The organism is Paenibacillus sp. J2R1T-4 (assembly GCF_059692235.1).
Genome location: NZ_JCAUBA010000007.1, coordinates 230,686 through 288,356, shown reverse-complemented (window position 1 = coordinate 288,356; position 57,671 = coordinate 230,686). Strand labels below are relative to the sequence as shown.

Here is a 57,671-nt window from a genome sequence, read left to right as displayed (position 1 = left end):
AAAGGAGTCGTTTGCTTATATATGTGTTCTTGAGTGTACTTTCTGTGAACCTTGTACAGAAGAAATGAAAAATATATGTCCTAACTGTGGTGGAGAACTTGTTAGACGACCAAGAAAGCTATAAAATCACCCTAGCCATCACCTTTAGAATTAAAGTACTGAATGATGATTGAATTCGTTAAAAATATCGGATAAAAGAGCCAATAGTTTAAAATGGGGTTAAGTGTCGTTTTTTCATATACTGATAAGTCTAAATTAGAAAAGGTAAGTTTTTCAGCGGCCTCGTTTATGCCCCTGGCTTTTGCTTTTTGTTATATTTATACAATCCGATTAGCAATGCAACAATGCCAGCAGGTAGAGCATAAATGAGTGTGGAATCTCTATCCAAAAAATAAGCAAACAGCGATCCAAACGAGATAGCAACTCCCGCATTAAACCAATGGTTCATTCGCAACCAATTTTTGCTCAATGGTTCACCTACTCTCTATTCAATACAAAAACCGAAAAGGGGATCACAGGTTGGGGTAATGGGTTTGTAATCACAAACGAGCCGAAAAGTAACATCACATACTAACAAAGAAGTTGTATCTTCAACAGTGTAAGTCAGAATTAGAAATTCAACAAGCCATTGAAGAATACATTTACTATTACAAATACCAACGGTTTCAATCTATACTCAAACAGCGCGCACCGATTGAGTATCGGCACTCGCTAGCGGCCTAGCTTTTTTTAATTGTCTACTTGACAGGAGTAAGATCACTTTATGTTTATACCCCTGGCTTTTGTTTTTTGTTTCTCTCTTTAATTATGCCAAGAACTAAGAGCGCGATGCTAATAGGTAAGCCAAACAAAAGCTCTTTGTGGCCTCCAATAAAGTAGCCTAGAAGCAAACCAAAAGTCCATGTTACACCCGCTGTTTCCCAACCATTTCTAAACCTTGGGTTAAGCTTCATCGCAATCCCCCCCTTTTGAAGTCAGCTATAGCAAAAATCAAATAATGGATCAGGAGATATTGGAACCTTATTGCATGTTACCATCACAACTACATCACAAACTAAAGATCCGATCCATCCGAGAACTGGAAAAACTGCGCCCATTAATTTACATGTAAGCATATCCGATATGTAACTGACTTTCCATTGTCTAAACTAATTGTAACGTTGATTACTTATTAGATATATATATCAATTATATATTACACTTAAATCTATATTGGAATGACATAACAAATAACCCAAACCTCTATAGATTGGGATGCGCACACTTTCGAGATGCTAAAGAAATCAACCAGCTTCCTTTGAGTATGTTAATTAAATAAATATGCCAGAAAAGCTTTAATGATTGTTCATACGAGTTGATTGTCTTACCGAATAAAAATTTAAACTGACAGAATGACAAAAAACCTTCTAGAAAAAATTGCAGTTCCGATACTTTCATTCGATATTCTCCCCCACCTGTACAGATACAAACACCCAATAAATCATTTAGATTTATTGGGTGAGATAGGAAAAGTTTATCGGTTTCAAAACGAGTTGATCGGTTTTCATTTTGTAAGCAACGTCCGAAAACTAAAACCCGCCTACGTTCAGCTAACCTTATGCTCAATCCGCAGCTTGTCCGCCACCATTGCAATAAATTCGCTATTGGTCGGGGCTGGAATATGAAAGCAAGATGTTGTCGATTTAATCATGCCTTGAGCTATAAGGGGTTTGGGGTTTTACCAAATAATAACTTTTCCATTCTAATTCAAGTATTCGTTGGGTTACAATCTAAATATTAGTCGGCATTTGCGCCTTAAATCCACTGTACCTCATTTAGCAAGATTCATCAACTGGTTAGAATATTGTCGCCATCCCAGTTCAGCACCTAAAACCGACTCCACCACTCATACCCAGCATAGCCCTCTCTTTATTTGTCACCCATTCTTTATTAATACACTGATCTTTTTAGAACTTGGGAGACAAATCCCAAATTAATTCAAATTCAATCTCATCCACATATTTATATTTCATAATGATCAATTCTTAAGTACTTACAAGCGGAAGCACCACTGTAAATGAAAGAGCCTTAGAGAATGCACCCATAGGCTCTTTTTCGTTTTTTCCACATATTAAGCTATTGCATTGAGCAATATAGGTTGACAACACCTTCACAATCCAATCCCAAGCAAAAACAAAATAAGAGTAGACATAGCTACTCCCATAGACCAAATCATATTTAGGTGACGAGAGGTATTACTGTATTAGAGAAACAATTCGTCACTATTAATAACCTATCTTGATATGGACTCATCATGAAAACACCATATTAGAAATAGCAGTATGACTTTATCATTTGCTTGTCTGAATTGTTGTCACTTTCCCATTATCTAAATATATATATCCTAGAACATTATATACCCATTGCTCACTTGTACCGTTCTTGGATGTAGTTATATTTATGCGGTTTGGTTTACCCCATATTGATTTTTCGACTTGTTCCGCTGTCATCCCTATTTGAGGTTCATATCTTTTGCTAAATTCTTCTGATTGCAATCGTCTAACAATGGACGCAGTTCTTGCCATATCAACCCGATCACTATACTTCCTTATCATGCTCTCTATTTCGTCAGATAGAACGCCTTTGTAATCTGGGTCTATACTAGCCAAATACCCTATGGAATTACTAAGATCTTTAGATTCATATTCTTTAGCCCTTGCAAAGTTAACTAAAGCGTGTACTCCGATGTTTGGAATCTCTTTAAAACCATCCAATGTTCCCTCACTTACCACTTGCTTAAAGTTTTTTTGTTTAATATGTTCAGCAAGATAGTCTAAAGCACTCTGTTTAGTCTCATTAATCTTGTCTGAAAGAAAACCCTGATAATCATCTGGAATTTTAAAGAGGCGTTCATTATATGTAGGTCGATGTTTTACGAAGAGCAGTGCATCAATATAACTTTGTAGTACAATATGCGAATTATCAAACTTCTTAAATAAGGACTCATTAATTATTGTTCTAGCTTCATGATAATTTTGTGAGTCAATGTTTCTCAAAATTAGATCCATTTCAAATTCTTTTGTCTTTTGGTAGTAATCGTTCTCTAATTGTTGTAACCGATCTTTATACTTAGAGCTTTGAGGAATATTCTTAGAATAATTTAATAATTCAACATAATTACTACTATCAATCTTAGCAACACTATCCAACTTAATTTTTGCATTTACATATGACTTTAAGACCTTAGAGTCCTCATAATCATCTGGAACTTTCTCTAACATCAACTGTGCTTGTTGATATTCATTTTCACCGATAAGTTTGATTATTTGAGGATATACTTTTTCTGGAGCTTTCGATTGTGTACATCCACTAATAAGCATGGTGGCAAGAGTAACCTTAATGATAATCTTCATTGGAACACCCTTTCATATTTTTTGTCTTAAAATGTTATTTATACCCATTTTGCAGGATACTCCTTCTACTACTTATTGTCAACGAAATTTGATAATGGTTAAAAAGAGGAATCCGCTTTGAAAAAAATTGCTGTACTTAAATCTATTACAGGAAAGATCATTAAAGCACGAAGGATAAAGCAAGGTTTAAGTCAGGAGGATTTAGCTGGCATTTGTGAAGTTGATCGAAGCTACATTTCTCAATTGGAAAGAGGTTTGAATGAGCCTTCTATTAGCAAACTATTTGAGTTGTGTGAAGGATTGGATATGAAGCCATCGGACTTCATTCGCTTGGTAGAGTTTGAATATGACCGAATTAAAGAGAATAGCTAATTATTGACCCAGAATGATACATAGTCCTTCTTCACCTGTAAAAGTATTAAGAATGATGCCTTCAGAACTCGTCAGGATTGTTGGGTTAGAGTTTGACAACCAATCCCATTAGACCAATACAAAAAGACGCTCTGGAACAATCCTGGAGCGTCTAGATTTGTTATATGCCCTACCTGCCACCTTAGATAAAATGTGAATTTTATGTATAATCAAATCACTATTCGTCACGTGTTACTTCAACTACTCATATTCGTGTTTGTGTTCTATTTACTAATTTCACACTCTTGACATCATATTTATTATCACAGATAACGGTAAATTCCTGATAATATGTTGAAAAACTCACTTGTTTATCACCATTCTCTTGTGTATTACTGTCTTTCATGTTTAGATGTAACCTGCTTACATGGTAGTGGATTTCAAGATAAGTTATTATTCTATCCAAACCAATAGAATCCACTACCTTAATTCTATCATCAACTATGTGCTTCTTTAACTTTTCAAACGCCAAGTCAGCACATTTTTTGGCAATCCAAATAATTATCCCTTCTCCCATACTTCCTGCGCCTGCATTATATGTAGAACTTTGTGTTTTCACTATTTGAAACTCAATATCATTTTCTAAGAAGTCAGTTATTATGGGATAAGAAAAATTAAGACTTTCATGCAGATAAATTCTAACATAAAAGCCATCGTTGTTATTTGGTAGTACTGTAAAGAAGCCCTTCACATCATCGCTATTAGCTTTGACTAAGTTATTATCAAGCCAATTTTCAAGCTTTCCTATATAGTAAAGATTGGGTTCACTATAATCATTAGCATCTTCATCATAATTAGGAACAAAGCGATTAATAAGCGATATATCAACAATAAAAGTACTTCCAAATTTCTGAATAGACGTGCTGATGTTATCTCCATTAGAGAGTATAATTGCTGTCCGTAAATCAGAAATGAAATTATCGTCTATATGATCCTTTTTATAATACAAGCTATAAGTGTAATATGTTTTGTATAAATCTACCTCATCGAAATAATAATCGTTAGAGATATTGAAAATAACCAAATGCATAGTAGTCCTCCTTTTTAAATACATACTTATGTAGTGCTATCAGCATTGTACCATTTCTTGGAACTGTTCCCTCAATAAATGTGCTGTGTTTCATTCCACGCTTTAGGAAACTACTATTTGACAAATACAAAACCACCATAGAGGGAAACCTGCGGCGTTAGATGTTTATGTATAAATTTAATTCAGATCATCTATCTCACCCTAAACTGACAAGTTTCTTTAAGAAAATACCCTTCATTAACATATATCGCATCTTCCGATTGTCTTTCGATTACGCCACCATATTCTACGATCTTACCATCCTGCCATACAGTTACTTGGGTTTTATTGAAAATTGACGCTTCGATATGAGCATCTGTCGATAAAATAAATCCTGATTTAAACATATAACTAATTGATCCTCCTTTATGGAAACAATTGCTGTTAATTTATTTTAGTTAACAGTTGCTTTTTCTTTAAATCATATTCAATTGGTGTTATACAGCCTTTTTCCATAAGTTCATGTAGTTCTTCAATTGCTCTAGCATGGCGATTTGTCTTAGTTGTACTTCCAAAAGAATCTATTATTTTTGTTGCAAAAAACGCAACAACTATAAGTTCTATAAATTTAGACGTTATTATATGTGCTACTTGAACAAGTCTATATAAATGTCCCTTAGAGATAACTTCCTTTTGAAAGTTTTCCATGCAATCATCTAATGTAATCGAATAAGCTATATTAAAAGAATAAAAAAAGACATCGATATTACCAAGATATGTTCCTCCATCTTTTAATACACACTTGGTAAGTTCACCATTTTTCTCTCCGTTTTCATTCGAATTAATAATGGATATTTTCGGATTCTTCTTTACTTCTAAAGCTTTTTCAAAATCTGCTCCACTATATAAAAAAGCAAAAATGAAGTGTACAAAAATCATACAAAAAGCCATTACAATTAATATCCAGCCTCTACTGAAAGTATTTTTTTTATCATTAAGAAAACTTTCAATAGCTAATAATGAAAATTTATAAAGGAGTTTAAAAGTCTTTACTAAAAGTATTCCAACCATAGCAATATAAAAATAATATTTATTTGGAAACAGGTGGTCAGGAACATTTGGATTAAAGCTAAATACAACACTTATGATAATTACTAAATAAATAAATCCAAAGATCAACAAAGTTACGTTTAATTTATCTTTAGTTAGTACACTACTGATTTTCTTGTAACTAACTACTTTCTCTAATATTTTTTTTGATATCCAGGGTAACCCAACAAGAAGGAATAATATGAATATGTATAAACACACTTCCCATGTAAATTTCAATTGTTCACCTCCCTGTTAGTTTAGGAATTAACATATCATTTTTTAATATCCCCTATCAAAGCTATCAATCTGTGCTTTTTTATTGGTATGGACAGCAAGAACATCATTACAATCCAATCTTTAACCGTCATAGTTTTATTAAATTTAATCATTGACATAATTCACCTGATAACATTCTTCATCAGCTGAGAGTTTGGCTTATGAAAACCTACAATTTTTTACTATTCAACTGTTTCAATAAGTCCTCTGCAAGTTGTTCAACACTTATAAGCGGTTTTCTATGTATCATTCTATGGCAATTACTACAAAGCAAAGCAATATCCTCTGGCTTCGTAGTATCCCCATCTTTCATTTTGGAAACAAGTTTCTTATGATGTCCTTCTATGAAATCTTGACCTCTCTCACCATAAGTTTGAGTGAAATCAAATTTACATGCTTCACAGAATAAGTGTTTATGCTTTTTAAGGAATGCTTGTTTAGCCTTCTTTACAACTTCTGGCTTTCTTTCTCTAATTCTATGTAATCTATAGAATTCTTTACCTTCTGAATATTCTTGTGATTCATCTACATCTGTTGTATCAAGGATAGAAATTGAGGTATGTGTGAATACAAAATGATTTAAATCTGATCCTTGTTCTATATAGAACTCTCCTTCTGGGATTGGGAAAACTTTCTCAAATTCCTTCTTTAATTCCTTTCTAAAGCGGATACTTTGAAGCTCAATATTTTTATCAGATTGATCTTCATAACGATACTCAGCATCAAATATTTTGTTATTGAATAGTATTTTTACTTTCCTTGCTTTACCTCTAGGAATATAAAATGATGAAGTAGGTGGATTAAATATCTCGTGAAATTCTTTATCAATCCTAACACCATCACTATATTGAGATTTACCAACTTGTTTTAGTAGCTTTGTTGTATTAGTTGGTGGAGTGAAGTTGTCCATGCTAAAATCATCATATATGTTTTGTGAATAACGTATGAGCGCAATAATTATTGGTCTATACAATTCTTCGTTCTTTGTAGTCAGATGATTAATAGCATCTAAAGCTGTCTGGTTGATAAAATATCCCTTATGATCCTCATTTAATCCCAAGTGGTGCAAAATCCCCATAGAGAACCAACCACGTGAATATTCAGCATCCTCAGCTAGCACATGTTCATCAATCCATCTGTTGGATTGACCATTTATTAGACTTTCGTAAAGAACCTTATCTCTTAGATACTCACTAAACTTCTTAAACTCTCTATCTCTCTTCTTGGGCTTAAGTGTGGGAAAGTCAAGTTTAGTTTTACTATCATCCCAGAGTTTATGTATCAGTATGGCATTATCATCTTTTATTAAGTAGTTTGTTTCGTTTCTCATATGTAAAATCCTTAAATCATGTAGAAGGGCATGATGTAATAATGAATCTCTACTTATGTATGCTTTCTTCAACCTATGCTCAATAACTTCCATTGAAACGTAATTGTACTGATTAGTATTATGTTTTTCATAGTAGTAGTCCGTAACATTACTTTCACCTTGATAATCATCATCATTGATAATGATCGCTTTTGCTATAATTCCACCTGTGCCTTTATTCCCTGCTTCAGAACGCCATATGTATACTACATCACCTTCCACTACACTATCTAGGAAGTGTTCTTGGCGAATCGACCATCGTATATGCTTATTGCGTTTTATGTATGCATCTATATTGAAAAATTTGGGGTTGCCCTGGAAAATCCATGTGTTCAAAATATTGACACTCCCTATTCCATTTTACTTTTAAAGAATCTCTCTGTATCTTTATCCTCAAAAATACATAGCAGCCATTCTGAATATAAGCTTATAATCATTTTTTCCAAGTTCCCTTCAGAATGAAATTCATTATTTAGTCACTTTTTAGTAATTTTGTACAAAATACGAACACCTACAGTTTCGACAGTTATAATTTCAAGATCTAAGTTTTGTTCATAATTTATTAATGCGTAATTATTATAATCTCCTTTTTTTACTCCTTTATATTTAACTCCATTGAACCCGATTTCCCTACAACACTCAGAAATATAGTTAGTTAGTAAGTATTCAAGTTTTAGCACATTCTTGTCATGTGGTGACTGTGATAAGTATCTTCCAAAATCACCGATTAAATGAGTTAAATCAAGTATTTTTATTGGTTTTTTTACTCTGATGATGGCTATATCTAGTTCTTCAAGATTTGTGTAGTTTACCTCATATGGTATATATATCTTATTATCAGTTAAATACAGAACCGATGTGCCCACGATATTATATCTACCATGAGAAGAAACGCCAAATGGAGGATCCCACATTTCGGATGGTTCAAACTCTCTACTATTAATTTGTCTTGTTCTGCCTCTAAATAAATAAACTTCATCTAAAGTTATATAGTCATTTTCTTCATACATCCGCATGAACAAATCGTAGAACTTTTCTCCAACGGGATGTTTAAAGGCTAACATAGGATTTCTTTTTACAAAGGACAGGAAGTTTGTAACTTCAATTTTTCGTAAAAATATATTGTACTTCTCTGCGAAATGATTCCAGTCCTCCATGTCTATTTCTAAAAAATCATTTATATCATCAGGAGAAAAAATTCTATTAGTCTTGTCAAAGCAGCCTTTTTGGTAAGTTTTTGTTTCATTATCATATCCATAACCACAACAACTACATCTTAAGAATGGTATTACATATTTTGTATATTTCTCGGGAACATAATGTGTCTCCAAGAAATCGGATACTATCGTCCCTTCGGAATACTTTTTTTCACCTATTTCGGCAACACTTATTCTGTTAATATCATATAATTCCTTAACTATATCGCAATTTGAACAGTAATGAAGATAACGAGAAACATTTTCACCAATCATGACAGCTAAATACTTTACAAGACCCTCCTCCTTTTCTTCCGATATATAATAATCTTCAAACTCAATCTTTTCATTACAAAATGAGCACTTTAGTTTTCCACGATACTTTAAGAAGGTTTCTTCCTGGTATGTCTCAATATAATCTTTTAGTTCATCAACATAAGAAATGATACTTTCCAATGGATTTATATCTAACTCTCTAAAAGTAGAAGTAAGCTCAAAACAGTCAAAACATTTAATTTTACCCATTCTAATCTCCATTTTCCCAATTTCCATTTTATTATACTGTTTCATGACTAAATTAGACTATTTAGACTCTGAGTCGAGTATTCTCTGCTTTAGTTCAAGCTCAACTATGATTGAATTATAAACACGAAGGACTTAACGTATCTTTGACAAGCTTATGGAAAACACCCACATAAACATTCTTAGCTTTCATTGCACCTAGATCAGGATTCATATTCCAGATCTTCTTTGACCCACAAGGAATAATACATAATTTGCTCATTTACGATTGACTCCTTCTTCATTTAGAAGCGTATCTGGGAAGACCTCACTCGCTAAGCCAATTAACAATATTCGTTGATGTTCAACAATTTTCTGCTTATTTAATCCATGAAGCGACCCTATTCTTACAGTCATGAAAATCATATATTCAAACAAAATTGGCACGAGTGCTTCTCATTTGCCAAACAATCTTTTCATCCAAAATGCAAACCACTTAGTACGATATTGAAGTCCAGCTTCACCGCATTAATAAATTTGGATTGAGATACATTCCAGTATGTAATTGCTTCCCATCTTTTTAAAGGATAGTATAAAACACCTATATTGCCAGGGTAAAAATATACACCAATAGCACCAATTCCATCGTTTTCTGGAGTGAAAATGGAATAGCCAAAACTACCTTCTGCCACCGTTCCAAACCTTATTGGGGTTAATGAATTGGCAGGAATTGTTTGCTGTGATGGATATACTGTGGCTTGATGTGCATATTCAAATTTATTATCTTTTGAAAACACAGAAACTGCAGGTTCATCTATTGTTTTTATCATCCCTTCCCTTAGAAGATCATCGAATGAATTAATCATTAACCCAATATTTTTATATTCCATCGATAAAGCATCATTCTGATCAAAGCTCATGTAATCGTTTTTTCCTAGAAATAATTCTTGAAATCTACTAAATGCATCGTAGTCTCCAATCCATGCAATTATCAAATCTCTTTCTACTTTTTTTCCTGAAACCTTAATTATTTCTATTCCATTAATAAGACTTCCCAAAATAAATTCTGTATCACCATTTCCCTTGATGTTGTATTGTAAAAAAGTATCAATCACTTCATCCAGATCATTATTCAAGTTAAACTTTTCGTAAGCAATACTTATGGCATTTTGCGCACGTCCTACGTTCCCTGCAAAGCCGATACATACATCTTTATTAAAAATGATTAGTTTCAATGCCCCACGAAAATTCCCTCTATTTATAGCATTAATATCTGTAATTTTAGTATCAGACATAAGTCTTAATTGCGTTGTGAATTTTTTAGCTATTAAGATACTCATTAATTTCTATCCCACTCCTCACCAGTCTATGTGTGATCTCTGGTTGAATAGTAAAATTATACCACGTATTTTGTCGTATATGTGGGTAAATTGTTATCTTATAGGGACTAGGGACTATCATAAATAGGAATTATCAATTTAAAAAAACACTTAGAAATATAGGCAAAATGCCTATATACCTAAGTGCTATTATTCTGTAAATGTCTGATATTATATTATCGTTGTCTCAATCTGCCCAAACATCATTCATCAAATCTAACATTGTCATTAAAATCAGTTTTTGAAACATCCTTCACATTACCATCATCTTCAGTTACTACAAATTCACCTTCAAAACTTTCAACAATGCCCTTCATAACCGTTCCTATCCCTATATTGTGTTATTCACAAGCAATTCCGTCATTATCTCTATCTAATTTGGAAGCATAACCTGGATCACCCCTACGTAATGGAGCCTTTCCTGCTGCTTTAACCGCAGTACAATTAGCATATACAACATTAGTTTCTTGTTTTTTGGCAGGCGTTGGTGTCAGTATTGCCTTTGGCGTTGGTGTTGGTGTTGGTGTTGGTGTTGGTGTTGGTGTTGGTGTTGGTGTTGGTGTTGGTGTTGGCGTTGGTGTTGGTGTTGGCGTTGGTGTTGGCGTTGGTGTTGGTGTTGGCGTTGGTGTTGGCGTTGGTGTTGTGTTCTCTAATTGTTGCTTCTCACGATTTGTTTCACTCTGCGTTGAATCATTTGACTCTTTAGCGGTTGGTGTACATCCTAAAAGAAATATGAATGATAAACATATCATCCAGAAAGCAAAAAAACCTTTTTTAGTCATGTGATGGTATTACTCCCTATTAATCAATTTTCTTATAATAAATTTAAGCTTTAATTTAATTCCCAAATACTTTTTAAGAATGCTTTATTGGCTATTATTTACAAAAACGTACTTCTTTCTCTAATTTTATAATGTCAACTATGCCCCCCTAAACTCAATATATACCAGCAATACTCTGGTTTTGATCTTAGATGTTTAACTCAAATGCATATACCACAATATGAATTATGCTACCTTGTTGGGTGAATAGTTAAATTATACCATGCAGCTTGTCCTATATGTGAGAAAATTGTTATCTCTTAATAAACTCTGACTAACATTTATAGAATTCAACGTTATATGAAAAAGCACTTAGAAATATAGGCAATATGCCTGCTATCTCTAAGTGCTTCGCAATTCAAGTATTTCTGTAAAATGAGATTATTTAATCATTGTCTCACTCTTCCCAAACATCATTCATTAACTTTTGTATTTTCTTTGTCCTGCTTATTGTTTCAGTTTCATTAGTTACCCATTTACCATTTATAAACTCTACTGCATCCCCAACACTAACATTATCATCTACGTCAGCTTTTGTAACATCCTTTACATTCCCATCAATTTCAATTAAAACAAATTCTCCTTCAAAGCGTTCTACAATGCCCTTCATTAAAAAACTCCCCTTTCTTATTTATTCACAAGCAACCCCATCCTGATCCCTGTCTAGCTTGGTACTATAACCAGGATCACCTCTGTGCAATGGAGCCTTTCCTGCTGCTTTAACCGCAGTACAATTAGCATAAACAACATTAGTTTCTTGTTTTTTGGCAGGCGTTGGTGTAGGCGCTGGTGTTGTTGCTGGCGCTATAGGCGCTTGTGTCGCTGGTATTACTGTAGGCACAAGTGTAGCTGCTGCTGCTGCTGTTGCTGTTACTGTTTGTGCAGTTATTTGCATTCCAACAATTATATCTTTGCCATTAGAAGTAACTATAATATTTCCTTGCTGGTCATTACGATAAGTATTGACTCCCTTATCAGAAAGGCGTTTTAAGACCTCCACAGTGGGGTGTCCGTAATTATTTCCACCTACCTGAATAACAGCATGAGACGGATTGACTGCATCTAAAAATGCTTGACTTGTTGATGTATTGGAACCATGATGCCCAACCAACAATACATCAGACTTCAAGTTAAATCCTCCATTAAGTATGTCATTTTCACTCTTTGATTCTGCATCCCCTGTGAATAGAAATGAGTTGATTCCAAATGTAATCTTGATTACAGCACTCATTTCATTTGCATCATCATACGTGTTAATTGGTGCGATCATATTGACTGTCATTTGCTCATCAAGCTGCAGATCAATTCCTGCCTTTGCTGTGGTGACTTTCAAATTCTTATTTGCTATGGAAGTTAATAACGATTCAAATGTTTTCGTACTAGAAGAAATCTTTGGCATATATATATACTACCTATTTCAAATAAATCTACCACCTTATCAAGACCTCCAACATGGTCAGCATCTGGATGTGTTCCAATTAGGATATCTACTTTCGTTACACCATGCTCCTTTAGGTAATTTACAACACGCTGTTCATCATCATTGTTACCACCATCAATAAGCATTACTTTTCCGTTTGGAGAAATAATTAATTGCGATGCACCTTGTCCAACATCAATGTAGTGAACCTTTAATTCACCTTTAACCTCATCACTTTTTTCTGAGTTTGTATTAGTTTCAGTAATGATTGAATCATTAGTTAGTTTAACATTTGAGTTATCAACATTTGGGTTTAAAACAGGTTTTTCACCTGCCGCTGTCTGAACTTCCTCTTTATTAACCGCAGTAGATGCTGTCAGAGGAGCATTTCTATTAGTACCATTATTATTTGTAATTATTAGAAGTAAAATAAAAATAGCCCATATTGTAGAGAAGACACGCAATTTCGGACTAAATTTTTTCCAAGAGAAAAAGATCATTATATAAGGAACAAACAACCAGCCTATCAGTTTTGCTATTTTCAATTATCAAACCTCTCTCTTTTAATGTTATGTTGGTATACTAGGACTAACTAGTGCATAATAGCATATTCATTCTACACTTAGGATCAGGACATAGCTATTAACAATACTTGTTTTAAAGATAGTAACTTCTAGGACCAAACGAAAAGAAGCCCTGAGGGACTTTTCTGAGCTTCAGACGCTTCATATTAGTTTCTCCTTCAAATCCGCCTTAGATAAAATTGGAGTTTTATATAAGACATTAGGTTCAATGAAGTTGAATTTAACAACAAATTACAAAGACGCCGCAGAACGAATTCTGTGGTGTTTTAAATATATTTGACTTTCAATATAAACAATATCACACCATGTAATGAGTTGTTCATCTAGGGATTAGTTGCATAATGGGCAGCTAGCCCAAGTAAACTCATTTTCTCAATTAAGAACCTATCTGCGCCAAATACAACAATTTCATAATTTCCCTCTGGTGAAAGTCGGACTTGACCCATAGCTGTAAACCTAGCTGGACTGTTTTCATTTACATATCTATCTATGTGATGAAAAAGACTCAGCGCATTGGGACTATTGGCAGAAAACGCTTCTTCAAACTTCACTTCTATAACAGAGTTACCTTTAACTACCGTTAATTTTGCAGATTCTGTATTGTAAGATACGTCTCTAATAATACACCTTCTAATAATTCGAGTCATACCAATATCAGATACTCGAAATGCATCAACATCACGTTTTAATATGTTGGGTGGTCTAATCCCAAGTGCTGAAGCATCTCCATCTGCTTGATTATTTTCAACTGCAGGATTCACTCTGGGTCTAGTAACACTTCCACGAGTAACAGGATTATCTCTTCTTCTGTCAGCTCTCCTTTGTCGTCGATTATCTAATTCTTCCTCTGTTAGCGTTGATTCAAGATAAGCTGCCAATAGTGATCTTTGGATTCGTTCCTCTGGTATAGCAACATTAATATTCCCTGAAGTGATTATAGATGGTCGCCCTGTCAAACGGTCAAATTTATGCAGGCAACTATCATTGTGGTCATCTTTTTGCCAGGTTTTAAAGTAACTTCTCTGCCCTGAAACAAAAACCACTCTTGCAGGACAGCCATTTGTCGGGCAAAATAATTTCCCTTTATAGATACTTAGGTATGATTGAAAATCAATGTCCATTCTATTAAGTTCTTGCACAAAAGTGTTATCTCTAAAATACATTGCAGATAAAATAGACAAATTTACACCTTCCTTCACAATATTTGTGGCAATAATGCAAAGACAGAAGGATATTCTGAAGTCTTGGAGTATATTTAGTAATAGCTGAAATCGATTCATTGAATTAGGTGTATAATAACATAATTCAATCCTCTGTATTCACATTTTAGCCAATATCCTTCATAAAAACGATGAAAACCAAGCTATTGTGGTAGCACACATTAGCTTGGTTTTCATTTTTCCTTCCTCACTCCCTTAAATGGAGTTTTGTCACTAGTTTTCACATTGATAAACCTGCCAGTAGACGTGTCCCTTTCAACATAGTGACCACTAGGAGTTTGTGTTTGACTCCGTCCTTTAACAGCACCAATACGGTAACCTTCATTCGTATTTTTAGCCATTTGTATCCCCACTTCTCTAATTTTAGCAATCGATTAGTACGAGTGCTAAATACATTATATTCCTTATCTGATTTGCTGTAAAGTATGTTTGGGAACATGTGTTTTACATTTGCTTGACCCCATTATTAGGGTGAAAACTTATCAAATATAATAATTCAGAGTCGCATCCTGGGGGTGCATAGCCCCTTCTGCTGAAAAGTTTGTAACTATTTTAATTAATTCACTCTGCCACCTGTTACCATATAAAATAAAGAAAAAGAGCATCACCTGATGCTCCTAAACAATCTACAAATTCAAGTCTATTATCACGTTCTCAAATGTAAAAGCAGATGATATATTTGGACTACCCAAGAATTACTTGACGAAGTCTATCGGTTAAGAACATTTCTACTGCATTCTGATCACCATTTTTAATTTGATCGAGAATCAAAAAAATATCATCGTCTATAATTGGAATTATTGTCCCTCTATGAGCATGATGTGAATCTCTACACCTTGTTATAAATAAATCCAAACCTTCAATAGATCGGCATATGATTATCCCGAATCTACCAGAATTTGGAGAGAATCGCCCTCCCATCTGATCTAGCTCAGGGTTTGTTATATCACGTGAATAGTTTTTACACTCTACAAAAACATAGGAACATGGCACCTGTTTTACAGCGTGAAGCGTATGAAAAAAACCATCTTTTGCAGCATTTTCAAAAGAAATATCAATCCGTTTTCTACCTTCATCTATCTCTTGCTCTTTAACAGGGCATACTAGATTAGGATAGAATAGAAATTCAAGTATCCCCATTATATGATTGTGATATGAATTTGCATCATTTGCTCCAGATGGTATTCTTCTCAAACGATCTTTTAAGTAGTCAACAAACTCTTCTATACTAAAGTTTGAGTCTTCTTCAATTTGTTCATCTGAAATTGGTTTCATTTGATCTTTAACTTGTTGCCAAAATTGTTGGAATATCTGTGGATGAGTTCTTGTGAAATCCCTTAAATACTCTTTTTTAAACGGTTCCAGCTCATCGATTAAGTCTTTCTTAAAGACATTTCTTTTTATTTCTCCATTTTTCAATTGTCTTTCTTTTACTAAAGGTGTTAAAAGTCTTAAATGTTCATTTTGGTGAAAATTTAAGACGAAATGTCTACAATACACTTCTGGTGTATATCGGAATGAGAAGGAAACAGTACCTTTAGGAACAAGTAAAATAACTCTTTCATCAATTACAAGCATTTCAGTCATTTCTGAATGCCACCGCAAACGCCTTGCATCCCAATAATATCCAGATGGTACACCAGGAGTTAGTTGAATTCCGTGTAATCTACACTGATTTTGAGTATATTCTACTAAATGTTTTCTAATTAAATTAGTGGTAAGATCAGATATTTTGTCCTTCCCAACATTATCAACAAAAATAGCAAAGTCCTCTAAATTGTTCACTACCCCATATTCTACAGCCCTACTATTGATTATACTATCGAAAATGGCTGATGCTTCATCTACACCCACACCTCTCCCTCTAGGACGTGTGGTTGAAACCCCAAGGCAAGTTTCGTTAGGTTCATGTAAATATTGAAACAAATCTCTTGCTTGTGTTCTCTGATCAGCGTTCAAAAGACCAATTACATACTGAAAAAAGCTTTGAACGGTTCTATTAGCTGAAACAGCCCAAGGGTCAGGAAGTGTCCCAATAAAATATGGATCGAGAAATAATGGCATGTCTTTTTCAATTTCAATATCAATAAAATCAAGTTCCCTATGACTCTTCTCTAAATGGAATATTTCGCTAATTTTCAAGCCAAATCCCTCCTAAATGATTTATCATATAGTTAAATAATACCATTTAACAGAAGGGTTTAATATGTCGAAAATTGTCGCTTAGAGAGGATTTTTCATCAGAAATCTAAACTGTATTTTATTTACTTTAATTGTAGGCTATGTTAAATTGCATTGTTGATATTTGATTATAACGAACAGCTTTTGCTCGTTGACCTAACGGCAGTAATGGTTCGAAATTATTTTTAGCTGCAGGAAAATATTGGTTGGAAATAGAAGATAATCATGTTTGATTTTACATACTGAAGGAGGAAATGGGATATGCAAGCGAATGAAGAAATCAAAGTAGGGGAAAAACTGCAAGACATTACAGGCATGACTTGTATTTACGTTCCAGTGAGTGACGTCTACGAGTCCGTTAAATGGTATCAGAAAAATTTAGGATGCCAACCTTCAAACATCCATCTTGTTGAACCTGGAATGGAAATGTCGATCTTAAGGTTTCTCGATGCTAATGGAAAACCTCAAAACGCTGCTACAGGGTCGATTCCTGCTTTGTTCCTTATCCAATCAGGGTCTGAAGGTGGTCGACTAGGATTTACAGGAACAAGAGGAGGTCACCGCCAAGCAGTTGGGTGTTTCGTTACTCCTCGTATCCAAGAACTTTTCGAACGTTTAAGGAAAACGGAGTAAACATCGTAGGCGAAATTCGGCAAACTTGTGGTCCAAACTTACAGTTCTATGACCCTGATGATAATTTTTGGGAAATATGGCAGCCTTAATAGTTTTAACTTACGGAATACGATAGTTAAATTAACCGCCTTCTAAGAAGGCGGTTATCCTTTTTTCCCAAAATCAACATTACGATATAACATAGCCTAATTGTAAAATGTTTTTTCACCACTAACTGAAAGAAAAATTTGTATTTATCGAAACTTTTCAATCTTTCTCAAAAACATTAATTTAAGAACCAGAAAATTATTAACTAATGACAACCATAACCAAATCATTAATTAATAAGGTTTTTAAGTCTTCGCTTGTATTCCCCAATGCCATGCTCTTTTAGTATCTTCATTGATTGATAAAGCCAAGCTCTTTTGCCAAATCTTTCACGAATTAGAATTTTATCAAGACCTGTATTTGTTAGACAAAATTCATTCTTAGGATCAGAATATCCTAAGAATCTAAATGGAAGTGTTGGAACAATATCAAATCTATTAAATATATGGTACGGTAAAATAGTTGCGTTTACGGCATCAATATTACCGAATCTTGGCATTCCAAATGTATAGCAAGTAATCAGTTTATAATTTCTTATTTCAATCCTCTCAAATATTTCAATTCGATCGTATCTTTCAATTCTATGTTTTAAGTATGTTTGATACATAATCGTAGCCAAAGCACCTCCAAGCGAATGTCCAGTAAAAACGACTTTTGTATCATTACTACTGTGCTTATCCAATTCTGCTTGGAGTTTCCCATAAATCTTTGAGACTTCACGAAAGAAACCAGAATGATATTTTAAATCGTAGCTATAATTCACTCTTTGTGACATTATATTTACTCGCATATCAACGTAAAACTCATAAGTACCTCTTACAGTTACGAACAGCATGTTTTTCATTTCAATTCCAATAATTATCATCTTTCGACTTTCTATAATGAATGCAATGTTAAGCCCCTCATTAAACCCCATAATACTTGACGTTATTTCTCGGATATTAGAGGATTTTTCAGAATCGAATATTTCCCAGTACTTTTTGCATGGGATAAACTTTACTCTTTTTATAGATTCTCTTTCAAATTCAGGAATATGTAGATAAGCTAATTCTGAGAGTATTGAACAAACGTAAGCTTTTTTTATTGTAAATTCCTCATTCTCCCACATGTCATCCATGATAGTGTTCAATACTGTTCTTAATTCGTTACTTTCCACCATTTATTTATTCCATCTCCTAAAACGAAAGTTGTTCCTATATGATACTTTCACATATTTAAACGAGAATAAAAAAATTGCTAATAAAAACGTTTATCAAATGGTAAATGCTTCTTAACACAATTTTTTACAACTATTATACAAACTGGAATCTCCAAGAACTATAATCCTTTCAAATATGCTGATCCTAAGTATGATACATAAAATCTCGTTTTTATTGAGGCATATATCCACATCAATCCAATGTGCTTTTGTCTAATTTATAGCATATATATTATTTCAATTTTAAACATATCAAAAAATTTAGAAGTGGTTGACTTTTATTAAGAACTTCTATCAATGTCACGAACTAAACTGTCATGGCACTTAACAAGCATTTCTGCAACTTGACTATTGTCTGCTATGAATTTGACTTCTATTATTCACCTAAAGAATTTAATAAATAACTGGCTAGTCGCTGACGTTTCAAATTTCTATAATTCTCCAGAATAACCCTATCCCCTTTTTCTATCAATTCATTTATATATGTAGGATAAAAATAAAAATTAACTTCACTATTTTGTTCTACAGATGGCGTATATCGTCTAAAGCGATTGTCTCTCAACATGTCTTCCTCATCCATATAATAAGTAATGCTTTTGTATTTATTACCTACATCATAATTTGGAGATTGTGAGTATTTATAAGAGAATTTATTTGAAATGTATCGTCCCATAGATTTTGAATAAGGCTCTTTACTAATAACTGTTTTAATATTTTTTTTTAATAAATCGATATCCATTGTAGGCTCTACGCCATAAATGGTAGCCATTGTATGTATATGCTTTACACGATAAAAATTAAATTCAGGCATACCTCTATCTATTTTCTTTATTACCTGGCAATACGTTTCATATATTTCTTCTCCATTCCATTCTTCTGACAATATTACGTAATATTGATATGAATTAAATAAATCCACATAGCAACACAAATATTTTTGATGAGAAAACAAGATTAAACTATGAGACAATTCAAGGGAAGTATCAAGTTCTAAATAACTATCAAATGCGTTAAGAGCAATAAACGGAATAATAATTGCATTGAATGTTATCCGTTCAATTTCATTTTTGTTTTTCTTTACGCTTAACATCGAATTTATTTTTTTTTGCGGAACTTTCTTATCGATTGCATAGTTATAAGCAATTTTACAGATACCTTGCTTTAATACATCGTCATCAATGTTAATGTCAATACAATAATCTACGATCTTAAAATTTTTCAACTCATCTTTACTTAAATTCTTTTTTTGATTTTTTTTATATTCAGGGCAATCAATAACATTTTGATTTTTTATTACTACATTATAAATTTTCCCATCACCACCATATTTAGCTATCCCTCTACAAGTTGGCATTGCTGAACTATTAGTCTTTTTAATATTCTTTATCTGTGTTACAACAGGACTAAATAATTTGCAGAATCTATCATCAATTTCTCGTCTAACTACATTGTTGCACCTATTACAACATATTTTCTTGGACTCATATATCCCGCCCAGTGCATTTTGTATAATATGTTCCCTGCTTTCATTTATTTTACAGATAAATTCTCCGCAATAAATACAATTCATTATTACCCTCCATGTTTTTTCAGTACTGCTTTTGGGCTTCGGCAGAATCATCTCAATAATATCCAAACGCTTAGGATTCCTTCTCAACTATACGGTGAAGATTCACGTCAGGGATAGATGCACAATTAAATGTCTTACCTTTAACAGAAATCTTTAGCATTTTTTCATCTCTTGAGAGATAATTACATCATATTTAGGCTGATTGGCTCCATATCGAACGGAATTATCATAACCACATCTTCCAAACATGTCAGCAATAAATGCTTTTGCAGCCACACCAACATGGAAGTACTTCAATTTTATTGGTCCAAATAAATTTCTCCAAATCTTCGAATTAGATTTACTTACAATGAAAACACCATTCAGCGTTTAGTCTATGAGCATCTTTTGTGTCTGTGATCCAAAAATAATTACCGTTTTTACAACTGTTTTCAATCACTTTTTGATGGAAATACCTTTCTTCTAGGTTTAGACATGTCGTTCTATGAATTATTGCTCTCCTTTGTGGCTTGTCCGTTATGACAATATAACCATTGTTTAGGGTTTTAAGTTGAGTAAACTCTAATAGTGTCTTTATCTCCAAATGAGTCATCTAATCACTCCCATAAATCCATTTACGTCAATTATACCATCCATGCTTTTCCAGTTATACTAGAATGTATCGTTCGTGAAAATTATATGTCGCTGCCTGGGAGTGCATACACCTCTGCCGAAAAAGCACTTTTTTTTCAGGATTTTAAGTACCCCCCTACCCCTATAGAACAAAGAAAAAAGCATCCTCACTAACTGGATGCTTCGTATCACTTACAAATTTAAGTTAATAATCACGTTATCCATATCATCTTGCAAAATGCCGATATATCTCAACGTCACAGAAGGAGACGAATGATTAAATATTTGTTGAAGCAGTACAATATCAGTTCCTGCTTTATAAGCAAAGTATCCAAACGTCTTACGGAGAGTATGCGTACCAATACCATCTTCAATCCCAACGATCCTAGCAGTGTCATTTATTATGTTATAAGCTTGTTGACGAGATAATGCTTTGCTCTCACCGTAATTTGTTTTTCTTGAAACAAACAGTGGTCTATCCAAATCACCGCTATACCCCTTTAGATAATCGTTAATCGCCTTTTGTACATTTTCTGAGAATACAAACCGCTTGTATTTGTTCGTCTTCTTCTCCCGCAGCTCATAATGCCCTTTAGCCTTGCCCTTCGAGTCTATCACGTCCCCAACTTTCATGAGCAATATATCACTTATTCGCAATCCGCAATTAATGCCAAGCACGAACATCAACAAGTCCCTCTTATTTTCGGTCATAACCTTCTTCATAGCATCAATTTTCCGCTTCTCACGAATAGGTTGTACGAGTTCCAAAGCAATCAACTCCTATTTGTCATAATCCCAGCAGCAGCTTACTATATGACAAATAGGTTTGTCCAGGCTGTAGTTGATAATAAATAAATAAGGCACAAACCCTTGATACGCTTGGATTTGTGCCGATTGACGTATTTGTCACAATTACATTTTGTCAAATTGATGTGTTTCCACATAAATCATAAGTTTTTTATAGAAAAGATATTTGACGCTTACTATACTTTCATTTTGTTATACTATTATTCTTTAGTATATCGCAAATCGAAAGAAATTTTAGCCCTTCTTGTGATAATTTATATTCACTTATATCATTTTTTCGAGTGAAATCTAATAGATTAAATTTAAATAAGGTAGGTGCGATATTGTAATAAATAAATAATGATTTATCTTTATTACTGACACCATTAATAAAAGTTTGGTACTCAGTTGTAAAAAAATGGAGAATACTGATTTTATCATTCCAATTTGGTGGTTTAACCAGGTGAGAACCTAGGACCTTTCCAATGTCATTGACTGAAATACCGTTTATGACAAAGTTCTTATCAACCATTTCTTCAAGCTTCTTAATTCGATTATTTAATCTATTATTTTCATCTAATAACTCAATCATTTCTTTTGACTTATCAAAAATATCTCTTGCTGACACCCAACCTGCTAAATCATTTCTTTGTTCTAGTTCCCTGAGTGACTTTAATATTCCATTTTCAATGTCTTTCAAATCATCAATTCTCTTTACTAGTTTTGATTTCATTAAACCATCTCTAAAATCTTTGTGCATTTGAGGATTATCTTGTTCCAAGACTTTAGTATGATCTCCCATCTTAGCGACTTTACCTTGAATAGCGTCATCAGTTAAAGCAAGAGCAAATCTAGCTTTACCAGATTGACCAGCGTAATCAAATTCCCAATGAGTATAGCTTTGAGATTTGTCAGGTAATAAAGAACCATATCTTCCACCTAAAATAAGCAGATAAACATCTGAATCATTTATCCACTTCGTAACAATCTCTTGTTGTGATTCATCTCCTGCTGTAAACAACTCCATACCAGCGGGTATATGTCCTGCATTTAAGACTGCTTGTACAGCAGCTTGTCTTTCTTCTTTTAAATCAGTAAATGTCGAAGATATGAACACCTGTAGTTTTTTATCCATTTTTACTACTCCTTAATATTTAGCAAAAGTTCACACCGTACTCGATTCTATGTATTCAAGGAAATCCAATCCTCTTTTTGTTAAGATAAAAGAATAATTATCACCGTTGGTAACAAGACCGTACTGGATAAATTGTGGTAATAAATCGTTAACTATAGTTCTTGAAGAATTATTGTTGATAATCTCTATCACATATATCCCTTTCTTTAATCTTTCCCCATAGAGAATGAATTGACGTAATAAGTTAAAACTATCGCTTATTCCATTATGTTTCTCCTCTGGAAGAAAGGATTCTTCTAGAAGTTTCTTTATATCATCAAACCACATATTTTCATTTTTTTTTCTTTCTGAACTATTTGATGTAATGCTACTCCTTAATTGGTTTAGTTCCTTTTGCATTTCAATAACTATCTTCCCTGTTACCCAGCCTGTTAAATCTTCTCTTTGCTCAATCTCCCTCAATGATTTGAATATACCATTTTCTATATCCTTTGTATCATCAATTGGCTTGATTAGCTTTGATTTTAGTAACCCTTCTTTAAAACTCTTAAGTAACTGTGGACTCTCTTGCTCCATTGCTTTTTTATACGTCAATTGTTCAATTTTTCTCTGAAGAGCATTTTCAGTTAATACAAGAGCAAATCTTGGTTTCCCAACTTCTCCAGCATAGTCAAATTCCCAATGCGTATAGCTTTTCGTACCATCAGGTAACATTGAACCATATCTGCCACCTAGAATAAGCATATAAACATCCGAATCATTTATCCATTTCTTAATTATCTCCTGTTGTGTTTCATCACCTGCGGTGAATAATTCCATACCAGCGGGTATATGTCCTGCATTTAGGACTGCTTGTACAGCAGCTTGTCTTTCTTCTTTTAAATCTGTAAATGTCGAAGATATGAACACCTGTAGTTTCTTTTTCATGTCACTATCCGCCTTATATTAATTTTCGATTTATTACTCAATAAACCCATGTTCCCACAAAGCTACCACGACATCCATCTGCGAGTTGTGCTTCTTATCTTTTCCATCCATAACAGCTTCCCACAGTACCTTCTTATCATCTGCCAGAGCAGGATTCACCTTCAGCAACTCTACAGCCTTTACAGCATACTCCTTATTCATTTGCGAACTACTTCTCTCAGTATAGATTCCCTGCGGAATACCATGAACTAGTTCTGCTTCACAAAGCCCTAGAAATGCGTTCTTGGGACAACTTTTTTCTCTGGAAGATTTGCTTTCGAATATCTCTAGGTTTGCTAACTTCCAAGCATCATTAGGAGTATAAGCTTGCTTTGATTTAATAAATTTTACAGCAAGTATGGCTGCTTGTCCGTATTTGTTCACTATTTAATCATCCTTCTGGAATTAATATATAGAAATGCAGAATTTCATTAAGAAAAATATTCTTTTAATTTTTGCTTAAGTAAGTCTCTATCCCATAATATTATATTAGACTTTTGTGAAAGACTTATTGCTGATTTAGTAAAGACATTGTTTGTTACAACAAGTCCTTTTTGTAACCCATAGTATGATAAGCCAGCAATTACTTCTTGAACCGCTTTATTTGAAACTGCCGAAGAAAAGCATTTGGCTTGTATACCAAGTGTGTTATCATTCTTTTTAGCAATTATATCGATTCCCTGATCTCCAGAAGCGATAGTTAAATCACATCTATAACCCATTGTTTCAAATAATTTGCAGATAAACTCTTCGAACTCATTCCCATTCATTAAATCTATATCATCTATACTAATTACATTTTTTTGAGTCGTATTAGTTTTCATCAGCCTTTGACTATATTGTTGTCTCTGGTAAATTTCAGCGCTCGTTTTAACAGTAAAATAAACTTCATCTATATCCTTTATTACCTTATCACTACGAAACAATCTGGTCTTTATGAATCTTTTTTTCTTAAGAAGGAAATATGTAAACAGATTTATATTATACTCTTCAAAAGCGTTTAAATCAGAACTATTAAAATATATATCATACCACTGATCGGGTTTATGACCCTTGAACAAATAACCATATTTCTCATCGAAAATATGAGCGTAATAAGTTACTGACTCTTCCGTGATCTTTTTCCACAAATCCTTTAAATCATAGAAATGCTTTGAAAATGATTCAAAGAAGAAGATAATCTTATCGTAATATTCTATTGTTGATTTTGAAAATTGCTTTTTATTATAATAAATTGTTTCAGACCTAAAGGATTGGGGTGAGTAGCGATCCTTATTATTTTCAACTACATAATTAATAAATTGGCCCAATTGTCCTCTTTTTGAACTATCAATCAGTAGTAAATTTAGGGACTCGTTAATAAAATTATGTATTATTTGTGTATATTCTTCGTCAGATAATCTTTTCACATTGGGTTCTCCAAATATCAATATAGTTGTAAATTATAGGAAGATAGTACCATAGTGGCTTAAAACTCACAAGAATGATATTCAGTTTTTAGCTTCCTTTTACGTAACCTATTATTTACACCCCACTTTATCTATCAAGTAATCATCTAAAGTTTATGACTTATTCCTTGTCGCTACTTCTCTCGTATAATGGTAACTTCTATTTTCATTTTCAACCGTACAAAAACATGAATAGTTATCGTAAAATTTAACATGGCTCGGTCGGCTGAACAGTTTAAGAGAGACTAAATTAAAGAAGTGAAATCAAAAAAACGCACTTGTCTCATGGACTGTGCGTTTCTATTTCATCGGTTAAATTCTAAGCTAACATTTATAATCTCATTACACATTAGTCGACCATTATATTAAAAGTGGTAGGTAATAAAGAATTTAGGACTATCATTTTGTTCTTGTATAACTTGTATCTGTTTCATCTTTTCATTATGTCTAAGTTCTTCTTCAAGTAAGTTTAGAGCTTCTTTCAAAGAATCTGCACGCTTATTACTTACATAGCCTTCCATAAGTTCAAGGAAATACGGATTCCAATAATGAGAAGGCACTTCACTCTCAGCCTTTAATTGATTGATAAAAACAATTCTATCACTCCGTATCTTATCGATACGTTTTTGATGCTTGCTTTTCCTACTTAGTAAAATGAATCCTTTAAATAAATACAACATTATGCAGTAAAATACCGCACCACTCACAATAACAATTACTATTTGTTTATCTGTAGGATTTAGGTTGAATAGTTCACCATCTGTGAAAAAAGCAATTCCAAAAATAAAACAAAAAAATAAAAGGAAATAAAAGAACAAATGAGGTATACAACCCCAAACCAATGGTTCTTTTTCGACTTTGTAAATAAAATTATCACCGTCTGCTATTTTCATTGTGATTTCTTTGGCTCTTACAATATCATTCAGTAAACTTGCTCTTTCATTAGCTAACGATCTATTCAAGGTGCTTTACTCTCTCCTGTTCTTTTGAATTATATGACAACAATTTATCGGAACAAATGTGGAATAATTTAATACCTATGGCAAGAAAATACAAAGAAAAAGAGAAAGAGCTTGCTTAGTTTCAAAACTGTCGTATTTAGTTACGCATCTCACAACAACATATTTGTTTAAGATTTATTCATTGTCGGTGCCAGATGACTAATAAGCTTTTCTTTAAGTTCTTCTATTGAAAAAGCAGGAAACTGTTTATGCAGCATTGCATGACAATTAGGACATACAGGTCGTAAATCCACTATTGGGTCAACTTCATATTCAGTTCCAATTTCATGTAATGATTTCAAGTGATGTACGTGAACGAAGTCCTTTCCTAATTCCCCATACTTATTCTTAAAGTTAAAACCGCACACATTACAGTCTAAACCATAATGTTCAATACACTTTCTTCTTGCAACTGGATTTCGTTCGTACACATTAACGTGTATTTGCTTTGTAGCACCTTCAAAAAGCTTGTACGGCTCAATTACTTCTTCTGAAAGCCTTTCTGGATGGTTCTCAACGTTATCGCTAAATATCCAAGTAATTTCTACGGGTGAAGTATCCTTGTGACTTTTTGCATTTCCGTTCCCTAAGTAGAGGAATTTAGGATTGTTGTTATCCATTCTAACAAATATATGTATTTTGCCTTTTGGCATTAACATTGATTTTATTGATTCTTGGCTGATCCTGGAACCGTTCTTTCCATGCCAAATAAATTCATCTCCTAGAAACCTATTGTCATGATCATGCCCTGTTCTTCCTGTTGTATTTATATTTGCAAAAATAAACCATTCTTCATTAAAACGGTTATACCCTGTATCCCAATTTCCGCCTTGTTGAGGTACAGGAACACCTATAATTTGATAAATATCTTTTCTTGAATATAAATGTCCTGTTTCAAACTTATTGTGAACTTCATCTACATTCGTATTATCATCAAATTCGTTAACAACAAGAAAACCAAGTTTCCTTAAGAACTTATTACTTTCATCCCCACCACTAAATTCACTTGGTAAGAGTTCTTTTCCATTTGCATAATAGTTTGCTAGTGAAATTGTGTATTTTGGAGGGTAATACTTCCCTTTATGCACCACTACATACTTTGTTGGCTCCCTGTTTTCTGGAACGCCTTCCTTTCGGATTTGTTCAATTGCTTGGATAATATGTTCAGCGGTGATATTGGAGGGGATCATATATATTGCTCCATCTTAGTTTATTAGGGCATTCAGTTTTTCTATTCAAATTAATTGTATCAACGATTCCACATATTGTCATTACATAAGAAATAGCCTACCAAGCAGCAGGCTTTCTAGCGCCATCACAGTTCAGAGGGCAACAACGAGGAGGAGCTACTTACACGATCAAATTATTTGTCACCCATTCTCTATTAAAGATCTGTACTTTATAAAAGATGGGTGACAAATCTAATTCCTAGCATTTAACCAACTTTTTGGGATTACCTTTTCCTTTAATTATCTCAATCTTATAAGAACGTGCCAATAGTAGCTTTTGAATATTTTCACTACCCATCATCTTGGAGAACTGCTTGCTACTTAAGCCCATTTTCTCCTGGAGTCGAGCATAAGTAATCTCCTTCACACCCTCTAACTCATATATGTCAAGTAAATCCTTGAATCCTTTCTGATTCCCATTGTTCTTCTTTCCATCAATAGCTTCTTCTAATAAGGCGTGAGCATCCCATGGCACGATCATGCACTTAGGAAACTTCGTTCCAAGCATTTCTAAGAAAATCTTATCTTTGTGAAATACGAAGACCTTTCCTTTTACGCTCTTAGTATTATCACGTTGACTTGTCCGTTTGATCTCTTGTGAGTAGTCAACGATCATATCAAGCAACTTAATCTCTTCAATCAAGGGGTCATTGAACCTTCGTACCTTGTCAAATACAGAACACTTTATATCCGTCAAGGTTTGCCCCTTATGATCATAGATCGCTCTCGCCTTCGCAATATAATGTTCTTCTCGTTTGTGCAAAATGCCACCTAAAAAGACAATGTCACAGTCCTTGAATTTATTGCTACCTTTCGTTTCTCCGTAGTGAGCAACAATGACCCTGTCTTCGTCAATGTACTGCTTTAGATTGCTTTCAATTTCTTTTTGAATGTCCTTAAACATTGGGAAGAACATTCTACTATTGGGATTCTCTTCAAGAATCTCAATTGCTTGTTTGCAAAGTGCCTTAACCCTCTTTTTTAAAGTTGTTTTGGAACCGCTAATATAACTGCATTGATTAATTTCAAGATTTTCATATGTCCTTAGTGGTTCAAAATTAACCATGTTATAATCTTCGTGCTTGTACTCAGGGTCAATGTTAGCTGTTCCATCAAAGATCACAGTTGAGAAATCATTTGTATTTGCATAATTCTTGTAACTACTAGTGACCAAAAAAGTCTTTTTATCTTTGCTTTGTTTTAAATTGCTTAGATATGTGTGACCACCATTGCGTAGTATACTTTCTAAGAAATTGAGAAACTCATATATCTCTTGCCTATAGCTGAATTTAGAGTAAAATACTTTCTCAAATTGCTTTGTGAAATGAAAATCTTTTATCAATGGTTCTAATAATTCTCTATGCTTAGCATTCTGAAAAACAAGCTTCACATGATCAGTCGCAAATTCAAACTCTTGTAAGCTTAATTGGTCATCGTTCTTGATTAGATATGTTTTCACATGTTCATCATACTTTGTGAACCGCTTCAGATCCATTTCCATTGTTGTTGTGGTAAAGGGTTTTTCATCAATAATTAATAGTTGTCTAGGAAGCTTTTCTTCACCACTTTTGAAATACTTGTATTCACTTAGATTTTGAAATCCTTGATCTAATCTTTTTAATGTCATTACCAGGATTGGATACTCTTTTTGCTCATTTGATTGTTGATAGTATCGACACTCTTTAATGTATGGACAATCCAACTTAAGAGCCATGTGTGCGCAATGCTTTAAAGTTTGGTTTTCTCTGTAATTTCTTAAGCATTCTCCTTCTTCATATCCGTACATCGCATAGGCATTGAGTCCACGGAAGTCAACATTTAATAAATCTCTAAGATTTTTGGCGTCTTCCTTTCTCTCTACAACAACGATGCAACCAAAATCCTTATTAACTTCAAGCATATATTGCGTGAATATTCTAATAATTTCAGACTTGCCTGCTCCCATATCAAGGGGCATGAGATAAGGTTTATCATATGGCTTTGCTTTCAATAGAATTTTAATTGTGTCAATAATGTATTGCTTGTGTCTCTCGTTTGGCTCTTGATTCCAACTATTAAAAGAATGCAGTACTTCGTTATAAATTTCGTTTGCAATGTAAGATTCATATTCACTCAATTGCAAATCAGGAAGATTGTTGATACTTAAAGCATCTTGTTTGATTTTAGTTAGTGTACCAACAATATCCAGATCATAGCGGTTGAAAGCATCAATTACATCATCCCAATTTAGTTTTTCTGCTAATATATCTATGGGTTCACCTGCACCACAACCGCTGCAATGATACCACATGTATTCGATATTAATCCAAGCACTAGGATATTTATCTGGATGGGTTCCAATGCAACAATGCAATCTTATAGATTCCTCTGTTTCTGTTCGAATACTGATTTTTTCTCTTATCAAGTCTAGTATCTTTTCTTTCCTAGTTGGATTCATTTCATCATGCTTTGAAAGACCATTCTTTTTAATTACTCTCTTGAGAGAAGCATCGTCCAAAGGTGGTAAAGCATCTTGCAAATGGCTTTGTTCATACCTAAAAGTAGGATTCCATATTCTTATTCTCACAGGATACTTTTTTTGGGGGTCTTTCATGTGATAAAAGAAAGGCATTCTTAACGTATGAGATTCATTGATACAGCACTCATCACCATCAAAGTGTTGAATAAGCTGCATTTGAATATGCCTATACAATTCGGATTTTCCATTATCAAGAAACCAATACACATGATAACCATGTTTTGTCTCTACCACACAAGAAGGTTTAATAGAAAAAGCCTTTATCTCTTGAGCCTTCTCATGTTTAAATTTCTTAAGTAACGATACATCGTGTCTAATCTCTCTTGTAGCATCAATATCAACAAATTGGCAATTGATGACTCCACCATTGACCACATGATGATCTGATGCTGTACAAGTGTCCATATCATTAAAATTTGGGGAATTGACTGTTAAATGAACCCCGCAAGCGCCATAAGTATCCCCAAGTGCATGTTGATAAAAGTCACTTGTTACTTTATGTAGTTCCTCAATAGAATGCTTACAATATAGCTGTTTTCCGTTCCTGCCCATTTCATAGAAGTAATCCCCGTATCGTATCAAGCTGTTGGGATATCCAACTCCAGAGTCAGGAAGAAACCTGATTTCAAATGTGTTTTCTCCATGTACAGCATTAAGAAAAGCCATTAAGTTTTTGTCAACTTGTAAAACTTCATCTTCATTAACCTTTAGAATCGTTGACATACGCTAATCATCCTTCCTTTAGATTTGCCTTGTAAAATGTAACATTGGTAATGTCACTGTTATTATCATTGTCATAGGAAAATTCAACAGGAATGCCATAATGCTCATACTTATCATTGAGAGATGAGAATATTTCTACTACTGGTTTGCTTTCTAGCATACGTGAGAAGGTATTATTCATTTTTGAGCCTAAGACGTTCTTATCGAATTTTACTGAAATTAATTCAACTTCTAATTTGCTTTTTTCTTTTTCCAATCTCAGGATGGTTTCCTTAGTGAAAGTAACATCTAGTTTTTCTCCAAGCCCTTTAAATTCAACCAGAAGAGCGCTAATTAATGATCGGTAGTCTTTGAGCTGTTTGTTGAGTGATCTCTCTTTATTGATAAGGTGATTATACGTGATTTTCATTTGGGTATTTGTCATGTAATTTGCATCTCCATTATAATTAAATTTTTTTTATATATTTCTTTGTTTGGATGTAGTCAAACCCCTACATTATGGTGTTAGAAATTGCTTAAATCACGCTATGTTTGCTTAGCACATCCTTCAGATCCTTGTAAAATGACAATAGCTTCTCATTTGGGAATACCTCTTGATCTCCCCACTTGCTCTGCTCTATCCCTTGGTAATTGACTAAATAATTAACTACTAGATCAACAGCGGATATATCTTTAACTTGAAATTTCGATAAGAAATCCAAATAGGTATTAAGCTTACTTACAATATAATCCTCAGCATTCTTGTCTTTGAAAAGTTCAGCTTTTCTCTCATTGTCTAATGCCCAGATTTGTTCCATTAAAGAATTAAACCTGTCCTGATAGGAATTTATTTTTATAGTTTTATTGAGTTCTTGGTATAGTTGTTTCAGCCTATCTTCGTAAAGGTCATATGTCTCATCGACTATCAGAGTTTCAGGGTCATCAGGCGCACCAACAGTAAATTCCTCCTGGCGCTCTTTCCACTTCAAAGTTTCAATGTAATAAATTTCGATTTTGAGTTCATCTACATATGTAAGTTCTCTTTGAAAATAGTCTGGAGATAGCCCATTAAAAATTTTGGATAGTTCATACAAGTACTTGCTAGGAATTTCCCTTGTACCTTTTAACCAGCTACTAATGTTGGGTGCAGAAATGTTAAGCTTCTCAGCAAGTTCCTTTTGTTCTAGATTAAAAACCTTACACACACTTTCAAGACCGATCTTCATAGGTAATCACTCACTTTCTTTAATTGTCTTGACTATGCTCATATAATAACTTATTAATAGTTAATTGTAAAGTCATTTGTTTATTTTAAGTTAATTATTAACTTATATGTAGACAACATAAAAGGGCTATTCAATCTTAGCCCTTTTGTTAATGTTATTAATAAACTCTTATTTCCGATAATATTAAGCTAGAGATCACGTTCCTTCCTTGCTAATTGTTCAAGGATTTCATCACGTTCCGTTCTGAGATCGCAGATTTCGCTTCTGATTTCCTCCCTACGTTCAAGAGAGGTTTTGGCTTGGCTATGTTCTAAGGCAAGTCTGACATGCTTTCTGGCGATTTGGAGAAGGCGTAGGGTTGTGTAGTCGTCTTTTCCATTATAACTTTTCATAGTCCCTCCATAAATGCAAGAGGGCTATGCTTCTGATACTTCTTACCAATTTCCTCATTAGAAAAATCTAGATAAGCTCTTTGAGTAACTTCCACGCTTGAATGTCCAAGTATCCTACATAAACTGAACCAATCCCCCCCATTTAATATGTAGTATTTGGCGAAGTTATTTCTCAGTTGATGCGGATGAATATCAACTCCTACACTTTTTCCAGCCTCTCTTAATGCTTTCTCATAGTTCCTTATTTCAAGCGGTGTTCCTCTGTTCGTTGGAAACAAGAAAGGACTGTTGTTGAACCTATCCTTAAAGGTCATCCATTGCTTTATCTCTCTTGACAGTTTAAATGAGAAGTATACATAGCGTTCATGATTATACTTTGGTTTTTTAATTAGAATGCTCTTGTGGTTGAAGTCAATTACCTCAGGCGTTAAGTTGATGCACTCTGTAATACGCATCCCAGTATCAAGCAAAAGCTTGGTAATTATGTAATTCCTATAAGCGTGGAATGTTGTCGTGTCAAAACTGTCTAAGACCTTCTTAAACTCTTCAGGCGTTAATGTCTTTTTGATTTTACGTTCTATCTTTGGGTTCTCTAAATTCCCAACAGGATTCTTGGGTATCTCACGTTCAATATCGAATAAATAATTAAAAAACACTTTAATATTCCGAACATAGTTTGCAATTGTCGTCATTGAGATAGGCTTATTGAAATCCGTTCTATGATCTGGGTAATTGGTTTGTTTTGATCCTTCTCTGCTTACAACCGTATATTTTCCACGTTCTGTCAAGAATTTGATGTAGTGTCTAATATGTGCTGTTTGGACTTTTTGAGCTTCAAGGATTTTAAAGTTTTCTTGGAGATAAGCAAGGAAAAGCTTTAACGTTTGTTCGTAGCTTGATAAGGTTTTTTTGGAAAGATTCTTAGATGTACAATAAAGCATGAAACTCTCCAGATGAAATTCTAAATTTGTCATAATACAAAATTCCTCCCACACATTGAGTTTAATTGCAACCCAATGAATAAGAGGAATTAGTTGGTTCGCCAAAAAAGATTTATTGGCTTTCAAAAGTTATTAGTTGGCTTATCCGTCTAGCTGGATGCCGTTCCCAAAAACCGAAATCCATTGCTATAACTCTATTCTTCCCCCGTTCAGCTAACCTTATGCTCAATCCTTAGCTTGTCCGCCACCATCGCAATAAATTCGCTATTAGTCGGCTTCGACTTGCTGATGTTGATCGTATAACCGAACAGGTGTGAAATGCTGTCGATGTTGCCACGAGTCCATGCAACCTCAATTGCATGGCGGATGGCGCGTTCAACACGGCTTGGCGTGGTTTTGTACTTGTCGGCTATTGCTGGATACAGTGTCTTGGTAATGGCACCTAGGATTTCGATATTGTTGTAAACCATCGTGATGGCTTCACGTAAGTATTGATAGCCTTTGATATGTGCGGGTACACCAATTTCATGGATAATGGTCGTGATATTGGCGTCGAGATTCTTGCCCTTCGTAATCGGCACCACGTTCGTTCTGTTCGCGGAACTGGAAGTGAGAGTTTGCGTATTGGATACCAATTGGCGAATCCGATTGGTCAGTATATCCATATCAAACGGTTTCAAAATATAATAGGATGCTCCCAGTTGAACTGCTTTCTGAGTAATATTCTCTTGACCGAACGCAGTCAACATAATGATCTTTGGCTGAGGATTGAGATTCATCTCTCGAAGCTTCTCAAGTACGCCTAGCCCATCCAAATGGGGCATGATGATATCAAGTATTAACACGTCTGGTGCTTTCTTATGCTGTTCCATATAATTCAGTACTTCGTTTCCATTGTAGGCCACCCCGGCCACCACCATATCGTCTTGCTCGGAGATAAATTCCGATAGTAAGTTAGTGAATTCGCGGTTATCGTCAGCTAGTAGTACTTCGATTTTCTGCAACTTCATGTCCTCCTTAATCAATTGGCAATATGGAATTTCTTTTTCTCTTAGTAAATCATTCGACAGGTGAGTTCATTTTCCTTCTGTCGAAAATTATTTTTGTTTATTTTTTCTGCATTTTATTCTATAATTAATATTTTATTTCACAATCCCTTAATATTCGACAAACATCCACAAAATAATTACTCATCTAATGAACTGTGAATAAAAAAAATCTCAAGACGATTAGCTCGCCTTAAGATTCGTTGAAGTCGTGGGTTTTAATACAATCCCGGCATCCTGCAGCATCCACTCGATAAAACAGCCATATCCAGATGTGGGATCATTAACGAACACATGCGTAACTGCACCAATAACTTTGCCATTCTGGATAATCGGACTTCCGCTCATCCCTTGAACGATACCGCCGGTTTTCTCGAGCAAGCGCGGATCGGTGATCTTAATAACCATCCCTTTAGTCGCCGGGAAATCCTGCTTTGTCACATGGACTACTTCGATATCGAATTTCTCCACTTTTTGTCCACTCACTACGGTATAGATTTGTGCAGGACCTTCTTTCACTTCTTCAGAAAAAGCAACGGGAATCGCATCTTTGTGCAAGCTGTGCTCAGGAGCAGCATGCATTTTTCCAAAAATACCAAATGGCGTATTCCTCACGATGTTACCCAACACTTTGCTATCGTTCGTAAAGGAAGCTCTCTTCTCCCCAGGTTCACCATTCTGACTCTTGGATATAGAGGTTACGTTGGAATGAACGATCGTCCCGTCTCCAATAGGAATTGGAGTTTGCGTGTCCATATCCGTAATCACATGACCTAATGCGCCATAAACACCTGAATCAGGGGCGTAGAACGTCAACGTGCCGACACCAGCAGCAGAATCACGAATGTATAAGCCGAGACGATAAGATTTATCATAAATATCATAAGTCGGTTGAATCGTAATACTTAAAGGTTGTCCATTTCGCATGATGGATAACAATAAAGTTTTATTTTGTTCTCCAGCTTTTTTTACGATCTCTGCAACCTCGGAGACATCCTTGATTTTAGCATCGTCAATCTTAACTATAAGATCACCAACTTGTACCTTTGCTGCTTCCCCCGGAGAAGTTTTATTGTTCTCCGCTGCTGTAACCAGATGATGTCCCACAACCATGATGCCGTCCGATTTGATTTTGACTCCAATCGTTTGACCGCCTGGAATGACTTTCAGATCAGGAACAACATTCACTTTTACCGTCTTCAGCGGAATTTTGCCAAATAATTTCAGCTTCATTTCTGTAGCGCCGCTCTGATCGGAATGGAGGGAGATGGGCTCCTTCAGATTCACTTGGAACGAGTGTCTGGCATTCCCGTTAACTTTTACAATATCCGGGTTCACCGTCACTTGAGCATGCACGGGCATAGATAGATGAAGCTCTTTGTCCTGACCCGAGAACAATCGAAGTTCATCAGGAAACGACGCAAAATTCTGAAAAGGCGTGGAGATACATCCTACACAAACGATGAAAACAAGCATAAGTCCGATGTATCTTTTCGTTTTGCCGGAATCCAACTTCGATCACGCTCCCCTTTGCTGCCTGACTAAAGATGCTTTTGGTGTACCTATAAGGTAACCCCCGCTGGGTTGTTTTATAAAGTGAAAATGATCCCACTATTCCTTGTATTAGCTTGGATTGGCCGTCATTTTCTTTTCATTAGCCAGCTGTATCATTTCACGGGCGTGATTAAGCGTTGTCTCCGTTACTTCCACTCCCCCGAGCATCCGGGCAAGCTCTCTGATCCGTTCGGCAGGTTGTAAATCGGTAACTCGGGTATACGTCCTCTCTCCGTCAACTGTTTTGTGGATAGCGTAATGAGCGTCTGCCATACAAGCTACCTGCGGCAAATGAGTAATGGAGAATACTTGACAATGCCTGGATAGTACGGACAGCTTCTCAGCAATCGCTTGAGCTGCTCGGCCGCTCACTCCTGTGTCGACCTCATCAAATACAAGGACAGGAATGCGATCCAAACGAGAAAAAATTGTCTTCATTGCCAACATAATTCGTGACAACTCCCCGCCGGAAGCAATTTTGGCTAATGGACGCAGCGGTTCCCCAGGATTAGCGGCAATCAAGAATTCAACCTTGTCAACACCTTCACGTGTCATCTTCCCAATATCTAACCGTTCTAAGGAAGCCTCGAAACGTGTTCTTTCCATATGTAAATCTTTGAGCTCTTGCTCAATTTCACGTGCTAATCGTATTGCTGCTTGTTTGCGGAAATCGGAAAGACGCGTGCCTAGCTTCATAATAAGCTCTTGCTGCTTCTCAGTAGCTTGTCGAAGCGCTTCGCGTCTCTCTTCTTTGTTGTCCAGTGCTTCCATCTCTGTCTGAATCGTTTTCAAATAAGCTAATATATCCGTGATGGAATCGCCATACTTCCTACGAAATGAAGCCAGCAAATCCAACCGATTTTCGATCTCATCCAACCGTGTCGGATTGAATTCAATGCCATCGCGATAGTCACGCAATTGGAAGGCTGCATCCTCCAGCTGATAATAAGCGGATTGAATTTGTTCCACTAATGGCTTAAGCACAGTAGGATCGACCGAAACAATATCTTGGATGCGCTGGATCGCCTTGTTGATGGAGGACAACCCGCCTTTGCTGGTACCGCCGTATAAAGCGTCGTAAGCGTCAGCTACGCTCTGTGTGGATTTCTCCGCATTAGCTAGCTTGCGCTTTTCTTCCAATAACGATTCGTCCTCGCCGATTTTTAGCTTGGCTTCCGTAATTTCCTCGATCTGAAACCGGTACAGATCACCCATTTGCAGTGCTTTTTTGCCTGTATCCTCTAGCTGCCGCCATTCTTTCCTTAGCCCAAGATATTGATCGTAAGCTTCTTCATATTGGCGTTTGAGCGGTCCGATATGCTCCGCATCATAAAGATCTAACCAGTGCAAATGCTCTTCGGCCTTCATCAGAGATTGATGCTCATGCTGCCCGTGTATGTTTACGAGACAATCGCCCACTTCTCGAAGCATGGATAAATTAACAAGTTGGCCATTCAGTCGACTGGTGCTTTTACCCGAGGTAGAGATTTCCCTGCGTACGACAATTGTCTCTTCTGGTGAAGCTGCTATTCCCAATCGCGCAAAAACATCCCAAACAGGATGTGTAGAAGAAACATCGAATTGCGCTTCAACCTCAGCCTTATCACAGCCGTAACGAACTAAATCGGATGCTCCGCGAGCCCCGGCTACTAAGCTAAGCGCATCTATAATAATGGATTTACCAGCCCCCGTCTCACCCGTTAAAACATGGAAGCCACGGTGAAAGGAAAGTGATACCGCTTCAATCACAGCCAAATTACGAATCGAAATTTCGGTTAACATCGTCAAAATCCCCCTAACTGCCCAGCATAGCTAGAAATTGTTCCACAATGATTCCGCTTTGCTCCTTGCTGCGGCATATAATAAGAATCGTATCGTCTCCACAGATCGTTCCCATAATAGAAGACCACTCTAAGCTGTCGATTAACGCACCGATGGTGTTCGCGGTTCCTGGTAAGCATTTCATTACGACCAAATTCTCGGTATAGTCGATATGCACAAAATGATCGGCCAACGCTCGTTTGAGCTTCTGCACTGGATTAAATCTCTGGTCAGCAGGCATGGAATATTTGTAACGCCCATCATCCATAGGGACCTTGATGAGATGGAGCTCCTTGATATCCCGCGAGACGGTTGCTTGCGTCACGTGATACCCGGCTTGTTTCAACTGCTCCACCAATTCATCTTGGGTTTCAATAGCATGGTTAGATATGATGTCACGAATTTTGAAATGGCGTTGCGCTTTCATAAAGATCCCCCGTTCAATTTATACTTCAATTTCAAACTGGATCGTGCGTATCAAACGGTTCGGCACATCTACATACAGCACACCCGCTGCTTCGGGATACAATAAGCTGTAGACGAGCAAGTGCTCACGGATGCCGCTTCCGGTCATTTCTATAGGTTTCCTCTCCTTCGCGAATTTCACGACAAACCATTGCCGATCTTTTTCCACGAATCCGTCAGCAAATAATCGGCTTTCTAGTTGTTCATCATCGAGGATTACCGTAATCGGAATTTTCACTTTGCCGGCAATCCACTCATAGCCAGCGCCTTGTATAAGCTCTAACGCTTCCTCCGAGCCAACAATAATCTCATCATGTCTTGGGGCAGAGCGATATACAGTCTGATCGCCTTGTTGCCGCTTCAATCGGATGTACAGCCATACGGCCGCACCCAGCAATAGCAGTATGATAATCCCAGAATCACTGGACTGCACGACGGATCACCTCGTTAAGTACATTCTAGGAAGGCGCGCAAAATCCTGTCTGGGAGTGGAAAATTTGTTTGGAGGCTAGGTTAATTTAGGCAGGTGGTGATAGGTAAAGACCAGGCAAACACCTTGCTGAGAAGATCGCTGTTGCCAATAAAATAAGGAAGTTTCAGTCACCTATCTCACCAACCACCCGAAAAAACGCAAAAATAAGGGAACTTTCGTTACTTATTATTCCATTTCAAGTGTAAATCAATGATTTCAATAAAATAAGGAAGTTAAGGTCACTTATTCATACCAGGAGCTCTATAAACAGAACATTAAGGGACCCAGAATCCCTTATTTCCATAAGAGCGGGTTGTACCCTGAAGAAGGATTAAAAATATAGCTTCGAGTCCGAATATTACCGGATGCAGGAAATAGTATGCCGTTAGTAACCAGTTGCCGTAGTGTCAGTCCTGCATGTTTTCTGCTAATACCTAAACAAGCACTAACTTCCAAAGGAGTTATCGGTTTACTTGAACGTGCGGCCAAACGCACAATCTCACGATGCTTCAGCGGCAATGTTTCTATACCCCCACTCTTCGATTCCCCACCGTAAAGCTTGCCTAACAACTGCTGTATGATCTGTTGGCATTGCTTCGGTCTGTCCTTAATATCATCATAGGAGAAGCGAAGTATAATCCAGCCATCTAAAACAAGATGATTCTGACGCATCAAACTGTCTGCGAATGTGCTTCACTCCTTAATTTGAAGGATATCTGAAAAACAAGAAACCGCTCACCCCCAAACAAGGGAATGAACGGTGTGCTTCACACGTCTAATAAAAGAATTGTACCTTAAATTCACATCAATGTCATCCATTGTTTGGCTTAACAGTTCCTGCCGCTAACGAAATTTCCCATTGGCTAAAGTAACCGTCTCCTCGATCAGAGCATCAATCTGCTCGACCGTCAGGCACCCTGCTGCATCCATCCGATTCACGAAGTGAGCAAGAAACTCAATATTGCCTTCTCCGCCCGTTATCGGGGAAAAGGTCAAGCCTTTCACGCCGAAGCCCGTCTCCCTTGCAAAAGACAAGACCGTTCGCAGCACTTCGCGATGCGTCTCCGGCTCACGGACAACGCCGGATTTGCCTACCTTCTCCCGCCCGGCCTCGAATTGCGGTTTGATCAATGCAACTGTTTCACCATCCTCAGGCAAAATCGCGTGCAATGGAGGCAAAATGATTTTCAACGAAATAAAGGATACATCGATACTTGAAAATGTAGGAGCAGGACCCTTCAGATCTTCTGGCTTCACATACCGGAAGTTCGTCCGTTCCATCACCGCAACTCGCGGATCGTTCCGCAGCTTCCAATCCAATTGGTTATATCCAACATCTAGCGCGTACACGAATGAAGCACCATTTTGCAAAGCACAGTCGGTGAACCCGCCAGTTGAAGCTCCAATATCCAACATAACGGCGCCATCGACGGATATACCGAATGCCTCCAAAGCCTTAGCCAGCTTCAAGCCGCCCCTACTTACATAAGGATGCGGCGCTCCCTTGACCGTCAGCTTCGCCTCGCGATCCACTTTGGTGCCTGCTTTGTCGACCCGTTCCTCCTGAACAAAAACAAGGCCGGCCATAATGGCCGACTTCGCTTTTTCCCTGCTATCGTAATAACCTTGCTCCACTAATAAAACGTCCAATCGTTCTTTGCTCCCTGATGCCATAGACTTAACAAGTCTCCTATCCGTATCCGTGTTAAGCGCGTTGTCTCTTGCGAGTCATAAGCGCCTTCACTTCGGTGACGATCCGCTCCACCGTAATCCCTGTTTCTTGACGTTGCTCGTTCACGCTGCCGTGTTCAACGAAGTAATCCGGTACTCCGATAACCTTGACCTTCATTCCATAAATATTACGCGCTGCATAGAACTCCAGTACAGCACTGCCGAAACCGCCTATCTCTGTACCTTCTTCTAATGTCAACACACTGCAGCCGTCTTTATACAGCTTAAGCAGCATGTGTTCATCTACAGGCTTTATGAACCTGGCGTTGATGACCCGCAGTTGCACACCTTCGTTCTTCAACAGCTCAGCGGCTTCTTCCGCCAATTGTAATAAAGGACCCATTGCCAGAACAGCAAAGCCTTCCCCGTCCCGTACAACTTCCCAAGAGCCGATCGGAATCGGCTTCATGACTGGTTCAATATCTACACCTACAGCATTAAGGCGCGGATAACGCACTGCGATGGGACCATCGTTATAATCAACAGCCGTCTTCATCATATGCCTCAGCTCGTTCTCATTCTTAGGCATCATAATGACCATATTCGGAATCCCGCGCAGGAAGGACATATCATAGACGCCCTGATGCGTCTCTCCGTCAGCACCGACAAAGCCTGCCCGGTCAATTGCAAAGATCACATTAGCATTGTGACGGCATATATCATGCACCACTTGATCATAGGCTCTTTGCAAGAAGGTCGAATACACAGCGAACACCGGTTTCAACCCTTCCAAAGCCAATGAAGCGCATAATGTAGCTGCATGCTGCTCAGCAATCCCAACGTCGATCATACGATCCGGGAACAACTTGGCAAACTTCAGCAGTCCTGAACCAGCAGGCATCGCTGGAGTAACCGCTACGATCCGTTTGTCCTGCTCCGCCAGCTCAATCAACGCCTGACTGAACACTTCCGTGTACATAGGAGGACCAACTGCTTTGACAAATTGCCCGGACTCAATCTTGTAAGGGCCGCCGCCGTGCCACGACTGGGAATCAGCTTCGGCGGGAGAATACCCTTTTCCTTTCAAGGTCAGGACATGCACAAGAACAGGTCCGGTCACTTTGTCGGCCTGTTTGAATGTTTCTAGCAGCTTAGGAAGGTTATGCCCATCAACGGGTCCGAGATATGTGAAGCCGAGTTCTTCGAACAACACTCCCGATACGACCATATATTTCAGGCTATCCTTAACACGCTCCGCCGTTTTGGCAAGTGTGCCGCCAATCGCTGGAATCTTTTTAAGCAGATGTTCAATTTCTTCCTTGGCTTTCAAATAAGTTTTGTCTGAACGGATCTTGCTCAAGTAATTATGAATCGCACCAACATTCGGCGCAATGGACATTTCGTTATCGTTCAGCACTACAATTAAATTCTTCTTCTCATGTCCGATATGGTTCATAGCTTCAAGCGCCATACCGCCGGTTAACGCGCCATCCCCAATAACCGCGATGACTTTGTTCGTCTCACCCTTGAAATCCCGTGCGATCGCCATACCCATGGCAGCAGACAAAGAAGTACTGCTATGTCCCGCTTCCCATACGTCGTGCTCGCTCTCCGCGCGCTTCACAAATCCGCACATTCCCTTATACTTACGAAGCGTATCGAATTGATCCATACGGCCTGTAAGCAGCTTATGTACGTAAGATTGATGGCCCACGTCAAAGATGAATTTATCCTTCGGGCTGTCGTACAAATAATGCATGGCTAAGGTCAGTTCTACAACCCCTAGGTTAGGAGCAAGATGACCGCCTGTCCTAGATAACTTATCTATCAAAAATTGTCGTATTTCTTGTGCCAACATATCCAATTGAGCATTGGACAACTTTTTAAGGTCTTTTGGCGAATGAATTTGATTTAGCAGCACGTTTAGAGCCCCGCTTTCCGATCGTCTATCACACTATAATTCCCAAGAAGCTTCGTGTCATACAGCTGTCTCCTGCACTGCAGATAGGTGCCTATTATGGTGCTGTGTTCCATTATAGCATAAAAGAAAACCGATGCTCAATAAATAGCCTACTAGCCTAATACCCACATTCAGATTACTTTAATCAGGATTTCTCAACTTGTCTACTCGAAAAACAAACCCTTTCTATGATAAAGTAAAAACAAATTCCGATCAGGAGGCTTTATCTACGCTATGGACCCTTTGAAAAATTTGTATACCCAATCATTCCTTGAGAAATTTGCGAACATCGTAAAACAAGAGTACAGCGAGTTTGAACCCGAGCGTTTCATGGAGTTAATCTATGACGATGAATGGGAAGCCAGAGAATTGAAGCAAAGAATGCGGCACATTGCCAAAGCTTTAACCGCGACATTGCCGCCCTCCTATGCAGAAGCTTTGCAAATATTATCCTCCATAGCTCCACAATGCAGAGGCTTCGAGTATTTATTTTTCCCGGAGTTTATTGAGATGAATGGTCTGGAGCACGATGATCTATCCATTCCGGCCTTGGAGCATTTCACTAAATTTTCAAGCTGCGAGTTCGCTGTGCGTCCTTTTATACAAAAGGATCCGGAGAAGATGATGCAACAGATGCAGCAATGGGCCTATAACAACAACGAGCATGTCAGAAGACTGGCAAGTGAAGGCTGCAGACCTCGGTTGCCATGGGCCGCGAGCTTGAATGCGTTCAAAAAGAACCCCGCTCCAATTCTGCCTATACTAGATACGCTCAAGGAAGACAGCTCGGAGTATGTGAGAAAAAGTGTAGCGAACAATCTGAATGATATTTCTAAAGATCATCCAGAGCTTGTGTTGGTGCTTGCTAGTAGATGGTACGGACAGCACCCCCACACAGACTGGATTGTCCGACATGCATGCCGGTCATTGCTGAAGAAAGGGAACCCTGCAGCACTGTCTTTGTTCGGGTTCGAAGGGTCCGCCGACATTGAAGTGCATTCCTTGGAAGTCAGTACACCTATAGTCAAGATCGGTGAAGATCTTATTTTCACATGTATGATTCACAATAACACCGCACTTTCCAGGAAACTTCGTATAGAATATGAGATTGGTTTCGTCAAAGCTAATGGAAGTCAAAGTCCTAAGAGATTCAAGCTCTCGGAGAAGGAATATGCGGGCGGAGAATCAGCTGTAATCAAAAAACATTCGTTCAAGCTGATCACGACCCGCCAATACTACGTTGGCGAGCACAGGCTGTCACTAATTGTGAACGGGCGGGAGCTGGCCTCGGTGACATTTGAATTGGAGGCGTGATGGGGTCTGACGAGGATCTAAAAAGGACCTGATCGAGCTTTCGCCGATCAGGTCCTTGTATGATGATATTAGTTATTGAAGTGAAATCTAACTAGGTCGCATTCTAATCATATCGATCTAGTATTCACGTTTCACCAGGTAATCCGCCAGCTGCAGCAAACGATCGGAGTTAGGAAGCTCAGCTGCCAGCAAAGCAGCCTTACCCTGCTCGGTGAGCTCCTCTACCTTCTGCTTGGAAGCATCCAGTCCAATAAAGTATGGATAGGTGACCTTCTGCTGCTTCTCATCGCTCTTCACAGGCTTCCCAAGCTTGCTCTGGTCACCGATTAGATCAAGAATATCGTCCTGCACTTGAAAAGCAAGCCCGATGCAGCGGCCGAATGTCTCAATTTGCGCCAACTGAAATTCAGTTGCTCCACCAATTCTTGCACCAGCTCGAAGCGAGAAAACGATTAAATCACTCGTTTTACGGAGATGAATATACTCCAGCTCCTCCAGACTCGTAACACCCTGCTCCCCTAGCATATCTGCTGCCTGTCCGCCGACCATCCCTTTGGCACCAGCAAATAGGGCTAGCTCCTCTACGATCGCGAGCACACGCTCTGCCGGGATCCCATGCACACGAGAAGCTTGTACTATGCTATGAAACGCGTGCGTAAGTAATCCGTCCCCAGCAAGAATAGCCATAGCTTCGCCATACACCTTATGATTGGTCAGACGGCCTCGCCGATAATCGTCGTTGTCCATGGCAGGCAAATCATCATGGATGAGAGAGTAGGTATGGATCATCTCAATCGCGCAGGCCACTGGAAGCGCAGCCTCCTCCGCGGCTTCACCGCTCAGAGATCCTGCTGCCGCCAATACGAATATCGGACGAAGACGCTTGCCGCCTGCAAGCAGCGAATATTCCATCGACTCACGGAGTGGGGCAGGCATGTTCCAAGCAACAGGGAAAACCTGCTTAAGCTCATTTTCTATGCGTGTTGCCTGGTTCTGTATGTAGTGTTGTATGGTCATAGGCACCAAGCGTTCGGTCATCCGTTTGACTCTCCTTTATCCTCTTGCACCCCTTGGAATGGCTTTTTCACCAAACTCCCATTCTCTTCCATAAGGATTTCGATTTTACGCTCGACAACCTCAAGCTTCTGTCCACACAGCTGGGATAGCTTCATCCCTTCCTGGAACAGCTCGATAGCTTGCTCTAGCGGAACGTCTCCATTCTCAAGACGGGTGACGATTTGCTCCAGCTTCTCCATCGCTTGCTCAAAGCTTAGTGCTGTTTCATCCTTCGCTTTTGACATCCGAGTTCTCCTCCATCGCCCACACGTGACAGTTCAGCTTGCCGTCGGTGAGCCGTATTTTCAGCAAATCTCCCATTTGCACTTGGTTGATTGATTTGATTATTTGTTTGTCCTTTTCATCGTAGACAAGGCTGTACCCGCGCTGCATGACCTTAAGCGGGCTAAGCGCATCCAGGTGGCGTATGGCGGAAGACCATAGCTGCTGTTTGTCCTTGAGCGCTCCCTGCATCGTCTGGAGCAGCTGGCGGTGCGTCGATTGCAGCCGACGCTTGGCGAAGATGGCCTGCTCGGTCGGGTCAAAGGCGGATAGCGTCTTATCGAGCTTAATCCGCTTCTCCCGCGCCCGAGCAAGCTGCCCTGCAATGCGATAGGCGAGCTGCTCGCGCAGCCGATCGAGCCGTTCCGCCGGCTGCATCAGCTGCCGGCGCGGGTTCACGAGCACCGGCGACCTGCGGAGCCGGGCGAGCTGCTCGCGCTTCGTCCGCAGGCGGACGTGAAGCGCTTGCTGCAGCCGCTGCTGCAGATGGTGGAGGTGCTGCTTCAGCTCCAGCTGATGCGGCACCGCCAGCTCTGCGGCAGCGGTCGGGGTTGCGGCGCGCAAGTCCGCCGCGAAGTCCGCGATCGTGAAGTCGGTCTCATGGCCGACGGCCGAGATGACCGGGATCGCGGAAGCGCGAATCGCGCGGGCGACAATCTCCTCGTTGAACGCCCAGAGCTCTTCAAGCGAGCCGCCGCCGCGGCCAACGATCAGCACGTCCACCTCCGCCATCCGATTCATCACCTGAATCGCACGTACGATGGACGGCGCCGCCTGGTTCCCCTGAACGACAGCGGGGAACAGAATGATAGGTATCGACGGATGCCGTCGTTGCAGGGTAATAATTACATCGCGAACGGCTGCTCCCGTCGGAGAAGTAATAATTCCCACAGCTCGCGGGAACTTCGGGATAGGCCGCTTCCGCTCCTGCGAGAACAGCCCTTCCTCTCCGAGCTTCTTCTTAAGCTGTTCGAACGCTAGATACAGATTGCCCACGCCATCAGGCTGCATCTGCATGATATAGAGCTGGTATTGCCCATCCCGCTCATAAATGGAAATATTCCCGCGGGCTATAACACGTGTCCCTTCCCGGGGAATAAAGCCGAGTTTAATATTCTGAGAGGCGAACATAATACTCTTGATGCGACTGTCCGCATCCTTAAGCGTGAAGTACATGTGACCGCTGGAATGATGGGTGAAATTCGAGATTTCCCCCCTCACCCACACATCCTGCAGCACATGATCGCCTTCCAGCTTCATCTTGATATAACGGTTCAAATCTTTGATCGACAATATAGATTGGGCCAAGGAAGCTCTCCCCCTTCATTGGGTCGTTACATGGCCTTGCGGTTACGCACGGCTGTTAGAGCGCTTAGCTGCTTCAATCGTGTTCTTCAGCAGCATCGTGATGGTCATAGGTCCAACTACTCCCGGTACAGGAGTAATGTGACCAGCCACATCCACCACATCGTCGAAATCGACATCGCCTGCCAGCTTGCCATCCTCCAAACGATTGATGCCAACATCAATAACGACCGCACCTGGCTTCACGAAACTGCGATTGACGAACTTCGGCTTGCCGATCGCGACAACCAGAATATCGGCTTCGCGAGCAAGTGCCGCCATATCGGCTGTGCGCGAATGGCATACCGTAACCGTTGCGTGCTCGCGCAGCAACAAAAGCGACATCGGCTTGCCCACAATATTGCTGCGCCCGATGACAACCGCCCGCTTACCTGCCATAGAAACGCCGGTGCGGCGAATAATCTCGATGACGCCTGCGGGTGTACATGGCAAAAAGCTCGGCTTGCCGATCACAAGGTTCCCTACGCTGATAGGATGAAAGCCGTCGACGTCCTTGTCGATCGAAATCGCATCAATAACCGCGTCCTCGTTAATATGACGGGGCAAAGGCAATTGGATCAAGATCCCATTGATATTCGGATCGCCGTTCAGCCGCTCAATCATGCTTAGCAATTCATCTTGCGAAGTTTCAGCGTGAAGCTTGTACACCTCGGAGTGAATGCCAACTTGTTCACAGGCTTTGGCCTTACTGCGCACATACACAGCTGAGGCCGGGTCTTCTCCTACAAGCACGACCGCTAGACCCGGGCGAATGCCTTGACTTGCAAGTGCTTCTACCTCAAGCTTCAATTGATCTCTGATTTCGGCTACGATCAGCTTCCCGTTAATAATTTGTGCAGACACAAACGTTCCTCCTCTGTTCCCAGACAGGTTGTTGTAATAGTTATCGATCCTGCAGCTGCGGAAGCTCCTTGATCATCTTACCCAGCACGCCGTTGACGAACTTGCCCGATTCTTCGGTCCCGTAATGCTTGGACAACTCAATCGCTTCATTGATGACAACCTTCGGCGGTACTTCCTTGCTGTGCAGCATCTCGTAAGAAGCTAGACGCAGAATTTGACGGTCTACCCTTGAGAGACGGTCCATCTTCCAACCCTTCAAATAGACAGTCAGTATCTCATCAATGGCTGCCATATGAGACGCCGTTCCTTCCACCAGTTGGTGAATATACTCGGTAGAGATCGCTTCGCCCTCTGTTAATGTCAAGTCCGTTTCGTTCTCAAGTGCTGCTTCCTCGACGATCGTATCGATCGCTTGCTTTGCCGTAACTTCATTCATTTCCATCTGGAACAAACTTTGAACGGCTATTTCCCTGGCCAATCTGCGCTTCATTATAAGCCTCCAACACACGAATTCATCTCAATGCCGATTGAGCTTCCAGCCACTTGCTTCCAGTGCTCATCAGCCTACATGTTCCTTAGTATACCAAAAAATGCGCCAATCAAGCACAAACAGCTTGTCGTCTTCCGTAAGGGGCGCAACCGTTTGACGTAGAATATCAGAAAAGGTGAAATGGGATACTTTCTGATATTTTAAGAAAAAAAACCCTGGGGAGCGAGAGAAGCGCCCTCCAAAGGGTCAACACTACCGGAACCGTCTCCACTGGTCGCCCAGCTTTCTAAACCAATCCTCCACGTCGGGAAGTTGTTCCTGTTCGTCCACCATTTTACCCAAATACAAACATACTGAAATAATAAAAGCGACGACCAGCATATCCCAGAAACCGAAAAACAAATAGATAATGGCAAGGAACAAACCTACAGCTGCCCCTATAATCTTACCCTTGTGCCGTACCCAAATTTCCTCTCGCACGGAGAAGATCACCTCTATTCGACTCGGCTTTTAAATGATGTGCTTTGCGTAACATTAGCCACAAACACCGAAACTTGCGCTACCGGAATACCTGTGACATCTTCCAGATGCCCTTTGACGGAACGTTGAACCTCTTCTGACAAATCAGGAATCGAGTTCTCGCCGTCTACTAAAGCACGAATCATAATTTCCAAACCGGCATCGGTTACCGATACCCTGGCTTTCAAATCCTTAACGCCGCGCACTCGACCTGCTGCCTTAAGAGATAGATTCTCTACCGTTTCAAGCGAGATGCGAATATCACCGAAATCCGTTCTTTGATCGATAGAAGGTACTTGGGACCGTCCTCTGCGGATAGCGACATAGAAGAATCGACAAGTAACCAGAAGCGTGAACACCGCAAGAGCAATTATCGGGTAAGCTACCGACTCGGTATAATACAAGTCATACAAGAAATCGCCTGCCGTTTCAATTGGAACAAAGCCGAATGCTGCGACTAATAAAAAGACGAGTGCCACTCCTACAAATACGGTGTACACGAATAGGAGTAACCGATCTAAAATTTTTACCACGATGCTTGTCCCCTTCCGGCATGGAGTAAACCCCCTGACTTCCGTTAGGGGGTTCGTATAACATGCGCTCGAAGCGAGGCTCTTGTTCTTCGCGAGAGCACTCACTTCAAGTCATTAATCTTACTTAACCCGTTGCAGGGTAACGTCTTCTTCTTCCAGCTTCACAGTCGACTTGAAATGCACATCGTGAATATGCACGTTCACTTCCACTACATGAAGTCCAGTCATCGACTCAATCGCATGTTTCACATTACGTTGGATCTCACTTGCCACTTCAGGAATTCGATTGCCGAATTCTATAATGATCGAGACATCCACCGCTGCTTCACGCTGCCCTACTTCTACCTTCACGCCTTTGGACAAGTTCTTGCGGCCTAATAGTTCAGCGATACCGCCAGCGAATCCGCCGCTCATCCCAGCAACACCCGGCACTTCAATCGTAGCCAAACCAGCAATGACCTCAATGACTTCCGGAGCAATCTGAATCGTGCCGATATCCGTCTTTTCGTAATCTGTTGCTAACGTTGTCATGGTTACACCTCCTTAAGCATTTACGAAGTAAATGCACTTCATAGCGAAGCTCATTCTCCTAACATTTGCTTTACTTAGGAATTACCAATGATAGTGCGACTGCAACGCTTGTCTTCTTTATTAATAACTATACCATTTCGCCAATTTTATGACAAATCGTTAGGAAACAAGTCGTATCTCCTAAGCAAATTGTATTTATCACGAATTCGGATCGTTGACATCATGTTCCTCCAGGAACTTAATATCGAATGTTCCCGCATGGAACATCTTGTGATCCAACAGCTTAAGATGGAACGGGATCGTCGTGTGAATGCCTTCAATTGCAAACTCGGCAAGCGCACGTCGCATCCGGTCAATCGCTTCTTCCCGTGTATGCCCCCATACGATCAGCTTGGCAATCATCGAATCGTAGTGCGGAGATATTGTATAACCTGGGTAAGCTGCGCTGTCTACGCGAACTCCAAGTCCTCCTGGAGGCAAGTAGAACCCGATTTGACCAGCTGAAGGCATGAAGTTCCGCTCAGGATCTTCTGCATTAATCCGGCATTCGATGGACCAACCATTAATCTTGATATCATCTTGCGAGAAGGAAAGGGGATCTCCCTCTGCAACTTTGATCATTTCTTTGATAATGTCTACGCCAGTAATCATCTCGCTAACAGGATGTTCAACCTGAATTCGTGTGTTCATCTCCATGAAGTAGAAGTTGCCATCCGGACCAAGGAGGAACTCCAGAGTACCAGCACCCGAATAGTTAACGGCCAAGGCAGCACGAACGGCTGCGTCCCCCATAGCTGCGCGGGTTTCCTCCGTGAGTACAGGACAAGGCGCTTCTTCGAGAAGCTTCTGTCTGCGGCGCTGAATCGAACAGTCCCGCTCTCCCAAGTGTACTACGTTACCATGCTTATCAGCGATAATCTGTATCTCTACATGCTTCATTCCAGTCAAATACTTCTCCAGATACACGCCGGCATTACCAAAAGCTTTCTCCGCTTCTTGTTGAGCTTGTGAAATTTGCTGAATCAGCGTTTCCTCATCTTCTGCAATCCGAATGCCCTTACCGCCACCGCCTGCAGTCGCTTTGATGATCAAGGGGTAGCCAATCTCACGCCCAAGGCGAATCGCTTCCTCGATATCCTCAACAATACCGTCAGAGCCCGGAATAATTGGTACCCCAGCATCCTTCATTGTCTGCTTGGCTACGGATTTGTCACCCATACGATTAATCGCATCGGGAGACGGTCCAATGAATGTGATATTGCAGGATTCACATATTTCTGCAAAGTCGGCGTTCTCTGCCAAGAAGCCGTAACCTGGATGAATCGCATCGGATTCCGTCAGTGTAGCAACACTCATAATATTCGTAAAGTTCAAGTAACTGTCCTTGGAAAGGGTAGGTCCGATGCAATAAGCTTCATCAGCCAATCGTACATGAAGGGCTTCACGGTCTGCTTCCGAGAATACAGCCACCGTATAAATACCCATTTCGCGGCAAGCGCGAATGATTCTTACCGCAATTTCCCCTCGGTTTGCGATCAATACTTTATGAAACTTCATCTCTCATGTTCCTCCAGTTATTCCGGTTTCACCAAGAACAAAGCCTGATTGTATTCCACTAATTGGCCGTCTTCTACTAAGATATCCACGATCTCTCCTCTTACCTCGGCATCGATTGGATTCATTAGCTTCATGGCTTCGACAATACATACAGCCGTCTTTTCCGTAACCTTATCTCCGATGGAAACGTATGGTGCAGCTCCAGGCGCGGAAGCTTTGTAGAATGTTCCCACCATTGGTGATTTGATCGTATGTAAACCTGCTGCCGCATCCGACAGTTGCGCTTGTTCCGTCACTGATGACGCTTGACCTGAAACTGATGCATTCATCGCAGCGGGTTGAACTGCGGAGGCTTGCGCATAGACGGGTTGAACAGCAGGCGCATGCGTAACTACTACGGATTCCGTCTTCCCAGGCTTGCGGATGAATAGACGGGTTCCCTCATTTTCAATTTCAAGCTCCGAAACGGAGGTTTGATCGATTAATTTGACCAATTCTTTAATTTCACTTAGTTTAAACATCCAAATGTTCACTCCTTCAAGAATTGGGAAGCATGTCCCCGGTGTCGAGCAACGTATGTATTATATCACAACGAAGATTAACACATAAAGATGATTATACCTTACGAATGCCAACGGGGGAAACTATTGTTTCAAGGAATTTCTACATGGAGCTTGTCGAATCCTTTGATGAACGGTAAGAGGTTTTGCCGAAACAAGGTAAACTTCAAAAAAATGCTGCTCAAAACTCGAAGAAATACGAAGAGGCTCCGGCACGTGGCTATGCCGAAACCCCAATCAACAGATGAAAAGCATGCCCAGGAACGCTTATAACCGTACGTTTATTGCACGTATTGGATCGAAACTTTGTCAGCGCCAATATTCAGCTCATTCATGACCAAGTCAATAATCGAAACCCCTTGGCTCTTCTCCAGCTTGGCTGCTTGAACTACAACCTTCCATTTGCTTCCTTCTTGCAGAACAAGTGCGTTGCTGAAATCTTTTCCTAACTGATCTTCAAGATTGCTGACGCGCGCTTCTTGATCCGCGATTTTATCCAATTCATTCAAGGCCTTCTGAACTTCTTCCGTCGACTTTTTGGAATCCAGACTAACTGTCATCCATTTCTCTGTCAGAATACCAAGCTCTTCCTGACGTTTCATCTGTGCTGTCTTGAAGAAATCGGAACCGGAAGTAGCTTTTGAAGCGACTTGCTTCAATATTTCTGCATCGGTTTTCTTGGCATCCGTTGTGGTTGTCGTTTTGGTTGCAGCCCCTGTCTTGGAATCTGTAACTGTAGCAGTGGTTGGCTGGGACTTAGTTTCTTTGGAAGCATCTGTTGCTGCTTTGTTAGAGCCTGTTGTAGTCACGGTATCAACCTTAATCTCATTGCCCTGAATTTGATTGTTGGCTACTTCGATTTCATTCACATCTTCCGTGAACAAATAATAAGCGGATAATACTACCATCAAGCTGAGCATCGATACTAACCATACTGTTTGTCGTTTTGCATTCATTGTTAAATTCCTCCTAATAAATGGTTTATTTTAAGAAATGAAATAAAACTTATTGTTTTCTGGGAAGCACGGATATGCGATGGGGCGGCACATCCAGCCCTCGACTAACAGCCTCTACAATCATTTGTTTGACGGTTACATTCTCGGCACCTTTGGCTACCACAACGACCCCCCTTATTTTCGGCTTTATACGTTTCACGACGAGTGGGGTTTGATTCCCGGAGAGCTCATAGAGAACGACTTCCCCGCTTCGCGTTACGTCCGTAATGTTGCGATGTGAACCATTCGTGTCCTTCTCCGTCGTAATCTGTTGCGATTCTTTGGAATTATTCTGAAGAACCGTCTCCTCTGTTGACTCTATCGTAACAAGCACATCCGAATCTCCCACCCCTACAATGCTTTGCAAAATATCGCGAATGGCGGACTGGTAGGCATGCTCATAATCATTGAAGCCCGCCGTATCTTTATTGTCCTTACTGACAAAGGTTTGTTTGACCTCTTCTTCGGGTGAAGCACGCCCCTCATGCAAGGGATCTACATCTTTAATGGTTAGAAAAGAGTTCATTACCATCAATCCGACGCCGATTAATCCTATCAACATTAACCACCGGAAGGCCGATATTCGTTTGACTCCTCCAGATCCGCCGCTGACCCACTTTTCTACCAACTGTATCCATTTCCCCATGAGCTTCACCTCACTTTTCGCTGCTCCGATTCGTAGTGTAACTGAACTTGGTCTCGTTTTAACTGCCATTGCTGCGTCAGAAGCTCATAGATCTTCGCCTTTGCTTGCTGTTCATTTTCTTTTAATCGACTCGAGTTTTGCTCCGTGCTTGCTCCAGCCTTGCTTTCTCCTACACGAACCTGAATTTGCACAGGCTGCACTGGAGTTACCGGTTCCATCTTGCTTTTCACATCTTCTTTCTTCTGCGCTTGCTCTTTGCTCGTTTGGTCTGACCCATCTATGTTATGAAGGATCGCCTGCATTTGGTTGATAGAAGGCTTTCCGTTGTTGTCCACTTGAATCTGCACATTAATATCTTTGACACGTACACCGTCAATCGTTTCCAAGCTGGTCTTAAGCTCCGACGATAGTCTCGTTTCCAGGAGTTGAATCGTCTGCTGTTCATTTACGGTCTTTATTTGATTGCCCTCTTGCAGAACACTGTCCAGAGGTTTCATCTTCGTGACCCCAACCGACTCTGTCGCCACATTACCCATAAGAGAAGATAGCTGCTCAACTGAAGCTGTAAGCTTACTTGAATCCAGGGTTTTCTGAAAAAGAGAGAAGAGCGGCGTCAACAAGGTCAGTAGGATGAAGAGCCCTAGAACCGTTCTTACGTAACGCTGAAGACCGTTATTCGGCATCATTAGATCGACGAACGCAGCTAGCATAATGACGATAATGATCTGCTTCAGCCAGTCGCTCATCCAGTGAATCATGTCCGAGGATCCTCCTTGTGTAGATTGACTCCGTAACCTGCTGCTTTTAACGCATCATTACCGTCAAATTAGCGGCTGTAATAATAATGGTGATGGCCAGGAAGAACATAAGCCCTACTGCAGCCAGCGCCGCGAATACGTAGATCAGACTTTTTCCAATCGTCTGCAGACAGTTTACGATCGGATTGGCACCTAGCGGCTGCATCACAGCACCGGCCACCTGGTAGATGAGCGCTAAGGTTAATATTTTCAAAGCTGGGAAAGCACATAAGAACACAATCATGACAACACCAGCAAGCCCAACCGCATTCTTCACTAGAAGTGATGCACCTATGACCGTATCTGAAGCATCCGAGAACATCCTTCCGACAACCGGCACGAAATTGCCTGTAATGAACTTGGCCGTTCTTAATGTCACTCCATCCGTTACAGCTCCCGTCCCTCCTTGCACCGAGATCACTCCGAGAAACACGGTTACTACAACACCAAGCATTCCAACGCTTATATTCCGCAGTAAATTCGCTAAGTTTGTGACCTTGTATTTGTCACTGATGGCACTGACAATATGCAGTAAAGTTGAGAAGAACAGCAGCGGGAATATAACGGCATAGATCAAAGTGCCAATCGCGTGAATCATGAAAATAATTAATGGGTGCATGACTGTAACCGTTACTACATTGCCCATCGAAGCCAGTAAGGCTAGAAGCAGCGGAATGACCGCAATCATAAAGTGAATCATCGTTTCAATCGCACCTTTGGCATAACCGATCGCAACATTGAAGCTGTTGATTGCTAGCAGCAGAAGAACCATGTAAGAAATGGCGTACGCGATCTTGCTAACCGTATTGCGTTCAAATGCGCTCTGCAGGGTCTCCAGAATCATGCTGAATACGGTCAATACCACTATTGATGCGAGCAGCTTGCCGTTATAGAGCAGCTCGTGGAAGAAGAAATTGATAAAGGCCGACAGGATCGATTTGAAGCTGAATCCGTCCTTGCCAGGAACAAGCAAGTCCATGAACTTGGGTGTCTGACTTTCTGGAAAATAACCTCCATACTCTTTCATCAGCTGGTTCCAGTAAGTCTCGACTTCATCAGTCGGCAAGTGCTCCGCTTGTTTCTCAATCAGAGCGTTACCAGGTGAAGTCAGCACTCCTGTACTCGTCCCGTTGCCAGAGATGGATGTTCCAGCCGCATTGGCCGTTACCGCTCCTAGCATAGCTGGGAAGAGGAACAAGGTAAGCAGCAACCCTAGCAAAACGATGACAGCTGGCTTAGACAGGATCTTGTAGTTCGACGATTGGCGCGAATTAAGTGGGTTCATACCATCTACTCCTGTCCTCCTTAGGCCGGCAGCAGCTTCACGACCGTCTCCACGATGACTGTTATAATTGGAATCGCCATGACCATGATAATCACTTTGCCGGCCAGCTCAATCTTGGAGGCAATCGACTCTTGTCCTGCGTCTCTGACGATTTGTGCTCCGAACTCGGCGATATAGGCGATGCCAATAATTTTGAGAATCGTCTTGAGAAAGACGAGGTTAATATTAGATTGCGTAGCCAGCTCTTCCAGGACTTGAATAACGGCTGATATTTTACCGATCAGGAATAAGAAGATGAAGATGCCGGTTACGGTTGAAAGCAGAAAAGCAAACAGCGGCTTTTGCTCCTTCAGAATCAGGGACAAGATGGTTACGATGAAGCCAAGACCTACTACTTGGATAATTTCCACGTCGGTTCACCTACTGAAACAGGAAGATCGTTTTGATTTCCTTGAATAGGTCGTCCAGCAAACTGACGACCATGAACAGGACAACGACGAAGCCGATGACGGTAACCCAGTGCGCCATATCTTCCTTCCCCATTTGCTTGAGCACCGTATGAATCATAGCAATAATGATCCCGATGCCGGCGATCTGAAAGATCGCATTAACGTCCACGTTCATGTCTGGCACCTCTCCTAGTACATCAAAATGACGATGAAAGCTCCGGCTAACAACCCAAGGCTTCTCCACATTTTCTCGTAGCGCCTCTGCTCCTCCCAAGCGTTCTGCTCCTCAGCCTGCAATAAGCTCGCCGCCAGTCTAAGATGCTTAACTTGATCCTCGCGGTCTGTTACTCCGAGCGTGTAGCCTAATTGGTTCCACACTTCCCGTTCGTTCGCTTTGAGCGAAGTAAGCTTCCAATATTTGTTTACCGCAGCATGCCAGCTCTCCTTCGCCGTCGAACCGTCCGTCTCCATCCGGTCCGCAGCTTCTCGGAGCATTCCGCCTAGCGGCTCGCCTAGTTGAGGAGCGATTCTGAGGAGTGCATCTGCAAGCGGTGTGAAGCCGTATACCATCTCAGTCTCAAGTCTTTGCAGGACTTGGATGAGTTGGCGAATCTGCCTGGGTCTGCGGGCGAATTGCGCTGCCTTCGCGAGCCCGAACAAAGTTGCCGCAGCCAGTATCAGCACTGCTCCGATAAGCTTCAACATGGCGGGCGCTCCCGTATTTGCGGCGCGAAGGGCGCTGCGGAAGCGGCGGTTGTCACCGAACGGCGCGCAGTGGCGGGCGCGTCGCTCGGCGGGGCGCCGCCTAGCCGCTGCAGCAGTCGTCCCGCTGCGTCGCTGACGTCGGCTTGCACGCCGCCGGCGGTTCCTGGGCTGCGCCGAAGCGTGACGATGCGGGTGAACAGCCCCGCCGACAGTAGTTGGCGCAGCGCAGGGCGCTTGGCCGCGTCGTCGGCGTTCAAGCCGTGTGCGGTGGCCGCAACGATGATGCCCGCGTGCAGCGCCTCGAGAGTGGCTTCCGCGTCCTCCGGCCGCCCGATCTCATCTACGACGATGACTTCTGGCGACATGGAGCGGATCAGCATCATCATGCCTTCCGCCTTCGGGCAGCGGTCCAGCACGTCCGTACGCGGCCCAACATCGAAGGTCGGAACCCCCTTCACACAAGCGGCAATCTCGGAGCGTTCGTCGACAATCCCTACCTTCTGCCCTTCTCGTGCAATCGAGCTTGTCAGGGAACCTCCCCAACTGATCAATCGGGCTAGATCTCGGATCATCGTCGTCTTCCCCTGCTGCGGTGGTGAGATGAACAGAGTATGATGCAGTCTCCCCGTCGCTGCATCCCATAAGGCAGACAGCAGGGGGAGCGCGACCCCTTTACGTTCGCGGGCGATACGAATGTTGAACCCGGCGATGTCACGAATCAACTTAACCTGACCCTGCTCAAGCACCGTTCTGCCCGCCAACCCGACCCGATGACCGCCATTCACGGTAATGTACCCCCGTTTCAGCTCTTCCTCGAACGTATACATCGAGTGATTCGTAAGCAAATCCAGCAGCTGCAGACAATCATCACGATTGGGACAGTATCCTTTGCCCGCATCACGGGTCATCTCCCCGCGAACCGTGATGAACCTCGAGCCCTCTGATCCTGTTAATTCAAGCGGGCGGCCTTCACGAATGCGGAGCTCTTCAGCACGGCTTCTAGACTCTGCCGGCACATTCTCTATGATTCTGCGAAGCGCCGGGGGTAGAAATGGTAGAATCGCATTCATTAGACGTGCCTCCAAGTTTGTCCGCATTTACAACATATGTATGCTTGTTCTACTAGATTATTCGTTTTCAGAAGCAATTTATTTTTTTAGAATCCCTATAAAAATGCATGTTACGCCTATCCCTACCCACAAAAGCTTCGTTAAGGATAGTTTGTCCGTCATCCCTATCAATCCAATAGTAGTCGTCGAAATCAAAATGAGAGGACCGACCACAGCAAGCCCCGAATTTACGAGAAGCGCCTTGTCCACTTGATTCAATCTGAGCATCACGATGGCAGCAATTATCTCGATACTGCCTGATAACATCCTTAGCATCGCCATGCTCATTACGAACTTATTAATCATTTTTGTTCTTTCCCTCCTTCGAGCTGTTGTTTCGGGTTGCAGCAT

At 39.7% G+C, this 57,671-nt stretch carries 59 protein-coding genes (1 of these 59 running past the window's edge); 5 read left to right on the top strand and 54 right to left on the bottom strand.

What is annotated here, in order from left to right; all coding sequences use genetic code 11:
- A protein-coding gene (locus AC58QD_RS14795) for a DUF1272 domain-containing protein (RefSeq protein WP_497334475.1) crosses the window boundary here: on the top strand, positions 1-124 show its 3' portion. Its footprint begins 50 nt before the window's first position; 124 of the gene's 174 nt are visible here — the last part of the coding sequence; the start codon falls outside the window, past its left edge; the stop codon is at positions 122-124.
- 458 nt (positions 125-582) lie between these two features.
- Positions 583-723: an IS3 family transposase gene (locus tag AC58QD_RS14790; RefSeq protein ID WP_497334473.1), complete on the top strand. Its 141-nt coding sequence runs from the start codon at positions 583-585 to the stop codon at positions 721-723.
- Between the two features lie 44 nt (positions 724-767).
- Here the strand turns inward: AC58QD_RS14790 and AC58QD_RS14785 are convergent, their stop codons facing one another.
- Positions 768-953, bottom strand: a complete 186-nt coding sequence (locus AC58QD_RS14785; protein ID WP_497334471.1) for a hypothetical protein — start codon at positions 951-953, stop codon at positions 768-770.
- A 1,377-nt stretch (positions 954-2,330) separates the two neighbouring features.
- Positions 2,331-3,392, bottom strand: a complete 1,062-nt coding sequence (locus AC58QD_RS14780) for a hypothetical protein (protein ID WP_497334469.1) — start codon at positions 3,390-3,392, stop codon at positions 2,331-2,333.
- 117 nt (positions 3,393-3,509) lie between these two features.
- On the opposite strand from AC58QD_RS14780, the gene AC58QD_RS14775 reads away from it, so the two are divergent.
- Entirely contained in the window at positions 3,510-3,764 is a 255-nt protein-coding gene (locus tag AC58QD_RS14775) for a helix-turn-helix domain-containing protein (RefSeq protein ID WP_497334467.1), read from the top strand.
- A 244-nt stretch (positions 3,765-4,008) separates the two neighbouring features.
- Here AC58QD_RS14775 and AC58QD_RS14770 read toward each other — a convergent pair whose 3' ends face one another.
- From AC58QD_RS14770 to AC58QD_RS14715, 12 genes are all read right to left on the bottom strand, one after another.
- On the bottom strand, positions 4,009-4,833 hold the full coding sequence (locus AC58QD_RS14770) for a hypothetical protein (protein WP_497334465.1): 825 nt from the start codon (positions 4,831-4,833) through the stop codon (positions 4,009-4,011).
- Between the two features lie 191 nt (positions 4,834-5,024).
- Positions 5,025-5,219 (bottom strand): hypothetical protein, encoded by a 195-nt coding sequence (locus AC58QD_RS14765; protein WP_497334463.1) that lies wholly within the window; start codon positions 5,217-5,219, stop codon positions 5,025-5,027.
- 37 nt (positions 5,220-5,256) lie between these two features.
- On the bottom strand, positions 5,257-6,141 hold the full coding sequence (locus tag AC58QD_RS14760) for an SHOCT domain-containing protein (RefSeq protein ID WP_497334461.1): 885 nt from the start codon (positions 6,139-6,141) through the stop codon (positions 5,257-5,259).
- Between the two features lie 208 nt (positions 6,142-6,349).
- Entirely contained in the window at positions 6,350-7,885 is a 1,536-nt protein-coding gene (locus AC58QD_RS14755; protein ID WP_497334459.1) for an HNH endonuclease, read from the bottom strand.
- A gap of 140 nt (positions 7,886-8,025) precedes the next feature.
- Positions 8,026-9,270 (bottom strand): hypothetical protein, encoded by a 1,245-nt coding sequence (locus tag AC58QD_RS14750; RefSeq protein ID WP_497334457.1) that lies wholly within the window; start codon positions 9,268-9,270, stop codon positions 8,026-8,028.
- 452 nt (positions 9,271-9,722) lie between these two features.
- Entirely contained in the window at positions 9,723-10,586 is an 864-nt protein-coding gene (locus AC58QD_RS14745; RefSeq protein WP_497334455.1) for a hypothetical protein, read from the bottom strand.
- Positions 10,587-10,966: 380 nt separating this feature from the next.
- Positions 10,967-11,407, bottom strand: coding sequence for an excalibur calcium-binding domain-containing protein (locus tag AC58QD_RS14740; RefSeq protein WP_497334454.1), 441 nt, complete (start codon positions 11,405-11,407; stop codon positions 10,967-10,969).
- Between the two features lie 436 nt (positions 11,408-11,843).
- Positions 11,844-12,056, bottom strand: coding sequence for a DUF3006 domain-containing protein (locus AC58QD_RS14735; protein WP_497334452.1), 213 nt, complete (start codon positions 12,054-12,056; stop codon positions 11,844-11,846).
- A 21-nt stretch (positions 12,057-12,077) separates the two neighbouring features.
- Complete coding sequence (locus AC58QD_RS14730; RefSeq protein WP_497334450.1) at positions 12,078-12,845, bottom strand: excalibur calcium-binding domain-containing protein; 768 nt, start codon at positions 12,843-12,845, stop codon at positions 12,078-12,080.
- A complete protein-coding gene (locus tag AC58QD_RS14725) occupies positions 12,800-13,411 on the bottom strand; it encodes an MBL fold metallo-hydrolase (protein ID WP_497334448.1) in 612 nt (203 codons plus the stop codon). Before AC58QD_RS14725 ends, AC58QD_RS14730 begins: the two co-directional genes overlap by 46 nt.
- A gap of 362 nt (positions 13,412-13,773) precedes the next feature.
- Complete coding sequence (locus tag AC58QD_RS14720; RefSeq protein WP_497334446.1) at positions 13,774-14,631, bottom strand: hypothetical protein; 858 nt, start codon at positions 14,629-14,631, stop codon at positions 13,774-13,776.
- 723 nt (positions 14,632-15,354) lie between these two features.
- Complete coding sequence (locus AC58QD_RS14715) at positions 15,355-16,812, bottom strand: DUF8370 family protein (protein WP_497334444.1); 1,458 nt, start codon at positions 16,810-16,812, stop codon at positions 15,355-15,357.
- Positions 16,813-17,112: 300 nt separating this feature from the next.
- On the opposite strand from AC58QD_RS14715, the gene AC58QD_RS14710 reads away from it, so the two are divergent.
- Positions 17,113-17,484 (top strand): hypothetical protein, encoded by a 372-nt coding sequence (locus AC58QD_RS14710; protein WP_497334442.1) that lies wholly within the window; start codon positions 17,113-17,115, stop codon positions 17,482-17,484.
- A gap of 316 nt (positions 17,485-17,800) precedes the next feature.
- Here the strand turns inward: AC58QD_RS14710 and AC58QD_RS14705 are convergent, their stop codons facing one another.
- The 21 genes from AC58QD_RS14705 to dxs form a co-directional block, all read right to left on the bottom strand.
- On the bottom strand, positions 17,801-18,730 hold the full coding sequence (locus AC58QD_RS14705; protein WP_497334440.1) for a lipase family protein: 930 nt from the start codon (positions 18,728-18,730) through the stop codon (positions 17,801-17,803).
- Positions 18,731-19,145: 415 nt separating this feature from the next.
- Entirely contained in the window at positions 19,146-20,339 is a 1,194-nt protein-coding gene (locus tag AC58QD_RS14700) for an HNH endonuclease (protein ID WP_497334438.1), read from the bottom strand.
- Positions 20,340-21,143: 804 nt separating this feature from the next.
- A complete protein-coding gene (locus AC58QD_RS14695; protein WP_497334436.1) occupies positions 21,144-21,719 on the bottom strand; it encodes a tyrosine-type recombinase/integrase in 576 nt (191 codons plus the stop codon).
- Between the two features lie 223 nt (positions 21,720-21,942).
- Positions 21,943-22,872, bottom strand: coding sequence for a DUF4062 domain-containing protein (locus AC58QD_RS14690; protein ID WP_497334434.1), 930 nt, complete (start codon positions 22,870-22,872; stop codon positions 21,943-21,945).
- 30 nt (positions 22,873-22,902) lie between these two features.
- Entirely contained in the window at positions 22,903-23,799 is an 897-nt protein-coding gene (locus AC58QD_RS14685) for a DUF4062 domain-containing protein (protein WP_497334432.1), read from the bottom strand.
- Positions 23,800-23,832: 33 nt separating this feature from the next.
- Positions 23,833-24,222, bottom strand: a complete 390-nt coding sequence (locus AC58QD_RS14680) for a DUF6979 family protein (protein ID WP_497334430.1) — start codon at positions 24,220-24,222, stop codon at positions 23,833-23,835.
- A 47-nt stretch (positions 24,223-24,269) separates the two neighbouring features.
- Positions 24,270-25,247, bottom strand: coding sequence for a restriction endonuclease (locus AC58QD_RS14675; protein ID WP_497334428.1), 978 nt, complete (start codon positions 25,245-25,247; stop codon positions 24,270-24,272).
- 404 nt (positions 25,248-25,651) lie between these two features.
- Positions 25,652-26,248: a hypothetical protein gene (locus AC58QD_RS14670; RefSeq protein WP_497334426.1), complete on the bottom strand. Its 597-nt coding sequence runs from the start codon at positions 26,246-26,248 to the stop codon at positions 25,652-25,654.
- 167 nt (positions 26,249-26,415) lie between these two features.
- On the bottom strand, positions 26,416-27,477 hold the full coding sequence (locus AC58QD_RS14665) for a DUF3427 domain-containing protein (RefSeq protein WP_497334424.1): 1,062 nt from the start codon (positions 27,475-27,477) through the stop codon (positions 26,416-26,418).
- A 238-nt stretch (positions 27,478-27,715) separates the two neighbouring features.
- Positions 27,716-30,757 carry a hypothetical protein gene (locus tag AC58QD_RS14660; protein ID WP_497334422.1) on the bottom strand — a complete coding sequence of 1,014 codons (3,042 nt, stop codon included), beginning with the start codon at positions 30,755-30,757 and terminating at the stop codon, positions 27,716-27,718.
- 7 nt (positions 30,758-30,764) lie between these two features.
- Complete coding sequence (locus tag AC58QD_RS14655) at positions 30,765-31,181, bottom strand: hypothetical protein (protein WP_497334420.1); 417 nt, start codon at positions 31,179-31,181, stop codon at positions 30,765-30,767.
- 91 nt (positions 31,182-31,272) lie between these two features.
- On the bottom strand, positions 31,273-31,962 hold the full coding sequence (locus AC58QD_RS14650) for a helix-turn-helix domain-containing protein (protein WP_497334418.1): 690 nt from the start codon (positions 31,960-31,962) through the stop codon (positions 31,273-31,275).
- Positions 31,963-32,350: 388 nt separating this feature from the next.
- Complete coding sequence (locus tag AC58QD_RS14645) at positions 32,351-33,328, bottom strand: tyrosine-type recombinase/integrase (RefSeq protein ID WP_497334416.1); 978 nt, start codon at positions 33,326-33,328, stop codon at positions 32,351-32,353.
- Positions 33,329-33,504: 176 nt separating this feature from the next.
- On the bottom strand, positions 33,505-34,299 hold the full coding sequence (spo0A, locus tag AC58QD_RS14640) for a sporulation transcription factor Spo0A (RefSeq protein WP_497334414.1): 795 nt from the start codon (positions 34,297-34,299) through the stop codon (positions 33,505-33,507).
- Positions 34,300-34,524: 225 nt separating this feature from the next.
- A complete protein-coding gene (spoIVB, locus tag AC58QD_RS14635; RefSeq protein WP_497334412.1) occupies positions 34,525-35,853 on the bottom strand; it encodes a SpoIVB peptidase in 1,329 nt (442 codons plus the stop codon).
- 111 nt (positions 35,854-35,964) lie between these two features.
- Positions 35,965-37,677, bottom strand: coding sequence for a DNA repair protein RecN (gene recN, locus AC58QD_RS14630; protein ID WP_497334410.1), 1,713 nt, complete (start codon positions 37,675-37,677; stop codon positions 35,965-35,967).
- 13 nt (positions 37,678-37,690) lie between these two features.
- Entirely contained in the window at positions 37,691-38,143 is a 453-nt protein-coding gene (gene ahrC / locus AC58QD_RS14625; RefSeq protein ID WP_497334408.1) for a transcriptional regulator AhrC/ArgR, read from the bottom strand.
- 18 nt (positions 38,144-38,161) lie between these two features.
- Entirely contained in the window at positions 38,162-38,614 is a 453-nt protein-coding gene (locus AC58QD_RS14620) for a hypothetical protein (RefSeq protein ID WP_497334406.1), read from the bottom strand.
- 333 nt (positions 38,615-38,947) lie between these two features.
- Positions 38,948-39,325: a hypothetical protein gene (locus tag AC58QD_RS14615; RefSeq protein WP_497334404.1), complete on the bottom strand. Its 378-nt coding sequence runs from the start codon at positions 39,323-39,325 to the stop codon at positions 38,948-38,950.
- A 171-nt stretch (positions 39,326-39,496) separates the two neighbouring features.
- Entirely contained in the window at positions 39,497-40,327 is an 831-nt protein-coding gene (locus tag AC58QD_RS14610; RefSeq protein WP_497334402.1) for a TlyA family RNA methyltransferase, read from the bottom strand.
- Between the two features lie 31 nt (positions 40,328-40,358).
- The gene (gene dxs / locus AC58QD_RS14605) at positions 40,359-42,245 is read right to left on the bottom strand and encodes a 1-deoxy-D-xylulose-5-phosphate synthase (protein ID WP_497334400.1); all 1,887 of its coding nucleotides are present in this window, start codon (positions 42,243-42,245) and stop codon (positions 40,359-40,361) included.
- Between the two features lie 273 nt (positions 42,246-42,518).
- Between dxs and AC58QD_RS14600 the strand changes: the two genes are divergently transcribed.
- Entirely contained in the window at positions 42,519-43,598 is a 1,080-nt protein-coding gene (locus AC58QD_RS14600; protein WP_497334398.1) for a DNA alkylation repair protein, read from the top strand.
- Between the two features lie 117 nt (positions 43,599-43,715).
- Here AC58QD_RS14600 and AC58QD_RS14595 read toward each other — a convergent pair whose 3' ends face one another.
- The 19 genes from AC58QD_RS14595 to AC58QD_RS14505 all read right to left on the bottom strand — a co-directional run bounded on the left by AC58QD_RS14595 (position 43,716) and on the right by AC58QD_RS14505 (position 57,626).
- Positions 43,716-44,636 carry a polyprenyl synthetase family protein gene (locus AC58QD_RS14595; protein ID WP_497334396.1) on the bottom strand — a complete coding sequence of 307 codons (921 nt, stop codon included), beginning with the start codon at positions 44,634-44,636 and terminating at the stop codon, positions 43,716-43,718.
- Positions 44,633-44,899 carry an exodeoxyribonuclease VII small subunit gene (xseB, locus tag AC58QD_RS14590; protein WP_497334394.1) on the bottom strand — a complete coding sequence of 89 codons (267 nt, stop codon included), beginning with the start codon at positions 44,897-44,899 and terminating at the stop codon, positions 44,633-44,635. Before xseB ends, AC58QD_RS14595 begins: the two co-directional genes overlap by 4 nt.
- Complete coding sequence (gene xseA, locus AC58QD_RS14585) at positions 44,880-46,196, bottom strand: exodeoxyribonuclease VII large subunit (protein ID WP_497334547.1); 1,317 nt, start codon at positions 46,194-46,196, stop codon at positions 44,880-44,882. The genes xseB and xseA overlap by 20 nt, the downstream gene beginning before the upstream one ends.
- Positions 46,197-46,286: 90 nt before the next feature.
- Positions 46,287-47,144: a bifunctional methylenetetrahydrofolate dehydrogenase/methenyltetrahydrofolate cyclohydrolase FolD gene (gene folD / locus AC58QD_RS14580; RefSeq protein WP_497334392.1), complete on the bottom strand. Its 858-nt coding sequence runs from the start codon at positions 47,142-47,144 to the stop codon at positions 46,287-46,289.
- Positions 47,145-47,184: 40 nt separating this feature from the next.
- Complete coding sequence (gene nusB, locus AC58QD_RS14575; RefSeq protein WP_497334390.1) at positions 47,185-47,634, bottom strand: transcription antitermination factor NusB; 450 nt, start codon at positions 47,632-47,634, stop codon at positions 47,185-47,187.
- Between the two features lie 252 nt (positions 47,635-47,886).
- Positions 47,887-48,114: a DUF2273 domain-containing protein gene (locus AC58QD_RS14570; RefSeq protein WP_497334388.1), complete on the bottom strand. Its 228-nt coding sequence runs from the start codon at positions 48,112-48,114 to the stop codon at positions 47,887-47,889.
- Between the two features lie 14 nt (positions 48,115-48,128).
- The gene (gene amaP, locus AC58QD_RS14565; RefSeq protein ID WP_497334386.1) at positions 48,129-48,686 is read right to left on the bottom strand and encodes an alkaline shock response membrane anchor protein AmaP; all 558 of its coding nucleotides are present in this window, start codon (positions 48,684-48,686) and stop codon (positions 48,129-48,131) included.
- Between the two features lie 120 nt (positions 48,687-48,806).
- Complete coding sequence (locus AC58QD_RS14560) at positions 48,807-49,217, bottom strand: Asp23/Gls24 family envelope stress response protein (protein WP_497334384.1); 411 nt, start codon at positions 49,215-49,217, stop codon at positions 48,807-48,809.
- Between the two features lie 198 nt (positions 49,218-49,415).
- Positions 49,416-50,774 carry an acetyl-CoA carboxylase biotin carboxylase subunit gene (gene accC / locus AC58QD_RS14555; RefSeq protein WP_497334382.1) on the bottom strand — a complete coding sequence of 453 codons (1,359 nt, stop codon included), beginning with the start codon at positions 50,772-50,774 and terminating at the stop codon, positions 49,416-49,418.
- 17 nt (positions 50,775-50,791) lie between these two features.
- On the bottom strand, positions 50,792-51,295 hold the full coding sequence (gene accB / locus AC58QD_RS14550; protein WP_497334380.1) for an acetyl-CoA carboxylase biotin carboxyl carrier protein: 504 nt from the start codon (positions 51,293-51,295) through the stop codon (positions 50,792-50,794).
- Positions 51,296-51,615: 320 nt separating this feature from the next.
- Positions 51,616-52,290, bottom strand: a complete 675-nt coding sequence (locus AC58QD_RS14545) for a SpoIIIAH-like family protein (RefSeq protein ID WP_497334378.1) — start codon at positions 52,288-52,290, stop codon at positions 51,616-51,618.
- Positions 52,291-52,339: 49 nt separating this feature from the next.
- Positions 52,340-52,975: a stage III sporulation protein AG gene (gene spoIIIAG, locus AC58QD_RS14540; protein WP_497334376.1), complete on the bottom strand. Its 636-nt coding sequence runs from the start codon at positions 52,973-52,975 to the stop codon at positions 52,340-52,342.
- A 5-nt stretch (positions 52,976-52,980) separates the two neighbouring features.
- Positions 52,981-53,733 (bottom strand): stage III sporulation protein AF, encoded by a 753-nt coding sequence (gene spoIIIAF, locus AC58QD_RS14535; RefSeq protein ID WP_497334374.1) that lies wholly within the window; start codon positions 53,731-53,733, stop codon positions 52,981-52,983.
- A 46-nt stretch (positions 53,734-53,779) separates the two neighbouring features.
- Positions 53,780-55,057, bottom strand: coding sequence for a stage III sporulation protein AE (gene spoIIIAE, locus AC58QD_RS14530; protein ID WP_497334372.1), 1,278 nt, complete (start codon positions 55,055-55,057; stop codon positions 53,780-53,782).
- 20 nt (positions 55,058-55,077) lie between these two features.
- Positions 55,078-55,467, bottom strand: a complete 390-nt coding sequence (gene spoIIIAD, locus AC58QD_RS14525) for a stage III sporulation protein AD (RefSeq protein ID WP_497334370.1) — start codon at positions 55,465-55,467, stop codon at positions 55,078-55,080.
- Positions 55,468-55,477: 10 nt separating this feature from the next.
- On the bottom strand, positions 55,478-55,681 hold the full coding sequence (spoIIIAC, locus tag AC58QD_RS14520) for a stage III sporulation protein AC (RefSeq protein ID WP_110840056.1): 204 nt from the start codon (positions 55,679-55,681) through the stop codon (positions 55,478-55,480).
- A 14-nt stretch (positions 55,682-55,695) separates the two neighbouring features.
- Positions 55,696-56,211 (bottom strand): stage III sporulation protein SpoIIIAB, encoded by a 516-nt coding sequence (spoIIIAB, locus tag AC58QD_RS14515; RefSeq protein ID WP_497334368.1) that lies wholly within the window; start codon positions 56,209-56,211, stop codon positions 55,696-55,698.
- Entirely contained in the window at positions 56,205-57,308 is a 1,104-nt protein-coding gene (spoIIIAA, locus tag AC58QD_RS14510) for a stage III sporulation protein AA (protein ID WP_497334366.1), read from the bottom strand. Before spoIIIAA ends, spoIIIAB begins: the two co-directional genes overlap by 7 nt.
- 51 nt (positions 57,309-57,359) lie before the next feature.
- A complete protein-coding gene (locus AC58QD_RS14505) occupies positions 57,360-57,626 on the bottom strand; it encodes a YqhV family protein (protein ID WP_497334364.1) in 267 nt (88 codons plus the stop codon).
- Between the last annotated feature and the right edge of the window lie 45 nt (positions 57,627-57,671).

Coding starts and splice junctions, on each gene's coding strand:
- AC58QD_RS14785 (WP_497334471.1), bottom strand. CDS start 953: ATGAAGCTTAACCCAAGGTTTAGAAATGGTTGGGAAACAGCGGGTGTA.
- AC58QD_RS14780 (WP_497334469.1), bottom strand. CDS start 3,392: ATGAAGATTATCATTAAGGTTACTCTTGCCACCATGCTTATTAGTGGA.
- AC58QD_RS14770 (WP_497334465.1), bottom strand. CDS start 4,833: ATGCATTTGGTTATTTTCAATATCTCTAACGATTATTATTTCGATGAG.
- AC58QD_RS14765 (WP_497334463.1), bottom strand. CDS start 5,219: ATGTTTAAATCAGGATTTATTTTATCGACAGATGCTCATATCGAAGCG.
- AC58QD_RS14750 (WP_497334457.1), bottom strand. CDS start 9,270: ATGGGTAAAATTAAATGTTTTGACTGTTTTGAGCTTACTTCTACTTTT.
- AC58QD_RS14745 (WP_497334455.1), bottom strand. CDS start 10,586: ATGAGTATCTTAATAGCTAAAAAATTCACAACGCAATTAAGACTTATG.
- AC58QD_RS14740 (WP_497334454.1), bottom strand. CDS start 11,407: ATGACTAAAAAAGGTTTTTTTGCTTTCTGGATGATATGTTTATCATTC.
- AC58QD_RS14735 (WP_497334452.1), bottom strand. CDS start 12,056: ATGAAGGGCATTGTAGAACGCTTTGAAGGAGAATTTGTTTTAATTGAA.
- AC58QD_RS14730 (WP_497334450.1), bottom strand. CDS start 12,845: ATGCCAAAGATTTCTTCTAGTACGAAAACATTTGAATCGTTATTAACT.
- AC58QD_RS14710 (WP_497334442.1), top strand. CDS start 17,113: ATGCAAGCGAATGAAGAAATCAAAGTAGGGGAAAAACTGCAAGACATT.
- AC58QD_RS14705 (WP_497334440.1), bottom strand. CDS start 18,730: ATGGTGGAAAGTAACGAATTAAGAACAGTATTGAACACTATCATGGAT.
- AC58QD_RS14700 (WP_497334438.1), bottom strand. CDS start 20,339: ATGAATTGTATTTATTGCGGAGAATTTATCTGTAAAATAAATGAAAGC.
- AC58QD_RS14690 (WP_497334434.1), bottom strand. CDS start 22,872: ATGGATAAAAAACTACAGGTGTTCATATCTTCGACATTTACTGATTTA.
- AC58QD_RS14685 (WP_497334432.1), bottom strand. CDS start 23,799: ATGAAAAAGAAACTACAGGTGTTCATATCTTCGACATTTACAGATTTA.
- AC58QD_RS14665 (WP_497334424.1), bottom strand. CDS start 27,477: ATGATCCCCTCCAATATCACCGCTGAACATATTATCCAAGCAATTGAA.
- AC58QD_RS14660 (WP_497334422.1), bottom strand. CDS start 30,757: ATGTCAACGATTCTAAAGGTTAATGAAGATGAAGTTTTACAAGTTGAC.
- AC58QD_RS14655 (WP_497334420.1), bottom strand. CDS start 31,181: ATGACAAATACCCAAATGAAAATCACGTATAATCACCTTATCAATAAA.
- AC58QD_RS14650 (WP_497334418.1), bottom strand. CDS start 31,962: ATGAAGATCGGTCTTGAAAGTGTGTGTAAGGTTTTTAATCTAGAACAA.
- AC58QD_RS14645 (WP_497334416.1), bottom strand. CDS start 33,328: ATGACAAATTTAGAATTTCATCTGGAGAGTTTCATGCTTTATTGTACA.
- recN (WP_497334410.1), bottom strand. CDS start 37,677: ATGTTAACCGAAATTTCGATTCGTAATTTGGCTGTGATTGAAGCGGTA.
- ahrC (WP_497334408.1), bottom strand. CDS start 38,143: ATGAAAGCGCAACGCCATTTCAAAATTCGTGACATCATATCTAACCAT.
- AC58QD_RS14615 (WP_497334404.1), bottom strand. CDS start 39,325: ATGCGTCAGAATCATCTTGTTTTAGATGGCTGGATTATACTTCGCTTC.
- AC58QD_RS14610 (WP_497334402.1), bottom strand. CDS start 40,327: ATGGCATCAGGGAGCAAAGAACGATTGGACGTTTTATTAGTGGAGCAA.
- AC58QD_RS14600 (WP_497334398.1), top strand. CDS start 42,519: ATGGACCCTTTGAAAAATTTGTATACCCAATCATTCCTTGAGAAATTT.
- AC58QD_RS14595 (WP_497334396.1), bottom strand. CDS start 44,636: ATGACCGAACGCTTGGTGCCTATGACCATACAACACTACATACAGAAC.
- xseB (WP_497334394.1), bottom strand. CDS start 44,899: ATGTCAAAAGCGAAGGATGAAACAGCACTAAGCTTTGAGCAAGCGATG.
- xseA (WP_497334547.1), bottom strand. CDS start 46,196: ATGAAGCTGGAAGGCGATCATGTGCTGCAGGATGTGTGGGTGAGGGGG.
- nusB (WP_497334390.1), bottom strand. CDS start 47,634: ATGAAGCGCAGATTGGCCAGGGAAATAGCCGTTCAAAGTTTGTTCCAG.
- AC58QD_RS14560 (WP_497334384.1), bottom strand. CDS start 49,217: ATGACAACGTTAGCAACAGATTACGAAAAGACGGATATCGGCACGATT.
- accC (WP_497334382.1), bottom strand. CDS start 50,774: ATGAAGTTTCATAAAGTATTGATCGCAAACCGAGGGGAAATTGCGGTA.
- accB (WP_497334380.1), bottom strand. CDS start 51,295: ATGTTTAAACTAAGTGAAATTAAAGAATTGGTCAAATTAATCGATCAA.
- AC58QD_RS14545 (WP_497334378.1), bottom strand. CDS start 52,290: ATGAATGCAAAACGACAAACAGTATGGTTAGTATCGATGCTCAGCTTG.
- spoIIIAG (WP_497334376.1), bottom strand. CDS start 52,975: ATGGGGAAATGGATACAGTTGGTAGAAAAGTGGGTCAGCGGCGGATCT.
- spoIIIAF (WP_497334374.1), bottom strand. CDS start 53,733: ATGATTCACTGGATGAGCGACTGGCTGAAGCAGATCATTATCGTCATT.
- spoIIIAE (WP_497334372.1), bottom strand. CDS start 55,057: ATGAACCCACTTAATTCGCGCCAATCGTCGAACTACAAGATCCTGTCT.
- spoIIIAC (WP_110840056.1), bottom strand. CDS start 55,681: ATGAACGTGGACGTTAATGCGATCTTTCAGATCGCCGGCATCGGGATC.
- spoIIIAB (WP_497334368.1), bottom strand. CDS start 56,211: ATGTTGAAGCTTATCGGAGCAGTGCTGATACTGGCTGCGGCAACTTTG.
- spoIIIAA (WP_497334366.1), bottom strand. CDS start 57,308: ATGCGGACAAACTTGGAGGCACGTCTAATGAATGCGATTCTACCATTT.
- AC58QD_RS14505 (WP_497334364.1), bottom strand. CDS start 57,626: ATGATTAATAAGTTCGTAATGAGCATGGCGATGCTAAGGATGTTATCA.